52 protein-coding genes (2 of these 52 cut by a window edge) are annotated in these 57,671 nt (G+C 41.0%); 35 read left to right on the forward strand and 17 right to left on the reverse strand.

Translation table 11 applies throughout. The features are described 5' to 3' along the window. A protein-coding gene (locus FW757_RS09910; protein ID WP_182740285.1) for an NADP-binding protein crosses the window boundary here: on the forward strand, nucleotides 1-492 show its 3' portion. The gene continues 282 nt to the left of window position 1, outside the view; 492 of the gene's 774 nt are visible here — the last part of the coding sequence; its start codon lies off the left edge, out of view; its stop codon occupies nucleotides 490-492. On the opposite strand, the gene hutH is transcribed toward FW757_RS09910, so the two are convergent. The 3 genes from hutH to hutC all read right to left on the reverse strand — a co-directional run bounded on the left by hutH (nucleotide 489) and on the right by hutC (nucleotide 4,507). Then, nucleotides 489-2,021, reverse strand: a complete 1,533-nt coding sequence (gene hutH / locus FW757_RS09915) for a histidine ammonia-lyase (RefSeq protein WP_145238455.1) — start codon at nucleotides 2,019-2,021, stop codon at nucleotides 489-491. The genes FW757_RS09910 and hutH overlap by 4 nt on opposite strands. Before the next feature lie 2 nt (nucleotides 2,022-2,023). After that, nucleotides 2,024-3,697: a urocanate hydratase gene (gene hutU / locus FW757_RS09920; RefSeq protein WP_145238458.1), complete on the reverse strand. Its 1,674-nt coding sequence runs from the start codon at nucleotides 3,695-3,697 to the stop codon at nucleotides 2,024-2,026. A gap of 102 nt (nucleotides 3,698-3,799) precedes the next feature. Next, nucleotides 3,800-4,507, reverse strand: coding sequence for a histidine utilization repressor (gene hutC / locus FW757_RS09925; RefSeq protein WP_149982615.1), 708 nt, complete (start codon nucleotides 4,505-4,507; stop codon nucleotides 3,800-3,802). Between the two features lie 108 nt (nucleotides 4,508-4,615). On the opposite strand from hutC, the gene hutI reads away from it, so the two are divergent. Next, the gene (hutI, locus tag FW757_RS09930) at nucleotides 4,616-5,863 is read left to right on the forward strand and encodes an imidazolonepropionase (protein WP_182717687.1); all 1,248 of its coding nucleotides are present in this window, start codon (nucleotides 4,616-4,618) and stop codon (nucleotides 5,861-5,863) included. A gap of 130 nt (nucleotides 5,864-5,993) precedes the next feature. Then, nucleotides 5,994-7,649 (forward strand): EAL domain-containing protein, encoded by a 1,656-nt coding sequence (locus FW757_RS09935; RefSeq protein ID WP_446441192.1) that lies wholly within the window; start codon nucleotides 5,994-5,996, stop codon nucleotides 7,647-7,649. A gap of 7 nt (nucleotides 7,650-7,656) precedes the next feature. Here the strand turns inward: FW757_RS09935 and FW757_RS09940 are convergent, their stop codons facing one another. Together FW757_RS09940 and rraA are read right to left on the reverse strand one after the other, a co-directional pair. Beyond that, entirely contained in the window at nucleotides 7,657-8,703 is a 1,047-nt protein-coding gene (locus FW757_RS09940) for a formimidoylglutamase (protein ID WP_182731684.1), read from the reverse strand. A 3-nt stretch (nucleotides 8,704-8,706) separates the two neighbouring features. Continuing rightward, complete coding sequence (gene rraA / locus FW757_RS09945) at nucleotides 8,707-9,204, reverse strand: ribonuclease E activity regulator RraA (protein ID WP_145238473.1); 498 nt, start codon at nucleotides 9,202-9,204, stop codon at nucleotides 8,707-8,709. A 218-nt stretch (nucleotides 9,205-9,422) separates the two neighbouring features. Here rraA and FW757_RS09950 point away from each other — a divergent pair, with 218 nt between their 5' ends. The 4 genes from FW757_RS09950 (at nucleotide 9,423) to FW757_RS09965 (ending at nucleotide 13,829) form a co-directional block, all read left to right on the forward strand. Next, on the forward strand, nucleotides 9,423-9,962 hold the full coding sequence (locus FW757_RS09950) for a phosphatase PAP2 family protein (protein ID WP_182794225.1): 540 nt from the start codon (nucleotides 9,423-9,425) through the stop codon (nucleotides 9,960-9,962). Continuing rightward, a complete protein-coding gene (locus tag FW757_RS09955; RefSeq protein WP_149982619.1) occupies nucleotides 9,959-10,987 on the forward strand; it encodes an MJ1255/VC2487 family glycosyltransferase in 1,029 nt (342 codons plus the stop codon). Before FW757_RS09950 ends, FW757_RS09955 begins: the two co-directional genes overlap by 4 nt. 116 nt (nucleotides 10,988-11,103) lie before the next feature. Further along, nucleotides 11,104-12,984, forward strand: coding sequence for a methyl-accepting chemotaxis protein (locus FW757_RS09960; protein ID WP_182794226.1), 1,881 nt, complete (start codon nucleotides 11,104-11,106; stop codon nucleotides 12,982-12,984). A gap of 584 nt (nucleotides 12,985-13,568) precedes the next feature. After that, nucleotides 13,569-13,829: a hypothetical protein gene (locus tag FW757_RS09965; protein WP_149982621.1), complete on the forward strand. Its 261-nt coding sequence runs from the start codon at nucleotides 13,569-13,571 to the stop codon at nucleotides 13,827-13,829. Nucleotides 13,830-14,109: 280 nt separating this feature from the next. On the opposite strand, the gene FW757_RS09970 is transcribed toward FW757_RS09965, so the two are convergent. From FW757_RS09970 to priA, 5 genes are all read right to left on the reverse strand, one after another. Next, nucleotides 14,110-14,484, reverse strand: coding sequence for a gamma-butyrobetaine hydroxylase-like domain-containing protein (locus FW757_RS09970; RefSeq protein ID WP_182740290.1), 375 nt, complete (start codon nucleotides 14,482-14,484; stop codon nucleotides 14,110-14,112). Between the two features lie 61 nt (nucleotides 14,485-14,545). Continuing rightward, the gene (gene hslU / locus FW757_RS09975) at nucleotides 14,546-15,874 is read right to left on the reverse strand and encodes an HslU--HslV peptidase ATPase subunit (protein ID WP_182717691.1); all 1,329 of its coding nucleotides are present in this window, start codon (nucleotides 15,872-15,874) and stop codon (nucleotides 14,546-14,548) included. Nucleotides 15,875-15,885: 11 nt separating this feature from the next. Further along, nucleotides 15,886-16,404, reverse strand: a complete 519-nt coding sequence (gene hslV, locus FW757_RS09980) for an ATP-dependent protease subunit HslV (RefSeq protein WP_145238496.1) — start codon at nucleotides 16,402-16,404, stop codon at nucleotides 15,886-15,888. An 80-nt stretch (nucleotides 16,405-16,484) separates the two neighbouring features. Beyond that, nucleotides 16,485-17,015, reverse strand: a complete 531-nt coding sequence (locus FW757_RS09985; protein ID WP_182717692.1) for an SPOR domain-containing protein — start codon at nucleotides 17,013-17,015, stop codon at nucleotides 16,485-16,487. 21 nt (nucleotides 17,016-17,036) lie between these two features. Continuing rightward, the gene (gene priA / locus FW757_RS09990) at nucleotides 17,037-19,223 is read right to left on the reverse strand and encodes a primosomal protein N' (protein ID WP_446441184.1); all 2,187 of its coding nucleotides are present in this window, start codon (nucleotides 19,221-19,223) and stop codon (nucleotides 17,037-17,039) included. Between the two features lie 233 nt (nucleotides 19,224-19,456). On the opposite strand from priA, the gene rpmE reads away from it, so the two are divergent. Next, nucleotides 19,457-19,669 carry a 50S ribosomal protein L31 gene (rpmE, locus tag FW757_RS09995; RefSeq protein ID WP_145238505.1) on the forward strand — a complete coding sequence of 71 codons (213 nt, stop codon included), beginning with the start codon at nucleotides 19,457-19,459 and terminating at the stop codon, nucleotides 19,667-19,669. A gap of 564 nt (nucleotides 19,670-20,233) precedes the next feature. Then, nucleotides 20,234-21,475 carry a malic enzyme-like NAD(P)-binding protein gene (locus tag FW757_RS10000; protein ID WP_145238508.1) on the forward strand — a complete coding sequence of 414 codons (1,242 nt, stop codon included), beginning with the start codon at nucleotides 20,234-20,236 and terminating at the stop codon, nucleotides 21,473-21,475. Between the two features lie 109 nt (nucleotides 21,476-21,584). Here the strand turns inward: FW757_RS10000 and metJ are convergent, their stop codons facing one another. Next, the gene (gene metJ / locus FW757_RS10005; RefSeq protein WP_016709540.1) at nucleotides 21,585-21,905 is read right to left on the reverse strand and encodes a met regulon transcriptional regulator MetJ; all 321 of its coding nucleotides are present in this window, start codon (nucleotides 21,903-21,905) and stop codon (nucleotides 21,585-21,587) included. A 235-nt stretch (nucleotides 21,906-22,140) separates the two neighbouring features. On the opposite strand from metJ, the gene metB reads away from it, so the two are divergent. After that, nucleotides 22,141-23,403, forward strand: a complete 1,263-nt coding sequence (metB, locus tag FW757_RS10010; protein WP_182760697.1) for a cystathionine gamma-synthase — start codon at nucleotides 22,141-22,143, stop codon at nucleotides 23,401-23,403. Between the two features lie 6 nt (nucleotides 23,404-23,409). Beyond that, a complete protein-coding gene (metL, locus tag FW757_RS10015) occupies nucleotides 23,410-25,755 on the forward strand; it encodes a bifunctional aspartate kinase/homoserine dehydrogenase II (protein WP_446441185.1) in 2,346 nt (781 codons plus the stop codon). Between the two features lie 81 nt (nucleotides 25,756-25,836). Here the strand turns inward: metL and FW757_RS10020 are convergent, their stop codons facing one another. Further along, complete coding sequence (locus FW757_RS10020) at nucleotides 25,837-28,332, reverse strand: penicillin-binding protein 1A (RefSeq protein ID WP_182797526.1); 2,496 nt, start codon at nucleotides 28,330-28,332, stop codon at nucleotides 25,837-25,839. Nucleotides 28,333-28,464: 132 nt separating this feature from the next. Here FW757_RS10020 and FW757_RS10025 point away from each other — a divergent pair, with 132 nt between their 5' ends. From FW757_RS10025 to FW757_RS10065, 9 genes are all read left to right on the forward strand, one after another. Further along, nucleotides 28,465-29,544, forward strand: a complete 1,080-nt coding sequence (locus FW757_RS10025) for a pilus assembly protein PilM (RefSeq protein ID WP_145238520.1) — start codon at nucleotides 28,465-28,467, stop codon at nucleotides 29,542-29,544. Further along, nucleotides 29,532-30,095, forward strand: a complete 564-nt coding sequence (locus FW757_RS10030) for a PilN domain-containing protein (protein ID WP_149982630.1) — start codon at nucleotides 29,532-29,534, stop codon at nucleotides 30,093-30,095. The genes FW757_RS10025 and FW757_RS10030 overlap by 13 nt, the downstream gene beginning before the upstream one ends. Beyond that, nucleotides 30,095-30,715, forward strand: a complete 621-nt coding sequence (locus FW757_RS10035) for a type 4a pilus biogenesis protein PilO (RefSeq protein ID WP_149982631.1) — start codon at nucleotides 30,095-30,097, stop codon at nucleotides 30,713-30,715. The genes FW757_RS10030 and FW757_RS10035 overlap by 1 nt, the downstream gene beginning before the upstream one ends. After that, complete coding sequence (locus FW757_RS10040; protein WP_182717697.1) at nucleotides 30,712-31,248, forward strand: pilus assembly protein PilP; 537 nt, start codon at nucleotides 30,712-30,714, stop codon at nucleotides 31,246-31,248. The genes FW757_RS10035 and FW757_RS10040 overlap by 4 nt, the downstream gene beginning before the upstream one ends. Continuing rightward, nucleotides 31,235-33,319 (forward strand): type IV pilus secretin PilQ, encoded by a 2,085-nt coding sequence (locus FW757_RS10045; protein ID WP_149982633.1) that lies wholly within the window; start codon nucleotides 31,235-31,237, stop codon nucleotides 33,317-33,319. Before FW757_RS10040 ends, FW757_RS10045 begins: the two co-directional genes overlap by 14 nt. 184 nt (nucleotides 33,320-33,503) lie before the next feature. Further along, nucleotides 33,504-34,022, forward strand: coding sequence for a shikimate kinase AroK (gene aroK / locus FW757_RS10050; RefSeq protein WP_008466255.1), 519 nt, complete (start codon nucleotides 33,504-33,506; stop codon nucleotides 34,020-34,022). A gap of 25 nt (nucleotides 34,023-34,047) precedes the next feature. Then, the gene (gene aroB / locus FW757_RS10055) at nucleotides 34,048-35,118 is read left to right on the forward strand and encodes a 3-dehydroquinate synthase (protein WP_149982634.1); all 1,071 of its coding nucleotides are present in this window, start codon (nucleotides 34,048-34,050) and stop codon (nucleotides 35,116-35,118) included. Then, entirely contained in the window at nucleotides 35,118-36,458 is a 1,341-nt protein-coding gene (locus FW757_RS10060) for an AAA family ATPase (protein WP_182717698.1), read from the forward strand. Before aroB ends, FW757_RS10060 begins: the two co-directional genes overlap by 1 nt. A 53-nt stretch (nucleotides 36,459-36,511) precedes the next feature. Then, nucleotides 36,512-37,363: a Dam family site-specific DNA-(adenine-N6)-methyltransferase gene (locus tag FW757_RS10065; protein ID WP_149982636.1), complete on the forward strand. Its 852-nt coding sequence runs from the start codon at nucleotides 36,512-36,514 to the stop codon at nucleotides 37,361-37,363. Here the strand turns inward: FW757_RS10065 and FW757_RS10070 are convergent. Both FW757_RS10070 and FW757_RS10075 read right to left on the reverse strand, forming a co-directional pair. After that, nucleotides 37,326-37,511, reverse strand: a complete 186-nt coding sequence (locus tag FW757_RS10070; protein WP_182717699.1) for a DUF2970 domain-containing protein — start codon at nucleotides 37,509-37,511, stop codon at nucleotides 37,326-37,328. The genes FW757_RS10065 and FW757_RS10070 overlap by 38 nt on opposite strands. 4 nt (nucleotides 37,512-37,515) lie before the next feature. Continuing rightward, a complete protein-coding gene (locus FW757_RS10075; protein ID WP_145238548.1) occupies nucleotides 37,516-37,809 on the reverse strand; it encodes a hypothetical protein in 294 nt (97 codons plus the stop codon). Between the two features lie 284 nt (nucleotides 37,810-38,093). Between FW757_RS10075 and rpe the strand changes: the two genes are divergently transcribed. The 4 genes from rpe to FW757_RS10095 all read left to right on the forward strand — a co-directional run bounded on the left by rpe (nucleotide 38,094) and on the right by FW757_RS10095 (nucleotide 40,963). Continuing rightward, on the forward strand, nucleotides 38,094-38,777 hold the full coding sequence (gene rpe, locus FW757_RS10080) for a ribulose-phosphate 3-epimerase (protein WP_182717700.1): 684 nt from the start codon (nucleotides 38,094-38,096) through the stop codon (nucleotides 38,775-38,777). Beyond that, nucleotides 38,777-39,442, forward strand: a complete 666-nt coding sequence (locus tag FW757_RS10085) for an HAD-IA family hydrolase (protein ID WP_182717701.1) — start codon at nucleotides 38,777-38,779, stop codon at nucleotides 39,440-39,442. The genes rpe and FW757_RS10085 overlap by 1 nt, the downstream gene beginning before the upstream one ends. 50 nt (nucleotides 39,443-39,492) lie before the next feature. Beyond that, nucleotides 39,493-40,497 carry a tryptophan--tRNA ligase gene (gene trpS / locus FW757_RS10090; protein ID WP_145238557.1) on the forward strand — a complete coding sequence of 335 codons (1,005 nt, stop codon included), beginning with the start codon at nucleotides 39,493-39,495 and terminating at the stop codon, nucleotides 40,495-40,497. A gap of 157 nt (nucleotides 40,498-40,654) precedes the next feature. Then, on the forward strand, nucleotides 40,655-40,963 hold the full coding sequence (locus FW757_RS10095; RefSeq protein ID WP_145238560.1) for a hypothetical protein: 309 nt from the start codon (nucleotides 40,655-40,657) through the stop codon (nucleotides 40,961-40,963). A gap of 156 nt (nucleotides 40,964-41,119) precedes the next feature. Here the strand turns inward: FW757_RS10095 and FW757_RS10100 are convergent, their stop codons facing one another. Both FW757_RS10100 and uvrA read right to left on the reverse strand, forming a co-directional pair. Then, nucleotides 41,120-42,178 carry a hypothetical protein gene (locus FW757_RS10100; RefSeq protein ID WP_182717702.1) on the reverse strand — a complete coding sequence of 353 codons (1,059 nt, stop codon included), beginning with the start codon at nucleotides 42,176-42,178 and terminating at the stop codon, nucleotides 41,120-41,122. Nucleotides 42,179-42,208: 30 nt separating this feature from the next. Beyond that, nucleotides 42,209-45,034 carry an excinuclease ABC subunit UvrA gene (gene uvrA, locus FW757_RS10105; protein WP_149982641.1) on the reverse strand — a complete coding sequence of 942 codons (2,826 nt, stop codon included), beginning with the start codon at nucleotides 45,032-45,034 and terminating at the stop codon, nucleotides 42,209-42,211. A 164-nt stretch (nucleotides 45,035-45,198) separates the two neighbouring features. Here uvrA and FW757_RS10110 point away from each other — a divergent pair, with 164 nt between their 5' ends. The 6 genes from FW757_RS10110 to FW757_RS10135 all read left to right on the forward strand — a co-directional run bounded on the left by FW757_RS10110 (nucleotide 45,199) and on the right by FW757_RS10135 (nucleotide 53,444). After that, nucleotides 45,199-46,566, forward strand: coding sequence for an MFS transporter (locus FW757_RS10110; RefSeq protein WP_145238569.1), 1,368 nt, complete (start codon nucleotides 45,199-45,201; stop codon nucleotides 46,564-46,566). 20 nt (nucleotides 46,567-46,586) lie between these two features. Further along, the gene (gene ssb, locus FW757_RS10115; RefSeq protein ID WP_149982642.1) at nucleotides 46,587-47,315 is read left to right on the forward strand and encodes a single-stranded DNA-binding protein; all 729 of its coding nucleotides are present in this window, start codon (nucleotides 46,587-46,589) and stop codon (nucleotides 47,313-47,315) included. Between the two features lie 419 nt (nucleotides 47,316-47,734). Then, nucleotides 47,735-48,430: a response regulator transcription factor gene (locus FW757_RS10120; RefSeq protein ID WP_182740299.1), complete on the forward strand. Its 696-nt coding sequence runs from the start codon at nucleotides 47,735-47,737 to the stop codon at nucleotides 48,428-48,430. After that, nucleotides 48,421-49,680: an ATP-binding protein gene (locus tag FW757_RS10125; RefSeq protein ID WP_182740300.1), complete on the forward strand. Its 1,260-nt coding sequence runs from the start codon at nucleotides 48,421-48,423 to the stop codon at nucleotides 49,678-49,680. Before FW757_RS10120 ends, FW757_RS10125 begins: the two co-directional genes overlap by 10 nt. An 88-nt stretch (nucleotides 49,681-49,768) precedes the next feature. Continuing rightward, nucleotides 49,769-51,217, forward strand: a complete 1,449-nt coding sequence (locus FW757_RS10130) for a S41 family peptidase (RefSeq protein ID WP_182740301.1) — start codon at nucleotides 49,769-49,771, stop codon at nucleotides 51,215-51,217. A gap of 571 nt (nucleotides 51,218-51,788) precedes the next feature. Beyond that, nucleotides 51,789-53,444 (forward strand): EAL domain-containing protein, encoded by a 1,656-nt coding sequence (locus FW757_RS10135; protein ID WP_182760713.1) that lies wholly within the window; start codon nucleotides 51,789-51,791, stop codon nucleotides 53,442-53,444. 25 nt (nucleotides 53,445-53,469) lie between these two features. Here the strand turns inward: FW757_RS10135 and FW757_RS10140 are convergent, their stop codons facing one another. Next, a complete protein-coding gene (locus tag FW757_RS10140) occupies nucleotides 53,470-54,381 on the reverse strand; it encodes a 1-aminocyclopropane-1-carboxylate deaminase/D-cysteine desulfhydrase (protein WP_182760714.1) in 912 nt (303 codons plus the stop codon). An 87-nt stretch (nucleotides 54,382-54,468) separates the two neighbouring features. Here FW757_RS10140 and FW757_RS10145 point away from each other — a divergent pair, with 87 nt between their 5' ends. The 5 genes in view from FW757_RS10145 to mshL are tightly spaced (each overlapping or abutting the next) and all read left to right on the forward strand, a layout consistent with a single transcriptional unit that may run on beyond the window. After that, nucleotides 54,469-55,410, forward strand: coding sequence for an MSHA biogenesis protein MshI (locus tag FW757_RS10145; protein WP_182740304.1), 942 nt, complete (start codon nucleotides 54,469-54,471; stop codon nucleotides 55,408-55,410). Then, a complete protein-coding gene (locus FW757_RS10150) occupies nucleotides 55,400-56,005 on the forward strand; it encodes a PilN domain-containing protein (RefSeq protein WP_182717710.1) in 606 nt (201 codons plus the stop codon). Before FW757_RS10145 ends, FW757_RS10150 begins: the two co-directional genes overlap by 11 nt. Continuing rightward, complete coding sequence (gene gspM / locus FW757_RS10155) at nucleotides 55,995-56,675, forward strand: type II secretion system protein GspM (protein ID WP_182717711.1); 681 nt, start codon at nucleotides 55,995-55,997, stop codon at nucleotides 56,673-56,675. The genes FW757_RS10150 and gspM overlap by 11 nt, the downstream gene beginning before the upstream one ends. Beyond that, complete coding sequence (locus FW757_RS10160; RefSeq protein WP_182717712.1) at nucleotides 56,653-56,973, forward strand: agglutinin biogenesis protein MshK; 321 nt, start codon at nucleotides 56,653-56,655, stop codon at nucleotides 56,971-56,973. The genes gspM and FW757_RS10160 overlap by 23 nt, the downstream gene beginning before the upstream one ends. Beyond that, nucleotides 56,957-57,671, forward strand: partial view of a pilus (MSHA type) biogenesis protein MshL gene (gene mshL, locus FW757_RS10165; RefSeq protein WP_182717713.1) — the 5' portion only. 953 nt of this gene lie beyond the right edge of the window; 715 of the gene's 1,668 nt are visible here — the first part of the coding sequence; it begins with the start codon at nucleotides 56,957-56,959; its stop codon lies beyond the right edge, outside the window. Before FW757_RS10160 ends, mshL begins: the two co-directional genes overlap by 17 nt.

Genomic DNA, 57,671 nt, shown 5'->3' on the forward strand with positions numbered 1-57,671 from the left:
ACCATGAATGCAAAAGGTTTTTTGTTGTGTTCATCAACGGCTGTTTATGATCAAGATAATCTAACCTATACAGAGCAAAGTGAGATTAAAGTAAGTACTGCACGCCAACAGCCATTAATTGATGCTGAGCAACTGGTATTAAATGCGGGTGGAAAAGTACTTAGACTCGGTGGTTTAATTGGGCCAGAGCGAGAGCCAGGGCGTTTTGTGGCAGGCAAAGAACTACAAAGTTCGAGCAACCAAACCGTTAATATGGTGCAGCAACAAGATGTTATTAATGCGATTGTTAGTGTGTTGGAGAATTGGCAAGTTGCAGCGCCAATTTACAATGTCGTCAATCCAGCTCATCCAAGCAAAGCAGATTACTATCAGCAAAAATGCCAGCAATACGGAACAACCCCCCCTACATTTACGAGTGACGAAAGCGCCGAACGCATCATTGATGGTTCGGCTATTGAATCACTTGGTTTTAACTATCAGTTTGCTATTTAAAACGACGGTAATACGCCTTTAGGTAATAAATTACACAACTCACCTTGCTGTAATAATAAATTAGCTGCTTCGATATCTGGGCCAAAATAACGGTCTTTATCGTAGTAGCTCACTTTTGTGCGCAGTGTTGCTTTAGCTTGTTCAACTTTGGCTGATGCCTGCAATGGCTTTCTAAATTCTAACCCTTGCGCAGATGCCAACCATTCAATTGCCAGTACGCCTTGCGTGTTATCAGCCATTTCTTGCAGACGACGTGCTGCAAAAGTTGCCATAGAAACATGGTCTTCTTGGTTCGCTGAAGTTGGTAAGCTATCCACAGAAGCAGGGTGCGCCAATGATTTATTTTCAGACGCTAATGCTGCTGCGGTTACTTGTGCAATCATAAAGCCTGAATTAACGCCGCCGTTTTCAACTAAGAAAGGTGGCAACTTTGATAAGTTTGAATCAATCAGTAACGCAATACGACGCTCAGCTAGTGCACCAATTTCGGCAATCGCTAATGCTAAATTGTCGGCTGCCATAGCCACAGGCTCGGCGTGGAAGTTACCTCCCGAAATAATATCGCCTACATCAGCAAATACTAATGGGTTGTCGGTTACACCATTAGATTCACACAACAACACTTCGGCGGCTTGGCGAATTTGTGTTAAGCATGCACCAAGTACTTGTGGCTGACAGCGTAGGCAATACGGGTCTTGTACTTTTTCACAATCCACATGAGCTTCGCTGATCTGTGAATGTTCACCGAGCATATCGCGAAACATTGCCGCGGTATCGATTTGACCAAGTTGGCCACGAATTTCATGAATACGTGCATCAAATGGCGAACGACTTCCCATTGCAGCTTCAATACTAATTGAGCCAATCGCGCAGCTTTGTGCATATAAATCCTCGGCCCGAAATAGCCCTTGAAGCGCAAATGCGGTAGAGGCTTGAGTGCCATTTAACAAAGCCAAGCCTTCTTTAGCGGCCAGTGTTAATGGCTCAAGACCGGCTATTTTAAGACCGTCAGCAGCGCTAATGAGTTTACCTTGATAGCGCATTTCGCCTTCGCCGAGCAGTGGTAAACACATATGTGAAAGTGGCGCTAAATCGCCAGATGCACCTACCGAGCCTTTTTTTGGCACGCATGGATAGACTTGTGCAGCAAGTAACTGCATAAAGAATTCGATCACTTTTAGGCGAATGCCAGAAAAGCCACGTGATAATGAATTAATTTTCAATACCATCATCAATCGTACTGTGCTGTCATCCATATAAGCACCGATGCCCGCAGCATGGGAAAGTACAATGGATCGCTGGAGTAACTCTAATTCATGTTCAGCAATTTTAGTATTGGCGAGTAAGCCAAAACCGGTATTAATGCCATATACCGTTCTGTGTTGATCAATCACGTCTTGCACGGTTTGTGCACTGGCTGCTATTTTTATCTCGCTATCTTTGGCGAGCGTTAACGTCACTGGTGATAAATTAATTTGACGCAGTGTTGCTAAATCGAGCTTTCCAGGTGTTAGGGTGAGTTTAAACATGATTATTCCTTATTTAACATTGGCAGGTCGAGGCCTTGCTCGGTCGCACAATTAATTGCAATATCGTAACCTGCATCCGCGTGGCGCATAACGCCCGTTGCAGGATCATTCCATAATACGCGGCCAACCCGCGCAGCTGCTTCGTCGGTGCCATCAGCAACAATGACTACGCCAGAATGTTGGCTAAAGCCCATACCTACACCACCACCATGATGAAGTGACACCCATGTTGCACCTCCTGCGGTATTCAGTAATGCATTAAGTAATGGCCAATCTGATACTGCATCTGAGCCGTCTTTCATTGCTTCGGTTTCACGGTTTGGACTCGCAACTGAGCCTGAGTCTAAATGGTCACGGCCGATCACAATCGGTGCTTTAAGCTCACCATTTTTGACCATCTCATTAAACGCCAGCGCTAAACGAGCGCGGTCTTTTAAGCCAACCCAGCAAATACGAGCAGGTAAGCCCTGGAATTGAATACGTTCACGAGCCATATCAAGCCAGTTATGTAAGTGTTTGTCGTCAGGAATAAGCTCTTTCACTTTTGCGTCGGTTTTATAAATATCTTCAGGATCGCCTGATAATGCCACCCAACGGAATGGACCAATTCCTTCGCAAAATAATGGACGAATATAAGCTGGCACAAAACCTGGGAAATCAAAGGCATTTGTTACGCCTTCGTCAAATGCCATTTGACGAATGTTATTGCCGTAGTCAGTTGTTGCAGCACCAGCTTGTTGTAGTGCTAACATTGCGTTGACTTGCACAGCCATAGATTGCTTAGCTGCTTTGACAACCGCTTGTGGATCTTGTTCACGCATTTTAGCCGCGTGTTGCATGCTCCAACCTTGCGGTAAATAGCCATTCAACGGGTCGTGAGCAGAGGTTTGATCGGTCACTACATCGGGAGTAATAGCTCGGTTAACAAGCTCACTAAATACATCAGCGGCATTACCAAGTAAGCCGACTGACAGCGCTTCGCCTTTGCCACACGCCTCGTTGATAAGCTCCAGTGCATGATCTAAATCGGTTGCTTTAACATCCACATAGCGGGTTTTGATCCGAAAATCGATACGCGTTTCATCGCATTCAACTACGAGTGCGCTAAATCCCGCCATGGTTGCCGCAAGTGGCTGCGCGCCGCCCATACCGCCTAAGCCACCGGTTAGCACCCACTTTCCAGCAGCGTCACCATTAAAATGTTGTTTTGCCATTGCTACAAAGGTTTCGTAGGTACCTTGTACTATGCCTTGTGATCCAATGTAGATCCATGATCCCGCAGTCATTTGCCCATACATCATCAAACCAAGTTTATCGAGCTCGTTAAAATGCTCCCAATTAGCCCAGTGAGGTACTAAGTTTGAGTTGGCAATTAATACTCGCGGTGCATTACTGTGAGTTTTAAATACCCCAACAGGTTTGCCTGATTGTACGAGTAGCGTTTCGTCGTCTTCGAGTCTGTCGAGAGTTTCGATGATTTTATCAAAGCAAGGCCAATCACGCGCTGCACGACCAATCCCACCGTACACAACTAAAGCATGTGGATGTTCGGCTACTTCAGGATCTAAATTATTCATTAACATGCGCTTAGCTGCTTCGGTGAGCCAGCTCTTAGCGCTGATTTTATCGCCGTGTGGGGCGCGGATAACGCGAGATTCATCAAGTCTGTTGTTCATAGATTACTCCTGTTGTATATACAAGCTTATTGGTTTCAAAAAATACGCTGTGAAGCGCATCATTTTGATTTTTATATTCTTTCTAATGTTATTTTTTACATATTACTTTTTAAAAGTTAAATGTCCGCCTAAGCGATACTTACTACCCGGTGATACTAAACGGGCAAAACTAACAATCCCAGATGATGACCAAGTACGCCTAATCACCTGTAAGCATGGCTCTTCATGGTATAAATTAAGCCATTGGCACATTTCGCTGTTAGGCATTATTGCTTCTACCGTATGGCGCGCTTCAGTTAATGGTGCGACGCTCGATAAATATTCGTGCGGAGTTAACGCAGTAAAGTCTTGTTGAAGGTAGCTTGTTGCTAGGGCCGGGTTAACAAAGCGCTCCTCAACTTGCAGTGGCTGTTCGTTTTCGTTATGCACTAATACACTGCGATACACCACGCTATCTACTTCAACACCCAGTGCAATCGCAATTGGCGCAATGGCGCTGATAGATTCAAGCACTAATACTGTACAGCTGTAATTGCCGTTACGGGCTTTGACTTCATCTGCTATATTTTTAATTTCAAGCAATGATGATTGTGATTTAAAACTGGCAACAAACGTGCCTAAACCTTGGCTACGAGTAAGAATACCTGCTTCGGTTAATTCGCTTAACGCTCGGCGCGCAGTCATTCGACTAACACTAAATTGTTCGGCCAATTCATTTTCAGAAGCCACACGTTGGTTTTCAAGCCATGCGCCGCTGCGGATATTATCAACAATAAATTGCTTTATTTGTGCGAACTTAGGTGTCGTCATTAAATTATTATGGTCTTTTAAATTTACTATTAACTATAAGATGGCATATTTACCTTGTATATACAAGATGACTTGTTAGACTGAGAAAAAATAATTTTCGGAGTTAATATGACAACAATCACTGCAAATGATCCGGCTAATGACTGGGATTTATTGATCACCGATGCCAATATCGCAACTATGGATTGCAGTATTGCAGCACCTTATGGCGCCATCGAAAATGCAGCGCTGGCAATCCGTAAAGGTGTCATTGTGTGGTTGGGTAAACAGGCCGATTTACCTAAATTCGACGTATTAGCAACGCCGATGCTTTCAGCAAAAGGGCAGTGGCTAACACCTGGTTTAATTGATTGTCATACCCACTTAGTGTTTGCCGGCTCAAGAGCTGAAGAGTTTGAACAGCGTTTACAAGGTGTTAGTTACGAGCAAATAGCAGCGCAAGGTGGGGGGATCGCTAGTACGGTAGCAGCCACACGAGCTGCGGATCATGAGGCTTTATTTGTGCTCGCGAAGGATCGTCTCAATGCCCTCTATGCCGAGGGAGTGAGTACCGTTGAGATCAAATCTGGTTACGGACTTGATTGCGAAAATGAAGTTAAAATCCTCGAAGTGGCACGTTTGTTAGGTGAAAATCACCCAATTGATGTAAAAACGACATTTTTGGGGGCGCATGCCCTACCTTTGGAATATAAAGGTCGCAGTGATGAGTATATCGATCTGGTTTGTAATGAGATGCTTGAGCAAGTGGTCACTGCAAATTTAGCCGATGCTGTCGATGTGTTTTGCGAAAATGTTGGTTTTAGTAATGAGCAAACTCGACGAGTTTTTAATGCCGCAAAAAAACATAATTTGCCAGTGAAATGTCATGCTGAACAGCTTTCAAATCAGCAAGGAGCACAATTAGTCGCTGAATTTAATGGGTTATCTGCTGATCATATTGAACATTTAGATGAAGCTGGAGTAAAGGCCATGGCTGCAGCAGGCGCTGTGGCGGTATTATTACCCGGGGCATTTTATTTTTTACGCGAAACCAAACAGCCGCCAATTGAGCTATTAAAACAGTATCAAGTACCAATAGCGATTTCGACAGACTTTAATCCAGGTACATCACCCTTGTGTTCTTTGCAATTAATGATGAATATGGGGTGTACTTTATTTCGCTTAACTCCTGAAGAAACTCTCGCCGGAGTTACGCGTAATGCCGCCAAAGCATTGGGTTTAACTGATCGCGGAGTGTTAAAAGTCGGCATGCGTGCCGATATAGCTCATTGGCAAATATCCCACCCAGCACAATTAAGTTATCAATTTGGCGTGAATAAACTGTTAAATCTGTGGATTTTGGGTAGACTAAATTAGTCTGTTGTAATGTTGTGCTCAAAAAATGATTTTAATCGCGCTATTAACAAATACGGGACTTGAATATTCTGCAGGGAGCGCTTTTTTAAACAATATATTGACGCCTACTTTTTTAGCCGGCGCTATTTTTATGGCGATGATCTGTGCCTTGTGCGTGGTTAAAAAGCCATTACTGCGCTTTAGCTATCTCAGCAATGGGGTACTTGGGCTGGCAGTATTAAGCGGCGGCTTTAACTTTTTGGAGTTACTATTTGCACTGAGTATTGGTTTGCATTTATGGCTGGCATTTTCGCAAAATAAATGGACTATGCTCACTTTGAGCTGTTGCTCAGCACTTGTATTTACGGTGTGCTTAGCGGCTCATTTACTACTTGAGTTACCTCTTTATTTAATTGTACTGGCGAGCATTGTACTGGCTATGTCTGGCTATTTTGATGATGAAGAGCTTGTTGCTGAGGCTGATGACGCAGCGCATATAAATCACTTTATGGAGCCTGCGCCGTTATTAAATCTTCCCGATATTAAGCAGTTACGACAAGGTTATTACGACTGGCGTAAAAACAATCAACAACGAGCTGCGTTGGTGGTTATCCGGTTGGAGGGGTTTGCTCAGGTTAATCAGCATATTGGCCGAGACTTTGGGGATTTACTATTAGCGCAGTCTGCAAACCGTATTAAGCAACTACTGCTTATTGAAGAAGTGATTAATTTAGCTGGGGAACAAAAATTAGCTCACCTTGGTGGCCTTAATTTTGCATTTATATGTAATTTAGCGCAGCAAAAACATTTACATGAGCAATTAATCAATCAAATACTAGGGGCCACCTTGAAGCCGTTTAATGTGGCTAATTGCACTATTAAAGTCAATGCACGGGCCAGTTTCGTTGATTGCGATGAACAAGAAAATAGCTTTGATAATTTAATTTCGTTTGCTTACCTCGCTTTAGATAGCCACCCAAAACAACAAGTGGTGGTGTACCATCAACAAATGAGAATAGAGCAATTAGAACAGCAAGCGCGTTTGCAAGAATTAGCAAATATCGATTTTTCTAGCGAACTTGAATTGTACTTCCAACCCATCATTTGCAATCACGATGAAAAAATTGAATTTTTAGAGTTGTTACTACGTTGGCAACATCCCAGACAAGGGATTTTATCGGCTAATCGATTTATTGATGATATACGTGTTGCAGGGCTTGCTTATCCATTAGCCACATTTGTTATTGAACGCGCCGCAGAGCTTGCAATGGCATTGCGCATGGAAGGCATAACGATGCCTTTGAGTATCAATTTATTTGGCTCTGAAATGCTAAATGAAGAATTTATCGAATTCCTTGATCACATTTTTATCGAACATCAACTACAAGCTGGCGATTTAATTGTCGAGTGTCCACTTAATCTGTTTATGAGTTTAGATGAGCAAGGTAAAGCAATGGTCGCACGCATAAATAGCATTGGTATTAAAGTCTGCGTGGATGGCCTTGGTGATAGCCCTATTTGGCTTGCTAAGTTACCAAATTTAGCCGTTGCATATGTAAAAATAGCGCCTTCATTAACAGCTGATTTCAGTCATCAAAGCCATGTTCGTAGTTTGATCAGCGGTATGGTTGATATGCATAACCAACAAAATGCGAAGGTAATTTGCGAAGGGGTAGAAACACTGGAGCAGCTTAATTTTGTAAAAAGTTTAAACGCCTATGCCGCGCAGGGTTATTACTATAGTCATCCACTGAGCAGTGTTGGCATGATCTCTTGGTTAAAACAATGGCAAATAGAGTATCCGTAATCGCTTTTTAGTTTGCTTTGGCTTGTAAATAAGCATTCACGAGAGCTGTGATTATTTGCCCTGCATCGCTCATTCCAGCCTGTATACCACTAGGATGTTGGTTGGGGGCTGCTTCACATAAATGCAAGTATTGGCTGTTTACTTGACTGGCAGCTAAATGCACAAAGTGTTCGGCATCGCTAACACTAAAACCACAATTGGTATACGCACTGACGGGCATTAATGAAATGCTATCAAGATCCACTTCAACCCCAAGTGGTGCATCAATTAGATTATATAGTGCCTGCTGGCATGCTTCAGTTAAGGTTTTTTCGCGCCTCACTTGCAGCGCTTGGTAGCTATCATAACTAAATTGGGCAGCAGCTAAAGCATCAATAATTGCTTGATTGTTTTTCAGCTCGTGCATGCCAATAACATGATAATTATTTAAGTGTTGCTCGTTATATGCATAGCGAAAACCATTACCACTATGGCGGCCTTCACAGTCACGGAAATCGGCATGAGGGTCAAAGTTGATCGCGTTTATTGGGCGCTGTTTATGCTTGCTTAATGCGCGAATAATACCAAGGCAGTTATTATGGCCACCGCCAATAACGATTGGCTCTAACCCTGCAGCAAAAATTAAGCTCAGCACTTGCTCAACACGTTGATCAAGCTGGGCGCATAACTGGCGTAATTGTGTTAGTTGCTGAGGATTTTGGTTTGATAAATCGCGCGCCGCAAGAGTCAAATCGCTGATCGCTACTTCGCCTAATAACAAAACTTTTTCGTTCGCTAAAAATTGGTTATCAGGTTGATTTAAAAAGCGTTTAAGAAATGCTTGCCAGCCATCTTCGGCACCACCATTGCCTAAGTTGGCGCGAGGCCCGATATCTTCGCAAATACCTAGTAATACATACTTAATACCAAATTGCGCGGCATCGTGCATGGCTTGTAAAGGATCAACACCAGTGTCAAGTAGGGCTATTGACTGCCATGCTTTTCTTTCATTAGCGCGACTGCTACACCAAGGTTTTACAGTCGCTTCATCATAGATATGTAGGTGGTTTGACACTCGTTATTCTTCTACGATTTCCAGTTCAAGTTCTTCACCAGATAATACAATACCGGTGCTATCTGCATAGATAAAGTCGTCATCAAAGAATGATACACCAGCGAAGTTAACGCCAATGCCGTCTTCACCAGCACCGGTGCTGTCTGCTGCAACAGGGATTGAAGCAATTGCTTGAATACCTAAATCAAGCTCTTCAAGTTCATCAACATGACGTACTGCACCGTATACCACAATGCCTTGCCAGTTATTTTCTACAGCTAGTTCAGCAAGCTCGATATCGATTAATGCGCGACGAGTTGAACCACCCCCATCAATTAATAATACACATTCTTCGCCGTCTTGAGAGAGTATGTCGCGGATCAGTTCATTATTTTCAAAACATTTGACGGTTTTAATACGGCCACTAAAATTGTGACGACCACCAAAGTTAATAAACATAGGTTCGAGCACATCGACCACATCGGCAAAGTGATCGCATAAATCTGAAGTGCTGTAATCCATTTTTCTATCCTTTCTAAAGATACGTGAGCTGATGTTCAGTATACCTTTCTTAAATGCAATAACAACGACTTAATAACAGTAAATTGCGCTCTTTTTAAACAATTATTGCGCTAAAACAGGAAAAGCAATATTAGTGTCTTAAAAGCGTCACTCAATTGTTATTTTCACCGCCTAAGCTGAAATTGTGTACAGAGTTTGCACAATTAAAGGAGCAAGTAATGAGTGAGAACAACATGCTAAAAAAAGTTGTCCAACTGGACCAAAGTTTGTTTTTGATGCTATTTAATGGCAATGCCCCAAAATGGTTAAAAAATTCAGCTTTAGGTTTCTCAAAAACAGGCAATGGAGGGCTTTATGTATTAATCGCTGTTGGTTTTGGCTGGCTTAGCAGTGAAGCTGAATTACGGCTTATGGCGATGACTCTATTGCTGGGCTTTTTAATTGAGCGACCCATTTATTACGTGGCTAAAAATAGTTTTGCCAGAATTCGGCCATGTGATTGTTTAGTAAAAGGCGCTTACATTACGCCCAGCGATAAATTTAGTTTACCGTCAGGGCACAGTGCTGGCGCATTTTTAGTTGCCGTTATCTTAGCGCAGTATTTCCCGCAATTCGCAGAGTTATGTTTTTTGTGGGCAACGGGGGTCGCAGCATCGCGGGTGTTACTTGGGGTACATTTTCCTGTTGATGTAATGCTTGGTGCATTGATGGGGGGAAGCTGTGGTTTATTGGCAATCTTGATAGTGGCTACCTTATGAAAATACTTTATGGCATTCAAGGGACCGGTAATGGTCATATAACCCGAGCAAGGGTGATGGCGAATGCGTTTAAGCAAATGGGGATTGCTGTAGATTATGTGTTTTCAGGGCGAGCCCAGCAGAATTACTTTGATATGGACGAGTTTACTAATTATCGCAGCTTTCGGGGGTTATCTTTTACTACTCAAAATGGTCAAGTCAATAGTTACCAAACAGTGAAAAATAGCCGTATATGTAGATTACTAAAAGACATAAAGCAGTTAGATGTATCGGGTTATGATTTTGTGTTTAATGACTTTGAACCGATCACTGCATGGGCAGCAAAACGCCAAGCAGTGCCAGTAATAGGCATGAGTCATCAAGCTGCATTTTTATCACCCAAAGTACCAATGTTTGGCCATAGTTTACTGCGCCGCTCATTAATAAAATATTATGCTCCTGCTGATACCTATTTAGGCGTGCATTGGCAGCCATTCGCACAAAATATCATCCCTCCTTTTATTGCTCATCATCGACATGATAATCCGGTCAATGTTGACAATAAAGTATTGGTATATTTACCTTTTGAAGAACTGCGAAGTGTGATTGATTACTTACAAGATTTTCCTGAAAAAGAATTTTATTGTTACCACCCGCAAGCTCAGGATAGTTCATCCGCTAATATTCATCTACGAGCCCCTTCACGTGGTGGCTTTTTAAATGATTTAGCCAATGCCAGTGGCGTGATCGCAAATGCGGGTTTTGAGCTCTCTAGCGAAGCACTAAAATTAGGTAAAAAACTGTTATTGAAACCATTGTCAGGGCAGTTTGAACAAGACGCCAATGCACAAACATTATTAGCAATGAAAGCCGCGCACGTAATGAATTACTTAAACCCCAATGCGTTGGATGACTGGCTCAATAGTACATCACAAAAACAGATTAATTTTCCAAGTGATCCACAGCCATTAGTTGAGTGGTTAGCAGCTAAACAGTGGCATAACACACAGGAATTACATCAAAATTTGTGGGCTTCGGTAGGTTAAATTCAAAATCAACGGATTTTTTAAAGCACTGTAGTAAAAAAGAATAATAATGTAAGCCAATTGTTAGTTATTTAACTATACTATCTTGCAGTGATTTATTTTATAGGCTGTTGTTAATGAGTTTACTCCAAAATTTGACTATTAAACGTCGTTTACAAGTCAATGCATTAGTTGTTGGTCTCGCTATGGTCGTTATGTTGTGCGTCATTATCTATGAGGCACGCATTATGCTGAAACTAAATGAAACGATTCAGTATGCTGAAGAGCTTGATATACACGAACTGTCAATGCGTAAGTACGAAAAAGACTTTTTGTTTTATAAGCAAGAAGGCAGCTTAGAGTTATTCGATCAAGAATATGAGCAGCTACAGGTTAAAATAAAAATGTTGGCTAAGTTATCAGCCGAGCTTGATATTGCCACTGCGCAAGTCGAGCAATTTGTAGCACTTGCTAAGCAGTATAATGACGACTTTCAAAAAGTTGTAAAATTACAAAAGAAAATTGGTTTGCACCCTAAAGATGCGCTTTATGGCGAACTACGAGATGCTGTACATCAAATGGAAACGCTGTTAAATAAGCAAGATAACTATCATTTACTCACTTTGATGTTGCAGCTTAGACGCTCTGAAAAAGATTTTATGCTGCGTTTTGACCTAAAATATTTAACTCGTTTTGAAGACGGCGTATCGCAGCTAGAACGTCAAATTCGCAACGAAAACTTGGCTTCAAGTGACCAGTCTGAGCTGTTACGTTTACTTGCAATTTATAAAAGTAAGTTTAAGTCGTTAGTTGATGCGCAAGTTGCATTAGGTCTGGATTTAGGTTCAGGTGCACTTGGTAAAATGAGAGACAGCGTTAAACAAAGTGATGATTTAGTCACTTTAATTACGACTGCAACGAAACAACAAGTTGAGTCTACTGCTGCACAAGCACAAATGATTGCTATCGCAATTTTTATTGTTGCCAGCTTACTGGTGATGATTTTGGTGTACTTTACAAGTCGCTCGATTATCGTGCCGATTGAACGGGTGTATCACACCATCAATGAAATTCGTCGCAACAATGATTTACGACTTACAATAGATCATAGTGGTAAAGACGAAGTTACTACCATGACGATCGATTTTAATAGTCTCATAAATGATTTTAAAGAACTGATCTACGAAGTGAATACAGCTTTAACAACTTTAAATATCGCTACCGATCATTTATCGGAGACTACTGCTGCAACCAGCTCGGGCATGCAAGAGCAGTTGCATGAAGCTGATATGGTTGCAACCGCCGCAACTGAAATGCAAGCTACCATTCAAGACATTTCTCATAATACCGAGGCTGCAGCCAAAAAAGCAGAATCAACCAATCAAAGTGCTCAACAGGGACGCAAGGAAGTTGAAGCAACGGTTAAGCAGATCAATCAATTATCTGATTCACTGGGTAATGCCACTACCGTAGTATCACAGCTTGAAAAAGACGGTGAAACCATTGGCTCAGTATTGGATGTTATTCGTGGTATTGCTGAACAAACTAATTTACTAGCACTCAATGCCGCAATCGAAGCTGCGCGCGCCGGAGAGCAAGGCCGTGGCTTTGCTGTTGTTGCTGATGAAGTGCGTTCACTTGCACAGCGTACTCAAGAGTCAACCAAAGAGATTGAGAGCATTATCTCGATTTTACAAGGGCGTACTCAAGAAGTCGTAAGCATAATGCAACGATGCCGAACACAAGGCGGCGAAAGCGCAGCACAAGCAACAAAAGCGGGTGAACTACTGAACTCTATTACCGAAGATGTGCAAACTATTATGGAAATGAGCACGCATATTGCCACCGCAATTGACGAGCAAAGCCAAGTTGCTTCTGAGGTGAATAAAAACGTCGTGCGTATTCGTGATATCGCCGAAGATGCCTCAGCTCATTCATCAAAAAATGCACAAACTAGCGAAGAGGTATCAGAGCAAGCAAGAGTGCTTTACGCCGCGATAGATAAGTTTAAGGTTTAATATTAGGTGCTAGGTTCTAGGATTTAGGTTCTAGGAGTTAGTTGAGCTTTAAGCGCTAAGCCATAAGTTTTAAGCAGCCCTGAGTTGTTTGAAAGTTATGGCTTTTTTGTTTGGATAATTAAATAAGCGCCGCGCCTCTGAGCCTCTTTGTAAATATTTCAATTAAAGATCTTTTGCACAAAGAGAAGGGAGTGAAAAGCTTCGGGTTTTGAGCAACGAGCTGCGGGTATACGCCTAGCTCCATTGTAGGTCGTCATTTATGGCGAAAATCAATTAACTATTGGAATTGACTGCTAAAGCACGACCTACGCCAACCTCAGCCTTTAGGCCCTACCTCTAAAACGCAGCGTCTCTTGACCTCTTTGTGAATAATTCACTAAATTTTTTTGCACACAGAGAAGGGAATGAGCAGTAAATGAAGGAAACTTAGCGCTTAGTATTGGCATGCTTAAATAACTGATAATCTAACATGAATATTACTAAGCGATTGAATCAAAATAGCAACTCCGCTATGGTTAAACCATCAATAACAATAAATTAAAAACGAGTTATTCTACAGGCTCGTTAGGATTACGAGAGTATCAATGAAACTTTTAAGCTGGATTTTACTGATATTATTTATATTATCTTATGGTGGTTCTGCATTATTTTGTTCAGGTTTTGTTGATATTATTGAGCCAAATTTTGGTGAATGCTTTAACAGTGGTGTTTCATATTTTGATTATTTTCCAAAAGGTCAGTCTCCTCTTGAAATGTTAGGTGTAAAACTAATTGCGGCATGCTTAGTAATATCATTTGTTATTGGTTTTATTTATCATAAGTTTAAAGTCAGAAAGCAACCCTAACATATATGAGCCTTAACTCAGTCAATAGGCAATAGTATTACCTTTGACGGTTTAAATTCGGTAACGGCCAAACTTAAAATCAATAAACAAATTTGTTTACATCGTCTGTCGATGCAGCTGCAAGTAGCTTACGGTAATCATACTATTTTAGGACTTATTAAAAACCTAGTTACCTAGCACCTTCTCGTTACGCTTCGCTACACTCAACCAGAATGACATAGTTAACTTTAACGCCGAGCTGCGCTAACTTTCACCTTGAACCTTTTAACTCGCAAACTCGCTAAGGCACAAACTTGATCGGTACACTGTCTTTATTGGCTTGATGTTCTGCGAGGCGTTGTTGGTAGGTTTGCCATAAATCGTCATGTTGGGCTTGTAGGTGGCTGAAGTATGCCCAGCTAAATAAACCGCTGTTGTGGCCATCGTCAAAGTCTAAACGCAGTGCGTAGTGGCCGACTGGCTCGATGTTTTTGATGCTAACCTGCGATTTACCGAGTGCCAATTTCATTGGTTCGTTACCATGGCCTTGTACTTCGGCAGACGGTGAATGAACACGTAAAAACTCACTACTAAAAGTACAGTGGGTGTCATCGTCAAAATAGACATCAAGGGTTTTGCTAACGGTATGATGATGTACCTTGATAACTTGTTTCATTGTTATGCCTGTGTATTGAGCCTAGAACCTAGAGCCTGGGCTCTAAGTTCTAGTTTTAAAATTAAAGAATAAAGCGACTTAGGTCTTCATCTTCCACCAGTGCACCTAAATGCTTCTCAACATAGGCGGCATCAATGACTAAACTGGTGCCAGCTTGCTCTGATGCATCATAGGAAATTTCTTCCATCAGTTTTTCCATTACCGTATGTAGGCGACGTGCACCAATGTTTTCGGTTTTTTCATTAACTTGCCATGCCGCTTTGGCAATGCGCTCGATGGCGTCATCGCTAAACTCTACACTTACTTGCTCTGTTTTAAGTAGTGCATGTTGTTGCTCGGTCAGTGAGGCATGTGGTTCGGTTAAAATACGTTTAAAGTCGTCAGCGGTTAATGCTTCAAGCTCTACACGAATAGGTAAGCGACCTTGTAGTTCTGGGATCATGTCAGATGGTTTTGCCATTTGGAATGCGCCAGAGGCAATAAACAACATATGGTCAGTTTTCACCATGCCATGCTTAGTGCTCACGGTTGAGCCCTCAATCAGTGGCAGTAAGTCACGCTGTACGCCTTCACGGCTTACATCTGGACCTGATGATTCACCGCGTTTACAGATTTTGTCTATCTCGTCGATAAACACAATACCGTTTTGTTCGGCTGCGAAGATTGCTTGCTCTTTTAGCTCTTCAGGGTTTACTAATTTAGAGGCTTCTTCTTCAACCAATAATTTAAACGCTTCTTTAATTTTAAGTTTGCGTTTAGTGCGCTTGTCACCCGCCATATTTTGGAACATGCCTTGCAGCTGGTTGGTCATTTCTTCCATACCAGGTGGTGCCATGATCTCAACATTTGGTTGTGCTTGGGCTAAATCAATATCAATTTCTTTATCGTCTAATTGACCTTCGCGTAATTTTTTACGGAAGATCTGACGCGTTGAAGAGCCTTCATCGCGTTGGCTTTCACCAGACGAATCTTTAGCTGGAGTCAGTAGTGCATCTAAAATACGTTCTTCGGCAGCTTCTTCTGCGCGATGTTTGAATTTTTTAGTTTGTTGTTCACGGGTCATTTTGATTGATACATCAACCAAGTCGCGAATGATGGTTTCAACTTCTTTACCAACATAGCCCACTTCAGTGAACTTAGTCGCTTCGACTTTAATGAAAGGCGCGTTGGCAAGTTTTGCTAAACGACGGGCAATTTCAGTTTTACCAACACCGGTTGGACCGATCATTAGGATATTCTTCGGCGTTACTTCAGCGCGAAGATCTTCATCTAATTGCATGCGGCGCCAGCGATTACGAAGGGCAATAGCCACTGCTTTTTTTGCTTTTGCTTGACCAATTATATGCAGGTCAAGTTCATGAACGATTTCTCTGGGAGTCATATCAGACATAGCAGTTCCTATTACAATTCTTCGATGGTTTGAAAGTTATTTGTGAATACACAAATGTTGCCGGCAATTGTCAGGCTTTTTTCAACAATTTCGCGGGCGCTTAAATCGGTGTTTTCAAGTAGGGCAGTTGCAGCTGATTGGGCAAAGTTACCACCACTACCAATGGCAATTAAATCATTTTCAGGCTGCACAACATCACCGTTACCAGTAATTATCAGTGAGGCTGTGGAGTCGGCAACAGCAAGCAATGCTTCGAGTTTGCGCAAGGCGCGATCGCTACGCCAATCTTTAGCCATTTCAACTGCGGCTTTGGTTAGATTGCCTTGGTGCATTTCAAGCTTGCTTTCAAAACGTTCGAACAGGGTGAAGGCATCAGCAGTGCCGCCAGCAAAACCGGCGATCACTTTGCCATTATAAAGGCGTCGAACTTTGCGGGCGTTGCCCTTCATTACGGTGTTACCAAGTGAAACTTGGCCATCGCCACCAATGACGACTTTATCGCCGCGACGTACACTTACAATAGTGGTCATGTTATTCCTCATCATCGAGTCGCAGGGGCGACTCGTTAAAAGCGATTGATGATGAGTTAATATGGGTTAATGGGCTAAAATCAAGTCCAATTCCAAATTCCGCAACCAGTTATTTTGTTACGCTTTAGTTTGTTTTTATCACTTTCGGCTAAACGTTTGGTTTTATAAGGACCTAAACGCACTTTATACCAGACACCGTTAGTGCCAGTTGTTTCACGAATTTCGGCGATTAATCCGGCAAATGCAATTTTAGCTTTTAAGGTTTCTGCTTGGCCATGGGTTCTGAACGAACCGCATTGCATTACATAAGGGCCTTTTTGTTCAAGCTCTCTTACTTCAACTTGAATTTCATGCTCTTTGATTTCTTTTATGAATTCAGGAGGGCGTGGTTTAGGCAACTCTTGTTGCACTTTTGCAGGTGTTGGGTTTGCTTGTTGTTCAACCAGCTTTGGATCTGCATTGGTTTTGACATACCATAAACCAAAACTAAAACCGCCAACAAGTAGTACGGTAACCAGTACTAATAATACGGGGAATGGTTTTTTCGGTGGCGCTGTTTTTTTGCTATTACGGTTGCCCGGTTTTTTATTAATAAAATCGTGTTGTGCCATGGTGGTATTGGGCTTCTAACCTTAAATCATATCTATTGGATCTACATCTAAGCTCCATCGCACCTTTTGCGCTAATTTACTGGTACTTAAGTAGTCTACCATTTGCGCGAGATATTGGTGTAATAGAGGGCGTTCGTGCGCTTGAATATGCAATTGAAAGCGATATTTCCCCGCAATTCGCTCGAGCGGTGCAGGGATCGGACCTAGCAATTGTATACCAGTTAGACCTTGGACTGGAACTAAATCTGTTAAAAAATCGACCACTTGCTTTATGTTGTGACCTTCAGCGCGGACAATCGCCATATTAGTTATTGGTGGTAGCTGTGCGTCATCGCGCTCTTGCAGTGCAAAACGGGCGAAATCTTGATAACCATTATTGACTAAATCTTGTAATAAAGGATGTTCGGGAAAGTGAGTTTGCAATAATACATGACCTGGTTCGCCACTGCGCCCAGCACGGCCAGCCACCTGAGTAACCAATTGTGCTAAATGCTCTGTGGCGCGAAAGTCGCACGAGTACAAGCCGCCGTCGACATCAAGGATCAATACTAAGCTCACATCAGCAAAGTGATGACCTTTGGCAAGCATTTGGGTGCCAACTAAAATCCTTGCACCGCCTTGGTTTATATCGTCTAGGGCTTTTTCTAAACTGCCTTTACGACGCGTTGAGTCGCGATCAATCCGGCTAATCGGGGTATCAGGAAACTCGGTTGTTAAAAACTCTTCTATTTGTTCGGTGCCTTTGCCGTTAGGAAATATTTGTGTACTACCACAGTCTGGACACTGATGCGGCACGCGTTCTTGCTCACCGCAGTGATGGCAAATCATCTGGCCGATGGCCTTGTGAAAAGTCGCACTGGTGCTGCAACGTGTGCACTCACTTAACCAACCACATTCATGGCAAATCAGGGTAGGCGAAAAACCGCGACGGTTTAGAAATACCATCACTTGTTTGCCTCGTTTTAAATGCTGACGCATAGTGGCAAGACTGGCATGGGCTATACCAGCTTGATCCGGCTGGCCTTTCATATCAATCAGCTGAAATTTATTGTCGGTACTGGTTTGCGCACGTTGCGTTAGGCTCAGCAGTTGGTATTTATTATGAATTGCCTTATGCAAGGTTTCGAGCGCCGGGGTTGCTGAGCCTAAGATCAGCGGTATTTTATGTTGAAAAGCGCGGTATGCGGCTAAATCACGGGCATGGTAACGTAAGGTATCTTGTTGTTTAAATGAACCGTCATGTTCTTCATCAACAATGATCATACCAAGCTTTAAAAATGGTAAAAAGATACTCGAACGTGTACCAATCACAATTGCGCAACTGGCTTTTTCACAAAAGCGCCAAGTTTGTAAGCGTTCGTTATCGGTCAGTGCTGAATGCCACAGCATAATCGGCGTATCAGGAAAGCGACGACGAAATCGATTAACCGTTTGTGGCGTAAGGCCAATTTCAGGCACTAGTACGAGTGCTTGTTCACCGCGTTTTAAAACCTCTTCAAGGCATTGTAAGTAAACCTCGGTTTTACCACTGCCAGTAACACCTTCTAGTAAAAAGCTATTGAAACCGACCGCTTGATTAATGGTGGTACAGGCTACTGCTTGCTCTTTATTTAGAGTCGGCTTAGTGCCTACGGTGGGAAGTTGTTGTTGCCATTGGTTGTCGTGTTCAATCGTTTGGCTGATCAGCTCTTTGTTAAGTAAGCTGTCGATAGTTTTTTTACTAAACCCCAGCGCTTTTAATTCTGTAAGTGATGATTTACCCGAATCTGCCAGTTGTTTGAGTAAGCTTAGTTGGCTCTTTGCTTTTAAAGACGGTAATTTAGCGCCTTTTTCAGTAAGTGCCACCATACTAATACTGCTTTTATCTGGGCACAGTCCTTGACGCAGCGCGCCAGGCAGGGCGATATGAATTGTTTCACCTAGTGGGTAGCAATAATAGCGCGCAGTAAAACGCAATAATTCGATATGTCGCTCTGATAAAACGGCTTCATCATCAATCACTTCAAGCACTGCTTTAAGTTTATTAACCGGCACATCGGTGTTGGTTTTTAGCGCCAGTACGACCGCAACTTTGCGCTGATTACCAAATGGCACCCATACCCGCGCACCGACTTTAGGCATCACCGATAAACCATCGAGTTGCTCTGGAATGCGATAATCAAAGGTGCGATGCAACGGTACTTTTATAGCAACTTCAACAAAACTCATAACAACCCAAACAAGAACGAATAAGGGAGTTAATGTACTAAAATTATGGCTGAAAACCTACCTGCAAATACCTTCTTTAAAACTTTTGTTCATTTTATTAGCAAAAACGACATTTAAAGCTTGTAGCAAGTGGGGTTGTTGCTTAGAATACGCGTCCTAAATAATTTGTTTTAACGACGTATGGTGCCAGACTCCGGGTTTGGAGAGCGATGCGGCCTTAACTAGAGGTTTCTATGAAAGAAGGTATTCACCCTAAGTACGAAGTAATTTCAGCATCATGTTCATGTGGAAATAAATTCGAAACTCGTTCTACTCTGTGTAAAGACATTCACTTAGACGTATGTTCTGCGTGTCACCCGTTTTACACTGGTAAGCAAAAAGTTTTAGACACAGGTGGCCGTGTTGATCGCTTTAACAAGCGTTTCGGTTCACTTAGCAGCAAGTAATTCTTGTTGTTTTGTCGGAAAAAGCACCTTAGGGTGCTTTTTTTTATGCCTGCTATTTATTAAAAACACCGCCTTTTAGTCTTTATTTCTTGCTCTAGTGCTCCAGCTTTACGCATTCATTATGTTGTGACTATTTCCCACTTTTATATCCAGTATAGCGAGTAAATAACAGACAAATAGTGATTTGTTGACTATATTGTCATTCTCGTTAAAGCGATAAATTAAACGTTTTTGTCGGTAAAGTTAGGTCTTTTGCGGTTAAATGTTGTTAACGTCTTACTTTGATGGTTTTTAGTCATAGGTCATTATTTTTGCTTTAAAGCGTTGCATAATGAGCATTTTAAGATGGGTTTTTTGATGCTTTGTGGCGTTTTTATAGCCGAAAATTGAAGCTTTTTTGCAAAAAATGCTGACAAAACGCATAAAATTAACGGATATAGCATATAACAGGATAGACCTGATATTGCTTGAATTTAATTATAATATAGGTATCGTTCCCTATAAGATATAAGAACTGCTTACTCTCACTTTCAACTTAACTTACTTGCAGGATAAAATCGCGTTATGTCAGACTTTCGTGAACAAGCTTTACATTACCATTCGCACCCCGTTCCAGGAAAAATTAGCGTTGAGCTTACAAAGCCAGCTGAAACCGTACAGGATCTTGCACTCGCATACAGCCCCGGTGTTGCAGAACCGGTACGTGAAATAGCTGCTGATCCCGCTAATGCCTACAAATACACCGGTAAAGGCAATATGGTTGCGGTTATTACTAACGGCACCGCTATTTTAGGTTTAGGTAACTTAGGTCCATTGGCTTCAAAACCGGTTATGGAAGGTAAAGCGTTATTATTTAAACGCTTTGCGGGTCTAGATTCGATAGATATTGAGGTGAAACACAATACCACCGAAGATTTCATCAATACAGTTGCTAACATCGCTGATACGTTTGGCGGTATTAACTTAGAAGACATTAAAGCGCCAGAGTGTTTTGAAATAGAAAAAGCATTGATCGAGCGTTGTAGCATTCCAGTGTTCCACGACGATCAACACGGTACCGCGATTGTAACGGCTGCTGGTATGATCAACGCACTTGAAGTACAAGGCAAAGAAATCGAAGATGCGATTATCGTTTGTTTAGGAGCCGGTGCCGCAGCGGTTGCGTGTATGGAGCTACTGATCAAGTGTGGTGCATTGCGTGAACATATTTACATGTTAGATCGTAAAGGCGTTATTCATACTCGTCGTGATGATTTAAACGAGTACAAACAGTTATTCGCTAACAATACAGATAAGCGCACACTGCAAGATGTTATTGCTGATGCCGATGTATTTGTTGGTGTATCTGGCCCGAATTTACTTTCTCCTGACGATCTTAAGTTAATGGCTGATCGACCTGTAGTGTTTGCCTGTTCAAACCCAGATCCAGAAATCTCACCAGTGCTTGCTCATGGTGCTCGCGATGATTTAATCATGGCAACGGGTCGTTCAGATTATCCAAACCAAGTTAACAACGTGCTGTGTTTCCCATTTATTTTCCGTGGTGCGCTAGATGTGCGTGCAAGCAAAATTAATGATGAAATGAAAATTGCTGCGGTTGACGCTATTCGTAGCATTGCTAAAGAACCAGTACCAGCGGAAGTATTAAAAGCGGCGGGTGTTGAGACACTTGAATTTGGTGCGCAGTATATTATTCCAAAACCGATGGATCCGCGTCTATTACCGCGCATTGCCAAAGCAGTAGCGCAAGCGGCAATTGATTCTGGTGTTGCACAAATTGATATGCCGGAAAACTACATGGAGTAGCTGCTTCGCTGCAATTGGTAATGGCACAATAATAAAAACCTCAGCAACTTACGTTACTGAGGTTTTTTTGTAGCCAATTCCTGAAGCAGGAATATATACAAATGATAACTTAATCTTCGTTGAGTACAGGTACTTCGAGACCCATCTCAAGCATGATTTTTTTCACTTCTTCAGGCACTTTCTCTGGATTATCTTTACGTAAATCTTCATCGTTTGGCAGTGGTTGGCCAGTAAATGCGTGTAAAAATGCTTCACAAAGTAATTCGCTATTTGTTGCATGGCGAAGATTATTAATTTGACGACGAGTGCGCTCATCAGTCAAAACTTTTAATACATTTAGCGGGATCGAAACGGTGATCTTTTTAACTTGTTCTGATTTTTTCCCGTGTTCTGCGTATGGGTGAATATATTCACCATTCCATTTAGCCATAGGATGTATCGTTGCCTCAGGTTGTTAATTGTTTGCGCGACCTTTTGCAGCGCAAAGATGGCGAAATTCTATCGTGTTAAAAAAGATAGTCAAATACTTGTTTTTTAGCCATCTAGAGGCTTAAATGTTTTTACTTCTAATCTTGCGGCTAAAACCGCATAAATGCTTTGACTTATTAAATTTGATCCTCTAACCTTTTAGACGTCTAAACATCCATTTAATTGTAGGTGACGGTATGAGTCAAAAGAATAAAGCAACCATTGCAGTACGCAATGGTATTGATGCAGATAAACATCACGGCGCGGTTGTGCCTCCCATTCATTTATCGACCACCTACTCATTTGCTGATTTTGATAAAAAGCGCCAATATGATTATGGCCGTAGCGGCAACCCAAACCGTGATTTACTCGCTGAAACGCTCGCTAAGCTTGAAGGTGGCGCTAAGGGGATTATCACTGCAACGGGCATGGCTGCGGTGCATTTAGCTACTCAGCTGCTAAACAGTGACGATACCTTAGTGATCCCACATGATTGCTATGGCGGTAGTTACCGCTTATTCACCTCACTTGAAAAGCGTGGCTTATTAAAGTTAGTGGTTTTAGATTTAACTAAATCTGAAAATCATCAAAAAATTCTTGAGATAAAACCAAAGCTAATTTGGATTGAAACACCGAGTAATCCTATCTTACGGTTAACCGATATTAAAGCGATCACCACGATTGCTAAGCAGTGCGGTGCGTTGGTTGGTGCCGATAACACATTTTTATCACCTGCTTTGCAAAACCCAATTGAGTTTGGTGTTGATATTGTGGTGCATTCGACCACTAAATATATTAACGGTCACTCAGATGTTGTTGGTGGTGCGGTGATCGCCGCTACCCAAGAGTTGGGTGATGAGCTTGCTTGGTGGGCTAATAACATTGGCATTACCGGTGCCCCGTTTGATAGCTACTTAACGTTACGTGGTTTACGTACTTTGAATGTTCGTTTACGTCAGCATCAAGAAAATGCCTTTATTATTGCCCAATATCTAGAAAACTCCCCTTATGTAAGCCAAGTATATTACCCTGGATTAGTATCTCATCCACAGCATGAACTCGCTAAACAGCAGCAACGTGGTTTTGGTGGCATGGTAAGCTTTGATATCAAAGGTGATATTAATGATGCTGCAGAATTTTTGACCAGCTTAGAAGAATTTAGCTTAGCTGAGTCATTAGGTGGGGTTGAGAGTTTGATTTGTCACCCTGCAACTATGACCCACGCAGGTATGGAGGCAACTGCTCGTCTTGCTGCGGGAGTAGGTGATACCCTGATCCGTATTTCGGTGGGCATTGAAGATGTAAAAGATTTAATCGCTGACTTAGATCGTGTATTCAATAAAGTGAAACCAGGTCAAGCTCAGCACGGCGCAAAAGTAATCGCTTCCTCTGTTCAACAACAAGATGATGAGCAATCAAACTCATTTAAACTGACTCCTGCACATACGGCTTTGTGGTAATAAAAAATGGTAAATATAGTTCATAAATTTGGTGGTTCTAGCCTTAGTTCTGCAGAGCGTTATCAGGCCGTAGCAAATATTATTCTAGCCCATACGGAAGCCGGTGATTGTGTGGTGGTATCCGCAGCCGGTAAAACTACCAATACGTTAGTTACGTTATGGCATAGTTACCAGCAAGGTGATCAACAGGCAGTGAGTGATATTTTATTGCAGCTTGATAATCATCAACGTACTTTGATCGAGCAGTTATTGAGTCCAGCAGCGCGACATACGGCATTAAACGTATTAGAACAAGAGCTAGCCTTAATTGCACAGCAAACTCAACAGCAAAGCTTACAGGAAGCCGCATTGCTTGCTCACGGTGAAGTTTGGTCGGCACGATTATTGGCTAGCTATTTAAAACAGTTAAATGTTGCAGCTCAAGATGTTGATGCTCGTCAATTGTTTACCCTTAATGATGGGCAATTATTACATCAAAAAAATCAACAAGCCTGTGCCGAGTTAATTTCAGCCAATTGCATTAATATTGTTACTGGTTTTATAGCCGCTGATTGCCAAGCAAATACCGTTACTTTGGGGCGCAATGGCAGTGATTACAGCGCGACTTTGTTAAGCAGTTATTGTCATGCTAGTCAGGTATCAATTTGGACTGATACCCAAGGGGTGTTTAGTACCGACCCTCGTAAAGTAAAAAAAGCGATTAAGTATTCTAAAGTATGTCGTGGCCAAGCAAACTTACTGGCGCGTTTGGGCAACCCAGTGTTACATGCTAAAACTCTCTCGCCATTAAAAAATACTGATATCAAGTTAGTCGTTCGCAGTAGTTACGACAGCGAAGCTAGCGCGACAGAAATTGTCAAAGAAGGTTACAGCAAAGCTAAGCGTTTTATCACTACCTTAGAAAATATTGATTTACTGCGCATTGATCAGCTGCGTGGCGGTGAAATTGGCGAATTAAGTCAGCTTATTCAACACAGCTTGCATCATTTTATTAAAAACGGCGATACCTACTTACTAGTGCCGGCAGCAGCGACTCATCAGGTGGTGAGTCATTTGCAAGGGCGCGCTAATATTATTGAGTCGAACTTACATGGTTGCGCTGTTGTGGCGCCACGAAATGATGTAGCGCAATTATTTGAACAAGCAACGCAAGTGCTTAGTGAGCAAAGTTTAGTGCCGCGCTTTAGCCATCAAGACGCAGACTACATATTACTACTAACGGATCAATCTATTGATAGTGATGTATTGAGCTTATTGCATGATAAGCTGATTAACAAAGGCCAAGAGCTTGCCATTATTGTTGCTGGCCTTGGTAATGTTGGTGAAGTATTTATTGAGCAACTAAGTCAGCAGCTTAATCGTTTGCAGCAACACTTCAGCGTTAAGCTGGTTGGTTTATTACGCTCGCGCTCTATGTTGTTCAGCCCAAGTGGTATCGTGCTTGAGCAATGGCAGTCACAGTGGCAAAACGAAGCAATAGATTACCAAGAAGCTGATTTACTGACACGTATCAGCGAACTCGATTACGAACACAAAGTGCTGATTGATATTACTGCTAGTGAAGCGTTTAGTAAGCTTTACCCGGCGTTTGTAAATTTAGATTGTCACCTGATCAGTGCTAATAAATATGCGGGCACTGCAAATAATGACTGGTATCAAAATTTACGCCGTAATTTAGCTGAACGTAACTTATTATGGCGTTATAACACCAGTGTTGGTGCGGGTTTACCAATTAATTTTGCGTTAGCTGATTTACAAAACAGTGGCGACAGTATTACCCATATTGAAGGCGTGTTCTCAGGCACTTTATCGTGGTTGTGTAGCAGTTATGATGGCAGTGTGGCGTTTTCCGATTTAGTGTTGCAAGCGCAAAAAATGGGTTACACCGAGCCTGATCCACGGGAAGATTTATCTGGGCGTGATATGCAGCGTAAGCTATTAATTTTAGGGCGTGAATTAGGGCTCACCTTAGAGCTTGATGAGATTGGCTTAACACCGTTGATGCCAGAGCAACTAGCGCAAGGTGATTGGCAGTCTTTTTTAGCTAATAAGCAGTTGCTTGATGACTTTATTGCTGAAAAAGCGCAGTTAGCTGGCAAAGAAAACAAAGTACTGCGTTATACCGGTGCGTTAACAATTGCTGATGGCAAAGTAACCGCTAAAGTCGGTTTGGCTTATGCAACACAGGGTGATGCCTTAGCTAACTTAACTCCAGGTGATAATATCTTTGTTATCAACAGTCAGTGGTATAGCGATAATGCGTTGGTGATCCAAGGTCCTGGTGCAGGCAAAGAAGTTACCGCAGCAGGCGTGCATTCTGATTTATATTGGTTAATACAAAACTTAAAATGAGCTCTGAGTTTGTAAAATAAAAAAAGCGCCGATTGGCGCTTTTTTTATGTAGCAGCGATTTTATATCGCGATAGAGTAATATTAAAACAGCTCTTCTTCTGTTTTAGTTTCTTCTTCAAAAACGTTTTCTACATGCTGCATCACATACTTAGTGGGCGAGGTGCCTTTTTCAAAGTATTCAAAGCGACTAGTGTAATCGTTCTTTTGACTCAAGAGTCCCGTTGCTAAATCGATTCGTACCGACACTAATCCTTCAGGTGGCTCGATTGGTGCTTCTGGCTTATCTTTGAGTGCTACTCGCATAAAGTCAATCCATGCTGGTTGAGCTGTTTTAGCACCAGATTCTGCACCAGAGATCTGGGTATTATCCATGTTGTTATTATACGTCGAGCGACCAAGCGGGTTACCTGGATTATCAAATCCAACCCAGACCGAGGTCATAACATTACGGTTAAAGCCGCTAAACCAAGTATCGACAGAGTCATTAGTAGTACCCGTTTTACCGGAAAGATCGCGACGATCTAATACCTGAGCACGCCAGCCGGTGCCACTCCAACCCGTTTTATGAGCCCAACTACCGCCTCCCCAAATTGCGCTATTCATCGCATCGGCTATCAAAAACGCGTTTTGTTTAGATATGATGCGCGGCGCACAATGATTTGCAGCTTGGCTGGTATTTAACTCAGAAGTAGACTCAAATTGAGTCGTTGTTAGCGGAGGAGTAACGGGATCACACGCTAATAGTGGTTCTGTTTTAAATAACACATTACCTGCAGAGTCTTGAATCTCATTAATGAAATAAGGGGTGATCAAATGACCGCCATTGGCAAATGTGCTCATGCCACGGGCAAGTTCTAAAGGAGTAATTGACGCACTACCTAAAGCTAGCGATTCACTGCGATTGATATCATTATTTTGAAAGCCAAATTTTAATAGGTGATCAGCTGTGCGCTGCAAGCCTACCCCGCGTAGTAAGCGCACCGAAATAACGTTTTTCGATTGTGCTAAAGCACGACGAATACGGATTGGGCCGTTATATATCGCAGGGCTGTTTTTTGGTCGCCATGCGACCCCTAGGCTCTTGTCCCATTGATTGATTGGTGCATCATTTAAAATAGACGCTAAGGTATAACCATTATTCAGCGCCGCTGAATAAATAAACGGCTTAATGTTAGAACCTACCTGACGTTTTGCTTGCACGGCTCGGTTATATTGGCTTTGTTCAAAGCTATAGCCACCAACAATCGCTTTAATGCGACCATCATTCGGATCCAGCGATACTAATGCACTTGACGCTTCAGGCAATTGGCTGAGTAGATAACTACCATCGTCATTTTTACGTAGCCAAATTTGCTCCCCTGGATTGAGTATGTCGGTAGCGGTTTTTGGAGGAAAACCTTGACGGTAACGCGTAATGTATTTGCGTGCCCATTTGAGATTATCCCAGTCTAGAGTGGCTTGCTCACCACTTTTTAATAACACTGTTGCCGTTTGATCTGCTACAGACAAAACTGCTGCTGTTAATAACGGGGCAATTTCTTTTACCGGTTTTAGCTTTGCTAAAATTTCACTAGAACTTAGGGCAGGTTGCGTTTCAAAATCCCACAGTTGCTGCTCTGGGCCACGATAGCCATGGCGCATATCGTATGCATGAAGATTATCAACGAGTGCTTTTTGCGCTGCGGCTTGTACGTCAGATTCAACACTGGTGTAAACTTTAAAGCCGGTATTATAGGCTTTTTCGTAGCCATAACGAGCGACCATTTCTGCACGCACCATTTCAGATATATAAGGCGCATATAAGTCTATTTCGGCACCATGAAATTTTGCCGTAATTGGTTCTTGAGAGCTTTGGTTGTAGTCTGCTTGAGAGATATAACCTTCATCGAGCATACGTCTGAGTACCACATTACGGCGTGCCTTGGCGCGAACTGGGTTTCTGATCGGATTTAAAGCTGACGGCGCTTTTGGTAAGCCTGCAATCATTGCCATTTGCGCTAAAGTTAACTCGTTTAGTTGCTTTCCATAATAGACTTGTGCAGCGGCTCCGATACCAAAAGCACGATTACCTAACTCTATTTTATTTAGGTATAAAGCGAGTATTTCATCCTTGGTAAGTAAGTTCTCAATGTGTAACGCAATGAAGATCTCTTTTACTTTACGGATATATGCCTTTTCACGTGTTAAGAAGAAGTTACGAGCTAACTGCATTGTTATAGTACTTGCGCCTTGTTTTTTCTCACCAGTTGAAATTAATACGAGCGCTGAACGTAAAATACCTATAGGATCTATACCTATATGGTCATAAAAGCGGTTATCTTCAGTAGCTAAAATAGCATTTATGAGTGGTTGTGGGATCTCTTCTATAGTCACTGGAATGCGACGTTTTTCACCGAACTGGTTGATTAACAAACCATCTTTCGAAAAGACTTGCATAGGAGTTTGTAATTGCACGTCTTTTAAAACTTGCACACTGGGGATATCAGATTTAACGTAATAATAAAGGCTTACTAAGGTAATGAGCCCTAAAAACGCGCAGATGATAAAAAATTGTAAAGTTCGTTTCAATAAAATCACTTATATTTTCCCTAAATGGACTCCCAATTAGAATCGGAGACTGCTAGTATATATTGATTAAAAAATGAATAGTATTTTTTCATATAAAAATTATAACTTGTTTATTCTTAAAACAAAGGCCAAGTTGCGAACATGCTAAGTCAACTATTGAGTAAGTCTTCATCGATGATGGTAGGGATAGATATCGGTTCACATGCTATAAAAGCGGTGTTGCTGAATGAAACGGACAGTGGCTACAGGCTCGAAGCGTTAGCAATTGAGCCAATGCCAAAAGGTACAATGGCTGAGCGCAATATTCAAGATATTGAGGCAATTGGTAATATCATTACTAAGCTAAAGCGTAAGTTACCTAAGTCAATTCGTTCGGCAGCAGTGGCTGTATCGGGACAAACCGTCATTACGAAAGTAATTTTTATGGATGTTACGCTTAGCGATGCAGAGCTTGAGTCGCAAATAGAAATCGAGGCCGACAGCCTTATTCCCTATCCTTTAGATGAAGTTAGCCTAGATTTTGAAAAGCTCAGTACCAACGAAGCCGATCCTTCCAAAATGAATGTGTTGCTTTCAGCTGCGCGTACCGAAAGTGTTGAAGCCCGTGTTGGTGCCTTAGAATCAGCTGGCTTAATAGCAAAAGTAGTTGATGTAGAAAGCTATGCGCTGAGTCGCGCAATGGATGTGTATTATCAGCAATTACCAAGCGATGCATTTAATAAGTGTGTAGCAGTGGTCGATATTGGCGCGGTACTTATGTTGGTAAGTGTGGTACTTGGCGGTGAAACGATTTACACCCGAGACCAGGTATTTGGTGGCGATCAATACACCAACAGCATAGTGGCTTATTACAATAAAAGTTTTGATGAAGCTGAAATAGGCAAAACTACTGGCGATCTTCCGCCTAACTATACGTTTGAAGTATTGGCACCGTTTCAAACCTCATTATTACAGCAAGTGCGCCGCGCAGTGCAGATGTTTTTAACTACCAGTGGCAAAGATCAAATCGATTACATTGTGCTTACTGGTGGCACAGCGATGATTGATGGCCTTGATCGATTGCTAATTGAAGAACTAGGTATTCATACCATAGTGGCTGAGCCTTTTGAAAATATGGATATTTCCCACCATGTCGATCGCAATGTGTTACAGCGTCATCGTACTCAATTTGCAATAGCGACAGGTTTGGCATTAAGGAGTTTTTCATCATGCCACATATAAATCTACTGCCGTGGCGCGAACAGCAGCGAAAACAATCGCAGAATAAATTTGTCACTATTTTATTTTTCGTGGTGCTTGGCAGTTTTATCAGTATGTATTTATTGAGTAGCTATTACGGTGGTTTACGAGACGGTCAAAATATTAAAAATAATTACCTTTCAACTGAAATAGGGCAATTAGATCGGCGTATTAGTGAAATTCGTGAGTTAGATAAAAAGAAAGAAAACTTACAGCAACGTATGCGCTTAATTGAAGAGCTGCAAAGTAGTCGTAATTTAGGCACACAAATTATGGATGAAGTTGCCAAAATTGTACCAACGGGTGTTTATCTAACTAAGTTAGAACGCCGTGGTAGTGCAATTCATGTGGTTGGCCGTAGCGAATCAAATAATTATTTGTCAAACATGTTGCGGCAAGTACAAAACTCCTATCTGCTCGAAAAGCCGACAATGCAAGGCATTATTGCAGGGGAGAAATCGTCTCGTTTATTGAGTGATTTTAATATGGAATTTTATGTAAAACCCTTTGATAAGATTGGAGAGGTTAAATAATGAACCTTGATATCAAAGCGTTAACAGAGATTGAATGGAACGAAATTGAGCTTGAAAATATCGGCGATTGGCCAATAGTTGTCAAGGTTATTTGCTGTACTTTTGTAGCTGCCTTGGTGCTGTTTTTTAGTTACAGCTTATTGGTTTCAGATGAAATAGATAGCTACCACAATGCAGTTAGTAAAGAAGTTGAGTTACGCAGTACCTATCGAGTGAAATATGCTGTGGCCAGTAATCTAGAAATTTACCGTCAACAAATGGTTGAAATGGAAGAAAAGTTTTCTTTACTACTAAAGCGCTTACCGACTTCAAACGAAACACCAGGCTTACTTGATGATTTATCTTATGTGGGCACGACCAGTGGCTTAACCTTTCTTAAAATTGGCTGGTTACCAGAAGTGGAAAAAGAATTTTATACTGAGTTACCGATTAAAATTGAAGTAATAGGTAGCTACCATGAGTTTGGTGATTTTGTTGGTAAAGTGGCGCAACTTCCTCGTATAGTAAGTTTGCATGACTTTTCAATTAATAGTTCAGACTCAGGCAAACTGACATTTAGCGTGGTTGCCAAAACTTACCGCTATGAAGGCGGCGTGAAGAAAGTAGGGGCTAAAAAATGAAAAAACTAGCCTTTGTTTTACTCAGCGGTATTTTGGTGAGCGCATGTAACGATGATACTTCTGAGCAAAAAGAATTTATTGATCAGGTAAAAGCCAGCACTACACCTAAGGTAGAGGCCATTCCAAAACTGACCCAATTTGAGCACTTTGAATACAATGCACAGCAACTACGTAGTCCTTTTGTTGCGCCGCAACCGGAAATTATTCAAAATAACATGATCCAAGTTAAAAACTGCTTACACCCTGATCCTGATCGTACGCGTGAAGTATTAGAGAAATATCCGTTGGATAACCTAGCAATGAAAGGCACGCTGGGTTCTGGTGGCCAAACATGGGCATTAATTAAAGCTGCAGATGATACTTTACACCGAGTTACTATCGGTAATCATATTGGTTTGTATCATGGTGTTGTACAAGATGTTAAAAGTGATTATATAGAATTGTTAGAATTAATACCCGACGGGTCTGGTTGTTGGAAAGAGCGCCTGACGAAGCTGGAAATGTTAGAGGCGGGATCCAATGGCACTAGTTAAAAATAAAAAAGGTAAAATTAAAATGCATAAGGGAGTATCTTGGAGTAATCGCATTCAGCAGGCTTTGTTTGTTGTTATTGCCCTTTTTATCACGCAATCAGCAATGGCTACGCCGCTATTGTATGATGTTCGTTATAGCCCGCTAATAGCTGGAGAAACACAGTTACAGCTGGTATTTGATGAAGAGCTGACTGAAGAGCCAAAAGTTCAGGTATTTAATAACCCGGCTCGTATTGAAATGCGCTTTAATGCAGCTAGTGTTGAACAAGGTTTAAGTGAAGTACAAATCAACCAAGCAGGTATTGAAAAAGTTAATAGTGTAGCTGTTGATGGTAACTTGATTGTCACTGTTCATTTAGAGCGTTTAAAAATTTACCAAACAACGGTGAACAATAACCTTGTTTCATTACACGTCTCAGATAATCCGATCACGTCACAACAAGATGCTAATACCGCTAAAGAAGTGACTGGCAATTACATCAACTCAATCCAGTCTATTGATTTTCGTCGCGGTGAAAAAGGTGAAGCGCGAGTCTTAGTCTTTTTACAAGATACTCAAGCTGCGATTGATGTGCATGAAAGTGGCGGTAAAATTATTGCTGAGTTTCATCATACCGATATTTTAGATGACTTATTATATGAGCTAGATGTGCTAGATTTTGGCACTGTAGTGAGCTCAATTGAGACATTTAAAGAAAATAATATGAGTAGGGTAGTGATAACCCCTAATGCCGCGTTTAAATTCACTTATCAACAAATTGAAAATATTCTTACACTTACAGTTGAAAAAGATGAATCGCAACGTTCATATTTAGAAGGTGGTAAAGAATACCAAGGTCGCCCAATGACCCTAAACTTTCAAGACATCTCTGTGCGTGCCGTATTGCAAATTATTGCCGGCTATAATGATTTCAACCTAGTAACCAGTGACTCAGTCAGTGGCAACATAACTCTGCGTTTAGATGGTGTGCCTTGGGATCAAGCTCTTGACGTGGTATTACGCGTTAAAGGTTTAGATAAGCGTATGGATGGCTCTATATTAATGGTGGCACCATCTGAAGAGCTTGCCGCCCGCGAAGCGAAAGATCTAAAAGCCAAACAACAAGTTGAAGACTTAGAGCCGCTTTATAGTGAATATATTCGTTTGAATTATGCTAAAGCGGAAGAGTTTGCTGATTTACTGAAAACCGACACTAACAGCATTATTAGTGCTCGCGGCAGTGTATCCGTTGATAAACGTACCAATACCTTGTTAATTAAAGACACCGTTAAAAGCATTGCAAGTGTTCGCCGTATGGTCGAAACTTTGGATATAGCGGTTAGACAAGTTATTATTGAGGCACGTATGGTTACTGTACGTGATAACGTAAAAGAAGACTTAGGAGTACGTTGGGGGTTTAGTGATCAACAAGGCACTGATGGTATTTCAGGTACCTTAGAAGGTGCTAATACGATTTCTAACGGCACCATTCCAAGTATTTCTGATCGCCTTAATGTAAACTTGCCTATCACAGGTGCCGCTGGCAGTATTGGTATGCACGTTGCTAAATTAGCAAATGGTACGTTACTTGATTTAGAGCTAACCGCGCTTGAAGAAGAAAACCGTGGTGAAATTATCGCAAGTCCGCGCATTACGACTGCCAACCAGAAAAAAGCACGTATTGAACAAGGTACCGAAATACCGTATGTTGAATCTGCTTCAAGTGGTGCTACAACTGTTAGCTTTAAAAAGGCAGTATTGAGTCTTGAGGTAACACCACACATCACCCCAGATAATAAAGTTATCTTGGATTTAATCATTACCCAAGATACCCGAGGTGATACGGTACAAACTGGAACTGGTCCTGCAGTTGCAATTGATACCCAAGAAATTCAAACCCAAGTACTGGTTGAGAATGGTCAAACCGTGGTACTTGGTGGTATATTCCAGCAGCAAATCATTAACTCAGTTAAAAAAGTACCATTATTAGGTGATATTCCTTACCTAGGAGTGCTGTTTAGAAGCACTAGTGAGTTTAATGAAAAGAAAGAATTGCTGATTTTCGTTACTCCGAAAATCCAAATAGAGTAATTTACACTGATTTATTCTTACACAATGGGCAATTATTGACTTTAATTGCTCGTTAATTGGCTTTTTGTTCTAATTGACTTGAAATACCCAATCAATTACTGAGATAATCCCCTCCTTAATTTTGGGGCCAGGTCGTTAGGCGGGGTTTTATTTCAAATTTTAGAGTTCGTTTGTACTAAAAGATATGGCTGAAAAACGTAATATATTTCTAGTTGGCCCTATGGGGGCTGGCAAAAGCACAATTGGTCGTCACATTGCAGATCAATTGCACCTTGAATTTGTCGATTCTGATCAAGAAATCGAACGCCGTACCGGTGCAGATATTGCCTGGGTGTTCGATCTTGAAGGTGAAGAAGGCTTTCGACTTCGTGAAGAATCTGTCATTGGCGATCTAACAGAAATGCAAGGTATTGTACTTGCAACTGGTGGTGGTTCTGTGATGAGTAAAGAAGTACGAAACAAGCTTTCGGCTCGTGGTATTGTTGTATACCTAGAGACACCTATCGAAAAGCAAGTTGCACGCACGCAGCGCGACAAGCGTCGCCCATTACTGCAAACAGAAGAAGCACCTCGTGATGTATTAGAGCGCTTAGCTGAAGAACGCGAACCGTTGTATAAAGAAGTAGCTGATTTTGTTGTACGCACTGATGAGCAAAGCGCTAAAGTTGTCGCTAATCAAATCATCGAGAAATTAGATTTTTAAATACCAATAAGAAAGGATACTAGCGATGCTTGAATTAACAGTTAATTTAGACGAGCGAAGTTATCCTATTTATATTGGTCAATCTGCTCTTCAACAGACTGACAGGCTGCATCATCATATTGGTGATTGTCGACCTATCATTATCACTAATGACACCATTGCACCTTTGTACTTAAGCGATGCAATGGCGTTATTAGCTGATTTAAATCCGCTAAGTTTTATTATTCCTGATGGTGAGCAATATAAATCACTGGAATGGTTTGAGAAAATCTCGGCATTTTTGCTTGAAAACAATTGCGGCAGAGATACTTGCTTAATCGCCCTTGGTGGTGGTGTGGTCGGTGATCTGACTGGTTTTGTTGCGGCCTGCTATCAACGCGGGGTACCGTTTATTCAAGTACCCACTACCTTATTATCGCAAGTTGATTCATCAGTTGGCGGTAAAACGGCGGTTAACCATCCTTTGGGTAAAAACATGATTGGGGCTTTTTATCAGCCGCAAGCCGTGTTTATTGATACTCAATCATTGCATACACTTCCTGCTCGTGAATTTGCAGCCGGTATGGCTGAAGTTATTAAATATGGCTTAATTTACGATACAGAATTATTTACTTTTCTAGAAAACAACACCGCGCAATTACAGGCTTTGGATGAAGAAACCATTCAGCATGTGATTTTTCGTTGTTGTGAAATTAAAGCACTGATTGTCGCTCAGGATGAAAAAGAAGCAGGACTACGAGCGTTACTTAATTTAGGCCATACCTTTGCACATGCTATCGAAGCGCAAATGGGATACGGCCAATGGCTACATGGTGAAGCTGTTGCCACTGGCATGGTATTAGCTGCACAGCTAGCTCATACTCGTGGTGATTTAAGTGCACAAGAAGTTGCAAGGATCGTTACCTTAATAGCACAATATAATTTGCCTAGTGAGATCCCTGATGTGATGACTGCTGAACATTTCCTTCATCATATGCGTAAAGATAAAAAGAATAAAAAAGGCACGATCCGTTTTATTCTTCCTACTGCGTTTGGTCAATGCGCGTTGGTTGATGATGTATCAGATCAACAGGTCCGAAATTTAATAGGGCGCTAATGCAATCGCAAATCTTACCTAGCCGTGCGGCTTTGGTTGATCGGATTGCCCTACAGTTTGAATATGGGCAAAATTTAATTGTCTTACTGGGTCCTTCTGGACTTGGTAAAAGTTATCTTCTCGAAACCTTCATTACTGATAAATACAGTGATTTTAATAAGTCATTTGTGCAGCTTAGTGCGCGTATGAGTGATATGCAATTGATGAGTGAGTTACTGGAACAAAGCTTCCGCTCGCCGTTAATTGATCAAAACCTAAGCCTGTCAGAAAATTTTTACCAACTAGCTAAACAGCAAAACTGTGGTCCATGTTTATGGGTGTTAGATGGTGGACGGCATTTATCTGAAGAAATGGTCGAAGAGTTAACAACGCTTGCCAAGCATAGTCCTACTACTTTATATGTCTTACTGGCATCGCAATCAGTGGGGCAATTTAAAAGCGCTGTTGAAATTCATCTCGAAGCACTTTCTATAGCAGAAAGTAAACAGTTGATGAAGTGCTATTTTAATGATTTACCTTATGATGAAGACCCGGTATTTCAAACCTTTTTGCGCGAAGCACACGGTAATCCGAGTTTATTGTTAGCGTGGCAACCAACACAGCACACAGCTAAGGTTGTAGTCACTGATAAAGTATCTTGGCGAGTACATTTAATAACGCTGCTAGTGATTATTATGTTACTCATCATTGGTTTTTTATATAAATCTGATATGACCCGTTGGTGGCAGGATTTTTATCAGCCACAACCAGAAACTCCAGTGGCGACGGCAATCGCAGTCGATACTTTAAAGCAAGCTGTAACAGAACCTGCGGTGACAATAGATTCCTCACAAGTAGAAGCTGCAGATGCTCAATCAGCTGCTCAACAAGCCCAACCAGAGCAAGACAAGCCGCTTATTGATAATCCTACTCAGGAAAATAATGTTGCGGCAATACTAGATAGTTTAGCGCCAGTTGCAGAGCCTGTTGATATCACGACTAGCTTGGCTGAAGAACCCACTGTGGTAGAGCTTGTTCCTCAAGCGCAGCAAATTATGCCAGCAGATAATGCTTGGTATCTACAACAGCCGGATAGTAAGGTCGTGATCCAGTTACTAGCGGTAACTCAGCAAACAATCGCCGAGCAGTTTGTTGCTAAACAGTCGCTGCAAGTACTTGGTAAAGTCTATCAAACACGCCGCAACGATAAAATGTGGTGGGTGGTAACCTATGGCAGCTTTGATAACTTAAATACGGCTCGCGAAGCGCTAGCAAGCCTACCTGAAGCGGTGCGTAAAAATCAGCCGTTTTATAAAAAAATCAGTAAAATAAAACAAGAAATCGCGTTACTAGATCAGTAAATTTACACTGTTTAGTGTAAAATCGCGGCACACCAGTTTGAAGTAAAGAGCCGATGCAGAAAAAGACCAGAGCCTTCCTTAAATGGGCTGGCGGAAAATACAGCTTAGTTGAAGATATTAGCGCGCGCTTAAATGAAGCGAGCAAACACGCTGATACCTTAGTTGAACCGTTTGTAGGTGCTGGCTCGGTATTTTTAAACACAGATTTTAAAGATTATATTCTTAATGATATTAATGCTGATCTCATTAACTTGTATAACGAATTAAAAAATTCTCCAGATGAATTCATCAGCGATGCTAAAAAGCTGTTTGTTGATTTAAACAACCAGCCTGACGCATATTATGATTATCGCGTACAGTTTAATCAAAGTAATGACATTTACGAGCGAGCGATTTTATTTTTATATATGAATCGCCACGGCTACAACGGTTTATGCCGCTATAACCTGAAAGGAATTTTTAATGTTCCGTTCGGTAAGTATAAACGTCCGTATTTTCCTGAAAAAGAAATGTACTTTTTTGCCGAAAAAGCGCAACAAGCCACGTTTACTTGTTTAGGTTATGACGATGTATTTAAATTAGTACCCGATAACGCCGTGATCTATTGCGATCCACCTTATGTGCCTTTGAGTAAAACGGCGTCGTTTACCTCTTATGCTAAGGGTGGCTTTAATTTAGATGATCAGGCGAATCTAGCTAATTTAGCTGAGCAAGCGGCATTTGAAAACAAAACACCGGTATTGATCTCGAATCATGACACTGTATGGACACGTAAAATATATAGCCAAGCAACGTTAGCTGAAATTCAAGTTAAGCGGACGATTAGCCCAAAAGGTGGTTCGCGCAATAAAGTTAATGAGTTGATGGCTATGTACTTAGCACCCAAGTCACCACGCCATAGATAGCGGTTACAAAAGATATAAATAAAATAATAGCGATGATAATAATACTGGTAGGCGAGTGTTGTTTAAAGTCAGCGTGACGCTTGTGTTCAGATTGCACGCCAAAAAATGCCGCAACAACACTTTGTATAGCGCTGATCAGTTGCCGCATTTTACTAGAACCTAGGACTAAGTGAACGTGCTTTTTGTGGTTCGTCTGAGCTGGTTAATAATTCAAGTAAATCTAAATAATGAAATTGTGCACTGCGACTATCACCAGTGATCCATGACATCCAACTTGATTCTTGTTCGACCTTCATACATTGCACTGCATTATTAATTTTTAAATGGCCTGAGCTACATTCGCAATCGTTAGCTGCGATAAGTGTATTATCACTTTTTGAAAAATAGCTTAGTGTACCGATAGTTATAGCAGCCGCAGTTAAGATCCCGATTTTAAAAGCACGCATTTTACTAAGTCCATAATAGTGTTACTCACTAGAGCATACATAAAAAATGCTCAAATAACAAACTTAATTTATCCTTAACAAATATAAAAAATTAATAAAATTAGAAGGTTAAGGTAAAAATAATGTTTATATTTTGCTGTTTAAAATATAACCGTTGCAAAACTTCAAATAGAGTTAAAGCTTTAATTAACTGGGATTCTTGGGGAATAGCTTGATTTAGGTTACATTATGGCAATTAATGGCCCTGCTATTTTGCGCATTTTTAATATCACTAAGGATTGTTTATGTTAGAAACACTACAAAAGTACCTTATCGCCCCGTCTATTTTATCTGCTGATTTTGCCCGTTTGGGCGAAGATGTTGAGCGTGTTTTAGCTTCTGGTGCAGATGTAGTTCATTTTGATGTGATGGATAATCACTATGTGCCAAACTTAACAATTGGGCCTATGGTGTGCAAAGCGCTACGTGATTATGGTATTACTGCGCCTATTGATGTGCATTTAATGGTTAAACCGGTCGATAGTTTAATACCGCAATTTGCTGATGCTGGTGCTTCAATCATTACTTTTCATCCTGAAGCGAGTGAACATATTGATCGCACTTTGCAGCTGATCAAAGATCATGGTTGCCAAGCTGGTTTAGTCTTTAACCCTGCGACGAGTTTAAGCTATTTAGAACATGTGATTGATAAGCTTGATGTGATTTTATTAATGTCGGTTAATCCAGGTTTTGGCGGTCAAAGTTTTATTCCTCATACTTTGGAAAAACTACGCCAAGCACGGAAAATAATTGATGATTCAGGTCGTGCTATTCGTTTAGAAGTAGATGGTGGTATTAAAGTCGATAATATTGCGGCGGCGGCTCAAGCCGGTGCTGACATGTTTGTTGCCGGCTCTGCTATTTTTAATCAGCCAGATTACCAACAAGTAATTGAGCAAATGCGTGCCCAGTTAGAGGGTGTAAAATAATGAAGTATGAAGCCGCTTTATTTGATCTTGATGGTACTTTAGTTGATAGTGTTTATGATTTATATATAGCGATGAATCTGACTTTATCTGATTTAGCTTTTCCAATTGTAAGTCAGGGGTTGGTACAAAGCTGGGTTGGTAACGGCATTGAAATGCTGGTTAAGCGAGGCCTCAGTGGCGACATGAAAGTCAGTGAACACCTAGATCCAGCATTAGCAGATAAAGCAATTGCGCTTTTTTATGATCATTATGAGCAACAAGTAGGTGAATACAGTGTGCTTTATCAACACGTAGAAACAGGCCTTGCGGCGTTACGTGGTATACCAAAAGCGTTGATCACTAACAAAGCCCGCTGCTTTACTGAAAAGCTACTTGATAAGCTCGCTTTGAGAAGTCATTTTGAGGTGATAGTGTGTGGTGATGACATGGCCAAAAAGCCTTCACCAGAGCCTCTTTTATTTGCTTGTCAGCAATTAAATGTACCAGTGAGTCAAGCAATTATGATTGGTGACTCAAAAAGTGATATCTTAGCGGCGCAAGCGGCACATATAGACGTACTTGCCGTTAATTATGGTTATAACCAAGGTGAAAATCTTGCTGATTTGAATCCACAGTACCTCTGTGAGAATTTCTTAGATATAATACCTGTTCTTACCCAGCGTTAAGCGATTTTTTAATTTTAGCATTTTTTATTTTTGTAATATAAAGGAACATCATGAGTAAACCAGTAGTGTTAAGTGGCATGCAGCCAACCGGTGGAATGACAATAGGCAACTATGTTGGCGCTATTAACCAGTGGGTAAAGCTACAGGAAGAGTATGATAGTCACTTTATGTTAGCTGATTTGCACGCGATTACGTTACGCCAAGATCCAGAGCTTTTAAAAACCCGTGTATTAGATGGTATAGCTTTGTATGTTGCATGTGGTATTGATCCAGATAAAGCTGCTTTATTTGTGCAGTCGCAAGTGCCTGAACATGCACAGCTAGGTTGGGTACTAAACTGTTATGCGCAAATGGGGGAGCTTAACCGCATGACCCAGTTTAAAGATAAGTCAGCAAAGAACACCAGCAACGTAAACGTTGGTTTGTTTGCTTATCCGGTATTACAAGCAGCTGATATTTTACTTTATCAAGCGGCGCAAGTACCAGTAGGTGATGATCAAAAGCAGCACCTTGAACTAACACGCGATATCGCAACGCGCTTTAATAACTTATATGGTGAAGTTTTCACGATCCCAGAACCTTACATTCCAGAGTTTGGTGCGCGCGTAATGAGCCTGCAAGATCCACTGAAAAAAATGTCTAAATCAGATGAAAACCCAAATGGTTTTATCATGATGTTAGACGAACCAAAAAAGATCGAGAAAAAGCTTAAAAAAGCAGTAACCGATTCAGACGAGCAAGCGCGTATTTATTTTGATCGCACTGAAAAACCAGGCGTATCAAACTTACTAACACTTATGTCTGTTGCAACTAAGCGCTCAATTGAAGAGTTAGTGCCTGAATACGAAGATAAAATGTATGGCCATCTGAAAAAAGACACCGCTGACGCAGTAGTGAGCATGATCGAGCCAATCCAAGCGCGCTTTAAAGAGATCCGTGAAGATCAAGCATTGCTCAACAACATCATGAAAACCGGTGCTGAAAAAGCCAGCGCACGTGCAGAGATAACCTTAAAGTCTGTTTACAACGCGTTAGGATTTATTCCACGTCCGTAACGCTTGCTAATAACTAATCATATAAAGCCAGATGGTTCCAACTACAACGGAATATCTGGCTTTTTTGTTGCTGTTATATACAAATTTAGGCTCGAAGCAGCAGCTTTAATCTTATTTAAATTCAAGTGTTAAGTGCAATCGTTATGAGATTAAGTTCATGGAATACTTCAAAATTACGTTAAAGTTCGAAAATGGACGTATATCTTCTTCTGATTTAAAGACGCTCAAGTCTTATTTAGGACAAGGTCTACATGAAATAAAGCAGCGCATTGCGCTGCAAGATGATCTCTTGGTGTGTATTTTACGCAGTAGCGAGTTTTTTAAAGGTGTTGCTGAGGCAAGAGAATTGTTGGCAGGTTTGGAGTCGGATTACCGACTATTTAGTAACGGCGAAATAGTGGATTTGTCCTTTCTCGATGAATTGATAACTCGTATTGCAGGGATTGAACTTAAAAGCATCAGATAACAAGCTATTTAGCTCGCGGGATATAAACATGCTTATTATATAAAGCTCAGCTTCCACCTATTAACTCAAAGTAATTGCCAAATTAAAAAACAGGTTTGACTTTAATTAACTGACTTTAGTATTTTCCGTAGCCCGTAGCCCGTAGCCCGTAGCCCGCTATGGCGCTTTAATGCCCGGCGATTGGCATGCTTTTACCGTAAAGCTGTAACCGTAAGGTTTGCTGTTATCTGGTGCAATTTCAACAATTTCGTAGTCGTTAATCTCAATCGATTTACTGTCGTCAGATTTTTTGCAACGGGAGTATTGGTCTGCTTCGTAGGTGTAAGCAAACATAGCAATTAACCGTTTGCTGCGTTCAAAGTAACCTTTGGTGTTAAAGAATAATCGTACGGATTGAGTGCTTTCATCTTCTTCCGTCGGAGTTACTGGCAGTGTGGAAGGTGTTTGGGTAATATTTTCACTTGGTAGTTGCCCATGTATTTTTTGGCTGAGCTCTTCTACAACTTCAACTTCTTGTTGCTTTGTTAGTGCTCGACTTGAGAGCTGCTTGCTGCTGACGAAGTTGCTTACTATGTCATCAAAAACGGCACCGGTATCTTTGTCATCAACAAAAGACATTAGATTGATTATTACAATCGTTGATAAAAAAAACCGTATAGAAGCTGTAAGTAAAGGTGAATAGCTTTGGCTAATAAACTTTACCCGCTGTGAACCAAACGGTTTGATGATTAAGAGCATAAAAATATAGAACGGCAATATCAATTGTAATAATAGTAATGTCGATAGAGAGATGCCCAACGCCCAGGGTGGTAAATAAAGTAGCGTGGCAAAATTGTGGGTGTAATTAAAATGTGTTGCTGAAACATGAGTTACATTATTCACAATGCCACTGGCATTGGCCAGTACAAAGTTGGCGATACTGGCATAGAAAATAAGTATAAGTGCTTTGCCAGCAAGTGAATGCCAGAGCTTATTGAACTTTGGCCAAAACTCAATAGTAAGCGCTACGATAGTGATACTGGCGCATAGCCAACCACTTTGAAAGATGATTAGGCAGATTAACGCCAATAAGTAGAGCTTTTGCGCGGTGTTAAGATTAAACCAAATAGCTTTACCTTGCTCATAAAAGCGCAGTTTATGAGGTTGCAAATTTTGCTGTTGTTGCCTCAGCTGTTTGTTTGCACGCCATCTGGCAATTTTTATGTATCTTAACACCGGCCAACCTTAGTACATAAAGCGAAAACCCTATTTTGATAATAGGGGTTTTAAATAGTGGCCAGTATGTGAACGCTCACATTCGGCTACTTCATCCGGCGTGCCTGCAATGAGGATCTCACCGCCGCCAGCACCACCTTCGGGACCTAGATCAATGATCCAATCGGCTGTTTTTATTACATCAAGATTATGCTCAATAACCACAATCGTATTACCGTGGTCACGCAGGCGATGCAGTACTACTAATAATTGTTCAATATCAGCAAAGTGCAAGCCTGTGGTTGGTTCATCTAAAATGTATAAGGTTTTACCTGTGTCACGTTTAGATAACTCGCGGGCTAGTTTAACCCGTTGCGCTTCACCACCAGAGAGCGTTGTCGCGGCTTGGCCTAAGCGAATATAAGACAGGCCCACATCCATTAAGGTTTTTAGTTTACGCGCAATGGCGGGTATTTTATCAAAATAGTCGTGTGCGTCTTCCACCGTCATTTCTAATACTTGATGGATGTTTTTGCCTTTATACTGCACTTCTAACGTTTCACGGTTATAACGTTGCCCTTTACAGACATCACATGGCACATATACATCAGGTAAAAAGTGCATTTCGACTTTGATCACGCCATCGCCTTGGCAAGCTTCACAGCGGCCACCTTTTACATTAAAGCTAAAGCGACCGACTTTGTAACCACGAGAGCGAGATTCTTGCGTGCCCACAAACAGTTCACGAATACCAGTAAAAATACCGGTATATGTGGCTGGGTTTGAGCGTGGGGTACGGCCAATCGGGCTTTGGTCAATATCGATGACTTTATCAAAATGCTCAAGGCCACTAATTGATTTGTACGGTGCGGCTTCGGCGGTGGTCGCTCCGTTTAGTTCGGTATGAGCAAGTTTGAATAAGGTATCGTTGATAAGCGTTGACTTACCAGAGCCTGATACGCCAGTAATACAGGTCATTAAACCAAAAGGTATTTTTAAATCGACATTTTTTAAGTTATTACCGCTAGCGCCAAACAGCTCTAACCACTTATCGTTGATTTTATGACGCTCTTTGGGAACTTCAATTTTGCGTCGGCCAGATAAAAATTGCCCTGTTACTGACTCTTCGCTAGCTAAAATGTCATCACGAGTACCTTGGGCAATGATATAACCGCCATGCACGCCAGCTCCAGGGCCTATATCAATAATATGATCGGCGGCACGTATGGCATCTTCGTCGTGCTCTACCACAATCACGGTATTACCTAAGTCGCGTAGATGGATCAGCGTTTGTAGTAAACGGTCATTATCACGTTGATGCAAACCAATCGATGGTTCATCAAGTACATACATTACGCCTACTAAGCCTGCGCCAATTTGGCTGGCTAAGCGAATACGTTGAGCCTCACCGCCAGATAAAGTATCAGCACTGCGCTCTAAAGAGAGATAATTTAGCCCTACGTTGATCAAAAACGATAAACGGTCGCGAATTTCTTTTAAGATTTTCTCAGCTATCTGGCCTTTTTGGCCCGTTAAGCTTAGTTGCTCAAAAAAGCTCATCGCTTCACCAATACTCATACTGGTGATAGCAGGTAAGTTAGTCTGACCGATAAATACACTGCGCGCTTCTTGGCGTAGGCGCGACCCTTTACAACTTGGGCAAGCTTGGCTGGTTTGATATTTAGCCAGCTCTTCGCGCACGGAATTTGATTCTGTCTCACGATAGCGGCGGTTCATGTTATTTAACACGCCTTCAAACTCATGGTTACGAGTGATCAGGTCGCCACGGTCGTTGCGGTAGTTAAAAGCAATTTTTGTATCGCCAGAACCTTCTAAAATGATTTTTTTAGCATCTTTAGATAGTTCCTGAAATGGCATTTCTAAATCAAATTTATAGTGCTCAGCAACGGCTTGTAGCATCTGGAAATAGTAAAAACTGCGTTTATCCCAGCCTTTTATGGCACCGCCAGATAAACTAAGCTCTGGGTTTTGAATCACTCGATTTGGGTCGAAATACTGACGAACTCCTAAACCATCACAACTTTGGCATGCGCCTGCCGGATTATTAAATGAGAATAACCGAGGTTCAAGTTCGGTCATGGCGTAGCCACACGTTGGGCAAGCGAAATTGGCGGAGAGCAGCAGCTCTTCGGCGTTTGCGTCATCCATCGATGCAATAGTTGCTACACCGGCTGACAGCTCTAACGCGGTTTCAAACGATTCGGCTAAACGCTGTTGTAAGCCATCTTTCACTTTAAAACGATCGACCACGACTTCAATAGTGTGTTTTTTATGTAGTTCTAAAGTCGGTGGATCAGAAAGGTCGCATACTTCCCCGTCAATACGGGCGCGAATATAACCTTGGCTGGCTAGTTGCTCTAACAACTTAACGTGCTCACCTTTGCGCTCTTTCACAACAGGGGCTAGCAACATCAGCTTGCTGCCCTCTGGGAACGCCAGCACAGTGTCGACCATTTGGCTAACGGTTTGTGCAGCGAGTGGCAAATCGTGAGTAGGGCAACGCGGTTCACCGACACGGGCAAACATTAAGCGCAGGTAATCATATATTTCGGTAATGGTGCCAACGGTGGAGCGGGGATTATGTGACGTTGATTTTTGTTCAATTGAAATTGCCGGCGACAACCCTTCAATATGATCAACATCCGGTTTTTCCATTAAAGATAAAAATTGTCTGGCATAGGCCGATAAAGATTCTACATACCGACGCTGCCCTTCTGCATATAAGGTATCAAATGCTAAAGACGATTTACCCGAACCAGATAGACCGGTGATAACAATTAATTTATCACGGGGAATGGTTAGGCTGATGTCTTTTAAATTGTGCGTGCGGGCGCCTCGGACTTCAATGTTTTCCATGCTATCTCGTTTCATTACCAAATTGATTTACTGAGTATCTCATAATACGTGCGAAGATTAATCCTTGATCAATGAAAAATCATCGCATTGGGACGATTATTTCTCTGTAAGCTTGTGGTAGAATCCCTGCTCAAATTTTAATAGACAGCAAGAACACGCGAATCATGACAGCTTCTTCACTCAATTCACGAGAAAAACGCGCCGCAGTTTCCTTAGCGAGTGTGTTTGCATTTCGTATGCTTGGCCTATTTATGTTGATGCCAGTATTGGCGATTTATGGGCAAGAATTATCAGGATTTTCACCTATATGGATTGGTTTTGCGATTGGCGCCTATGGTTTAACGCAAGCTGTGTTACAAATTCCCATGGGTTGGTTATCGGATAAAATTGGCCGTAAAAAAGTCATTGTTGGCGGTTTAACTGTTTTTGCCATCGGTTCGGTGATTGCTGCCACGGCTGATTCAATGCAAATGGTCACGTTAGGGCGAGCATTACAAGGGATGGGCGCAATTGCCAGCTCGTTATTAGCTTTTGCTTCTGATTTGAGCCGCGATGAGCAACGACCAAAAGTGATGGCCGTGATTGGTATGAGCATAGGCATGAGCTTTGCTATTGCTATGTTACTTGGTCCAATGGTTGCCGCAGCGTGGGGCCTTGCTGGAGTGTTCTGGTTAACCGCTATTTTGGCAGTTGCGGGTATTTTTATTGTGTTGTTTTTGGTCCCCAAAGCGGTTAGCAAAGCCCCTAAAGGCGATACCTTAGCAAGCGTTAGCGATATTAAAAAACTCATTAAGCACCCGCAATTAGCGCGTTTAGATTTAGGGGTGATGCTATTACATTTGACCTTGACGACGATTTTTGTCGCCTTACCAGGGCAGTTAATTGCCAAAGGTTTAGCAGCACAAGCGCATTGGCAAGTATATATTCCCGTTTTATTACTGGCATTTTTATTAATGGCGCCAGTGATGATCATTGCGATCCGCAAAGAAAAAGAGAAACAGGCATTTGTTGGCTCTATCGCAGTGCTCGCTCTAAGTATGTTGGCAATGGCAATTGGTGTTGACTCAATCATCGGCATGGCGATGTGTATGCTGGCGTATTTTGTTGCCTTTAACTTTTTAGAAGCGACAATGCCGGCATTAGTATCGCGCTTAGCACCTGCTAGCCAAAAAGGCTCGGCGATGGGAGTGTTTTCGTCAGGACAATTTTTTGGTGCATTTTTAGGTGGTATTTTAGGCGGTTACGTTGCGCAATCAACAACGCCGCAAGCAGTGTTTGCCGCAGCCGCAGTTGTTGGGGTAATATGGCTTATCCTTGCGTGGAATATGCAAGTCCCGCCACGCAGTAAAATGATAAGCTTAATGACAGAATTAAGTAACGAGCAGCAAGCGCAAACCCTTGCTTCTCGTTTAGTTGCTTTACCAGGCGTAATTGAAGCAACAGTAGTCTGTGATGAAAATCGCAGTTATTTAAAGATTGATGATAAAGAATTTGACCTAGACCAAGCCCGCAAAGTGGCTGGTTTAATATAACGTTTATAGGAGAAAGGTCCATGGCACGCGGTGTGAACAAAGTAATCTTGGTTGGTAATTTAGGTCAAGATCCAGAAGTGCGTTATATGCCTAACGGCAATGGTGTAGCGAATATTACTCTAGCTACGTCAGATAGCTATAAAGACAAAAACACCGGTCAAATGGTTGATAAAACAGAATGGCACCGTGTTGTGTTTTTTGGCAAGTTAGCTGAAATTGTTGGTGAATATTGCCGTAAAGGTTCACAAATTTACGTTGAAGGCAAACTTCAAACCCGTAAATGGACTGACCAACAAGGCCAAGAGAAATTCACCACTGAAATCGTAGTGGATGGTTTCACTGGTCAAATGCAAATGTTAGGTGCCCGTGGTGGCGACCAACAAAGTGGCGGTTACCAAGGTGGCCAACAGCAAAGCCACGGTGGTCAATCTCAAGGTGGTTACGGCCAACAACAGAGCGCACCGCAGCAAAGCGCACCACAACAAGGTGGTGGGTATGCTCAGCAGCAAAGTGCAGCACAGCAAAGCGGCGGGTATGCACCAGCGCCACAACAAGCGCCAGCAGCTCGTCAGCAACCAGCTGCAGCACCACAGCAAAGTAATCAATACCAAGGTGGCGGCGGCTATGCTCCACAAGGTGGTGGACAAGCGCAAGGTGGTTTTGCACCTAAGCCACAAAGTGCTCCGCAAGGCGGCGCATCAAATCCAATGGAACCACCTATCGATTTTGATGACGATATCCCGTTCTAACCAAAGACAAAAGTAAAAATGTTTAAAAAATCCTTTGAAGCCACTGTTTAGTGGCTTTTTCAATTTCATAAGTATTTATAATTTTATTAGTACTTATGAAATAATGTGGTAATTATTAATGAAAGCCTCTTTAAATATTAAGTTTAAAGGTTTTTTTTGTTATTACGCAAACAAGAATAAGCAGGGGGATTAAACATTTTTTAAATCTCCAGCTTAACCTGAAAATCATTTAATTTAATAATATAACTGATAGTTTAATAATAGTTTGCAGACTAAATTGTGCTTTTAGAATATTAAATCAAAATTTGCCTCATGATGAATCTCAAGGCAATATTAAAGAAAGCGTAAAATTGTGTCTAAAACAAAAGATGAATACCATCGTAGGCATTAAGTAAAGGAATACATTTATTTCTAAGTCATTGACTATTATTGAAGACAATCTAGAACTTGCAGCATTGCTTAAGAGTTTTTTTGAAAAGCATGGCTTTTTGGTTAACACGATATATAGCGGTTCTAGTGGCTTAGAGTATGTGCTGTTACATCAACCTGATTTTGTCCTATTAGATTTGATGCTTCCCGAAGTGGATGGCTTTGAGGTGTGTCGTGCTTTACAGAATAAGTATTTTGGTAAAGTGATTATCTTAACGGCTAGTAATGACGACATCGATGAGATCACCTTACTGGAAATGGGGGCTGATGACTTTATTCAAAAGCCGGTTAATCCTCGAATTATATTGGCTAGATTTCGCAAGTTGCTCAGATTAGCTCAAGGAGTTGAGAGTAAAAGAAAATTGGATCATATACTCAATGTTGGGCCGTTTAAATTTAATTTGCTCACCAGAGTTGTAAGCCAATCCGATATCAAACTTGAGATGTCGGATAGTGAATTTGATCTCTTCTATTTTTTAGCTTCACATGTAGATTCTATAATTAGTCGCGATGATATTTCTCGGCAATTATATGGCAGGGAATTTGATGGATTAGATCGCACAATTGACAATAAAATAATGAAAATACGCAAAGTCATTGGGGATAATATACCTTATCGCCACCTCATTACAGTTAGGGGGAAGGGGTACATTATTGTCAATAGCAAGGAAACCGAATGTTGTTAATACGCTTTGGGGTAAAGAGCTTAATTTTCATTTTGATATTTTTAACGATTAATCCCCTTTTAACTTCACTTGCTACGGATTATTTTTCTACTGAATTGAAGCAAGATGTGGAATTAGACTATAGAGCCTACATTTATGCTTTAGATGCAGCTCGCCCAGCACTGAGCAATGAACAATGGCTTGCTTTGCTAAAGCGAATCTCGGAGCAAAGCAACCTAACTGTTAAAACTATTAGTACCCCAGCTTCAGAACAGACGCAAACTATACTTGTAGAAAATGTTCATGATGGGAATTTGCAAGCTGTTACAGCAAAAATACAGGGGAATGAGTTAATTCAATTTTCAGCATTTAGAGTGAAAGATAATGTCGAGACCATTCTGTTTTTTATTCAATATGGGCTGCCTTTGGGTTTAATATTATTTCTTTTTTTATTGCATACACTTTGGCTGCAATACAGACTTTTTAGATTAGAGCTTGCAAGCAAACTAATTGCAAAGGGCCAATTATCGGGGCGTGCTGATACTGGACTTTTCGCTATTGGACGTGTAAATGAAACTTTCAACCACATGGCAGAGAAGTTGGAGCGCTTGTTTGCTCAGCAAAGGCATATGATAAGAGCAATTTCTCACGAACTAAAAACCCCTATTTTTCGATTGCAACTGAAGCTTGAGCTGTTAGATAAGTCCTCAAATAATGAAAAGCTTATTTACGAGTTATTTGAGGAATGTGACGAACTGGATACTTTAGTCCATGAAATATTAGAATATAGTAAAGTAGAGCAGTTTTCTTCATCTTTGAATTTTACTGAAATTAATTTGAGCAATTCACTTCAAAACTATGCGAAGTCTATAGAAAAGTACTGTAACCATCCTATTATTTTGGATGTCCAACAATCTATATTTGCGCGAGTAGATAACGCTGGTATCAAAAGAGTTATACATAATTTAGTTGTTAACGCGGATAAGTACGCTGTAGAGCAGATTCATGTGTCACTACTTAGGCAAGGTAGACGTTTGCTGTTGACAGTTGAGGATGATGGAATAGGAATTGCCAAGGGCAAACGAGAGTTAGTTTTTCAACCCTTTTATACCGTTGATGAAAGTAGGACAGGTAAGCGCCATGGTGTGGGTCTAGGGCTTGCAATCGTAAAAGAAATTTTGTCTAGCCATGATGCGAATGTAAAAATAAGTAAAAGCCAGTTTGGTGGCGCTTGTTTGACTATTGATTTGTCTAGTTGTTTTGTCGAATAGGCATTACGAAACTCTGACATTAAAGTGACAAACCGAGAGTGCTTTGAATATTAGAATAACTTCTTATTTCAATTTATAGGAAGTTGTAATGATCAAATGTATTGCTAAATTAGTCGTCACCATATTTTGTATCAGCTTACTTGGATGTAACTCTGATAGTGATCAAAGTGACATTATAAAAGAGCAGCGAAATGAGCTTTGGTATTCGGATATTTATGGTGAAATAAAACAGATCAGCGGTGATTCCGTTGTTACTTGGCAGGTAACAGGAGCTTTCTGTTATCCAATAATTACTTTAGACCCCTTGCCACTTTTTGATTCTTTTAGCCAAAAGTATAAAGACCAACTTATTTATGAACGACCGTATGATAGTGGTCCTGCTTCATATAGATCTATACAAAACATTGAAGATGTTTGCACTGACGGCATACTAGATACAATCGCCGGTAACAGCTATGAATTTGATGCCGAAGTTATTTTTCAGTTGTTTTGGCTAGATATGCAAAATCACTACGCCTTTTTTAAGGAGCGTAACATTGATTGGGAGCATATCTATGAAGTGTACGCTCCTAAGTTACATGGAAATGACGAAGAGCAGTTAATTAATATAATTAGTGAAATATTAGAAATTTTGAGTGATGGTCATACTCGCTTGTATTATAACTTAGACGAAGAGCCAATAAGCTTTGAAGCTAAGTTAACACTTGCAAAACGACTGGAACAAGAAGCGCATGATTTAGAGTTGAAAGGCGAAGCTGCTGAGAATTATATTATCGAGCAAACTGTACTTGTTAGAGAAAATATTACGCAGTACCTAAATAAAGCAACTCAGCCAGCGTTTATTGCACGTAATACACTGAACTCATTTAGCCCAAACTGGGGGATCATTGATGTTGAAGGTATTCAAGTTGGATATCTATCACTTCCTCACTTTGTAAACTTTATTGAAACAGAGAGCCTCGAGCGCCAAGATATCAGTTATGCGAACGAAGCATTTAATAACTTGCTCGATGAGGTTTTTATTGCATTGGATGGTACGCAAAAATTGATAATTGATATTCGTGATAATGAAGGCGGCTATGATATTCAAGCCTTGGAATTAATCAAAAGGTTTATATCTGGTAATACCTTAGTTTGGGATATTAGTACTTTTTATGCTGGTAGCCTTCATGAACTAGTTACTGTTTATGCGGAACCTGATAGCAGACCATACTATCAAAATGATATCTACTTACTAACGTCAAATGGTACTTTCAGTGCAGGCGAGAGTTTTGCGCTTGCTATGTCAACGCTTCCTAAGGTTACTTTGGTTGGAGAACCCACTGCAGGGGCCACATCAGATACCTTCCCTCGTATGTTACCTAATGGTTGGGCCTATGAACTTAGTAATGAATACTATAAAAATGGTGAGGGGCTAAATGCTGAAGTGCTCGGTGTGCCTGTTGATATTGAGGTTGACCCTTATGATAAATTCGCAAGAGGCGAGAAAAAGGACCTTACGATAGAGAAAATAATTACGCTGCTAACTGAAGACTAAACATAATATGGCACTCGTCTTTATTTGAGGTCTGTCTGTATAGTGGCTTTTATGTTAGATAATCACTTGTATTTATTTAGTAAATCTCGTTTTAAGAGTTTCCGGTTGATGATGAGCCCGTAGCTTATACGTTTAATATAGGGGAGTTAAACGAATATCAATAAAATTGATGGCTTCAGAGTGATTGTAATAAACCTTTCGAAGTCATTACCATATTTGCTGTCTTAGATAACTGTTGACTAAATAGATAAAAATTACAAACAAGTGAAACATCATAAGTGTTTTGTTATTTTTAGGAAGCAATTGTGATGCGCTAAAAATTATAAATATTTATTCCGACTTAGGTAGCTAAAAATGCGATGGTTTTATTCATTATAATGTTCGTTAACATTTAAACATCGCTCTCAGCCTTGTGTTTATAAGGATCTTGAACAACACTTTAGCTATTAGTACAAACAGCGTAACAGCCATGGTGACTCAATTTAAAAATGCTCAAGTGCGGATGTTCAGTTTTTATGTAATTGCTTTTATGCTTTTACTAACGGTATTTAATCTTTTTCTAGGGGAAATATTGCATCAAAAAGTACACATCACTGGGAGCCAATTAGCTAAACAGATCTACAACTTAAAATTGCAACCAATTGCAGATAAAGAGATCATTGCCGCACTTGCTGAAAGTCATGGTTTTATGCTTGAATCAGGCAGTGATTCGTTTCATTATTCTGCTTTTATGGCCCAAAAGAGTGATATCTTTAAATATAAAACGGTTAGTTTAAAGCTTTATCATTTGCCTTTTTGGGTTGTTGAAAGTCCGCTATTTATTTTATTAAACCTAGTGATGATTGGCGCTGCTATTTGGAGTTATCGCTGGTGGCGACTGCTATTTAAACAGCGCGATGGTGTAGATTCAATTGCATTATTAACTGGTGGTAAAGTATCAAGCAGCCAACAAGCGCCTAAAGATGTGGTTAAATTAGCACTAAATGATATTGCTATTAATAGTACAAAAGTACTGACAGCCAAGCGAAAATTAAGTTCCGCTGACGATGTTGCAATTACCGCAATGTACGGTATCCAAAATAATCATAACCACCTTTTTGCTTTACTTTATTGGACACAGCCATTTCCAGATAACGTTGATTTAGAAAGCCACTTTAAACTTATTGTGAGCAAAGGCTTTAAAGAGTTATCTCGGGTATCAGTTAAGTTGTTATCTTCAGGTGGGCTGGCAATTACCTTGGAGAATATACCTCAACCTGATATCGATGCTTACACTAAGCGCTTGCATCAAATTATTTATCAGGCTTCTTTGCTTTATCGCGGTGACTTATCTCGCAAAGAAATTAAAATAGGCGTATGTAATTACCGCGATGGTGCCGATCAAACTGTGGTTTATCAGCTAACTAAATCAGCACTCGCATTAGCAAAACAAAGCCCATGGCAGCATACTCATCGGGTACCGTTTAACCATACGCGTTCAACGGTGCTGGCAAATAGCGATGAGAACTTAGCTGATTACATTGGCAAAAAGAAATTTATGTTGTTTTTTCAGCCGTTATTTGAGTTCGCCAGTGGTGATATTTTACAGCATGAAGCTTTGATCCGGGTTCGTCATAAGTCTTTAGGGATGCTTTCTGCTAAGCAATTTATTCCTCAACTAAAAAATGATTCAGCGATTGTTTTATTGGATAAAACAGTATTGGATCAAGTTGTTAAGTTATTAGAAAGTGAAACAAGTGCGTTAACCGTGAGTATTAACTTACACGCATTTAATTGGTTTTCTGATGACTATTGGCGCTGGTTTGGACAGAGAATGAAAAATGTAAAAGGTGCTGATAAACTACAGTTTGAGATATCGGAGGTGGATTTTTATCAACATCAACAGCGATTGAATTTTGCTTTTAGTACAATTAAATCAGTGGGGAGCTCAGTATCAATTGATAATGTTTCATCGCACGATAAAATCGCTTTATTAGCGCCTTACAAAGGGATCAAAGGACTCAAGCTTAGCTATGATTTAATCCACGACATTGATAAAAATGTAACGCAGCAAAAAGTGGTGCGCCAAATTGTAGCCAGTGCAGAGCGAGTGAACTTACCCGTATACGGTGTTGGCGTGGAAACCCAGCAAGAACTCAATATGCTTAAAAAGCAGGGCGTGCTTGGCGCACAAGGGTTTTACTTTACCGAACCTTTGCAAGAGTTTACTAATGTCACGGTAAATTGATTTTTAGCTCATTAAGTGCATGAACTCAAGTTATTAAGCCACGATAACGCAGCCCGTTTAATCCTTGCAGGCCACCGGTATGAATGGCAATGATGTTACTGCCTTTAGGAAAATAATCCTGAGCGATTAACTGCCATAAAGCGTGCATCATTTTTCCTGAGTAAATCGGCTCGAGCGGGAGTTGATGTTGGCTTTGCATCTGCAGGCAAAATTGCCAAAGTTCAGGGCTAAACTTGCCATAGCCACCGCCATGAAACTGGGTGAGTAATTGCCAGTTTTGCTGTTGTGCTGCTACCGGGCTGAGCGATTTTATTTCATCGATTAAATACTCAGCTTGCTTTAATACCGCGACTCCTAAAACCTGTGTGCTGTTATCGCAGCCTTCAATTAACCCTGCCAGTGTGCCTCCGCTCCCCGTTGGACAGATAACATAGTCGGCGACGGGTAATGACTGCGCAAGCTTTTTACAACCAAGTAGAGCGGCTGTGTTTGTACCGCCTTCTGGCAATAGGTAGGCATTAGGAAAGCGAGTTTGTAATTGCGCTAAATAATCAGCATTGTGTCGCTCACGATACTCTAAGCGGGTAACTGGGTGCAGTTGCATACCGCATTGTTTGGCGAATTGTAAGGTCGGGTTTTGCTGATCAAGTTCAGGGCCGCGAATAATGCCATGGGTTGTTAAGTTAAAATGCTTTCCTGCGGCAGCACAGGCATGGATATGATTTGAAAAAGCGCCACCAAACGTTACTAACTCCTGTTTATTTTGTGCTTGCATCTCAATTAAGTTGTACTTGAGTTTTCGCCATTTATTACCGCTAATGAGCGGGTGTAGCAGATCATCACGTTTAATGCATAATGAAATATTTCTTTTTTTTAACTTGGTACTATCTATTTGTTGTATCGGGCTATTTTCATCAATAGTGAAAGAGTTATGCATTCAAGTTCCTTTTTTCTTATGTGAAAACTTGCGGGCTAGTAAAAATATACGATACTTAAAAAATCAATAGCCAACATAAGTAGCTATATGAAAAAGAAGATTTTTTCATTATTTCCTTGGTTGCAACAAGGGTTAGATTCGAATTGTGTAATAGGGATAGCTACATATGCAAAAACAGTGAATGCTGTAAGCTTAAAACGCTTGCAGGGGCACTGGCAAATCGATAAAACCCACAGTGTTGTAGTGACAGAACCTCGGGATTATACAAAAGCAATTGTAACTTGTACAAATGAAGTTAGTAAGCTGCGTTGTGCGATTAATTTAGTGATACCTCACCACTATTATCAAATTGTGCAAATGGAAAAACCTAACCTGACAGATGACGAAATTGTGCAGTCGTTACCATGGACTACGAAAGACCTTGTCAACGTTGCGCCAGAGAATATCATCGCAGACTTTATTGATTATCCCATCTCATTACCAATGCAAGCGAATAAAATGAATGTGTTTATTACTGATAAAACACAGATTCAGCCGTTCATTAATAGCTTTGCAGATACCAACGCAATTTTACGCTCAATGACGTCAGAAGAAATGGTATTACTCACTTTATTTGGTAAAGATAAAGATGCGCATATGTTGGTGGTGCAGCATGTTGAACATGAGCCGAGAATATTGATTATTTGTGACGGTAAGCTTGTATTGGCAAGGCGGCTAAATGGCTTTGTAGGCATTACAGAAAAAGATCAAAATAGTGCGTTCATTGACGCTTTAGGTTTAGAGGTACAACGGTCGATGGATTTTTTTGAAAGTCAGCTTAAGCAGCCCCCTATACGCAGTATTCAGCTGCAATGCGACGATTTATCTTCTTTAACACTCAGAGCTGAGCTTGCAGAGCTATTACAAGTTAAGGTTGTTGATTTTCAACCTAACCTTGCCTTATCAGAGGGTTTAGATAGTCAGTACTTCTATGCCCTAGCTGCAGCTATATCTATGGCTGAAAGTAAAGAGCCGCGCAATGAAGAATAGAATTAATTTTTACCAAAAATCACTACGTCCTCGTCGTGACTTAATGCCATTGCAAAGTTTATTAGCGCTGTGGGGCATAGCGTTATTTGTTATTGCCATAAGTTGGGGTGGGTTTGCGTTATCAGTTCACTTTAACCAAATAGAGGCGCAACAAACTGAATTAACATTAAATGAAATGAGCACCCAGTTACAAGCTGTGAAAGCTAAATTAGATGAGAAACAAAATAAAGATCAGTTTGTTAAGCAGTTAAAAAAGATGGAACAAGAAATTGCCCACAAACAACAAGTGTTTGGTTACTTGGAGGCTGCACAAACTTTATCGAGTATGGACTATAGCCAAGTGATGCTTGATTTAGCGCGTTACCATGTGGCAAGTATTTGGTTAACCCAAGTAACGTTTTCTGAGCAAACAGTGACTTTAAAAGGGCAAGCAAGTCAATCGGCTCAGTTACCTATTTGGTTGAGTAGTTTAAAACAATCAAGATACTTTGCAGGTAAAGAGTTTTCGGTTTTAGAGTTTGAAGATAAAAACGGCTTAAGTGAATTTAATGTAGCTACAGAGGTTGCAGCTAAGGAGGACAGCCATGAAAACTGAAAAATCCTCTCGTAGTTGGCCTATTTGGGTGAAGTATCAAGCGCGTTTTGCTGCACTGCAAATAAGAGAAAAATTGGCTATTTTATTTGCTGGGTTATTTATTATTTTATATTTAGGCTATCTATTTATTGTCGAGCCGACGCAAATTCAAGCAAATAAACAGCACCAAGCTAACACTCAAGCACAACAAAAAATAACTCAAAATAGAACACAATTAGCGATGTTAGAGCAAGCTCTAAGTAATGATTACACAAAAGAATTACGCTCTCAAATAGAACGGGCAAAGAGTGAATTGACTATTGCTGATGAAAAATTGAGCCAATTTAGCAAAGGCTTTGTCAGCGCTGAACGGGTTCCTAATATGTTGCAGCAGCTATTAAAAGAAAGTACCGAGGTTAAGGTTGTTAGTTTTAAAGTGTTAGAGCCTAAAGCTGTCGATGTTACTAAGGTTGGTGCAAACGAAGCTAAAACACTGTTTTTTGAACATCAAATGGTGCTCACATTACAGGGACAGTATTTTAACTTGCAACAATATTTAGCATCGCTAAAACAAAGTAAAGAAAAACTCTTAATCCAGCGTTTTGACTATCAAGTAGAGGATTACCCTCGGGCGCAATTAATCATACATATAGCAACGGTGAGCGCGAATGAAAAATTTATTGCTCTTTAGTGTGCTTGGGTTATTTGTTTGCTCAGCAGACGTGGTTGCGCAGCAGTTGGCCGATCCAACTAAGCCACAAAATTTGCTCGCTACTAGCGTAGTTAAAAATCAGCAAAGTAGCCTCAAGCTGCAATCAATAATTAAAAGGTCAGGCCGCTATAAAGCGATTATTTCAGGACAGATTTATACCGTAGGCGATCAAATAAATGACTATAAAGTGCTAACCATAAGCTCTAAGCAAGTTGTGTTAGCGAATGACAATAAGCAAATAAAATTAGATTTATATGATTATGAAATTAAAAATTAAATTACCTAGTCAGCTGACTATTTTATTGCTGTTACCTATCTACCTTGGTGGTTGCCATAGTTTTGCTCCAGGTAAAGAAATAAAGCCCCATATTGAGCAAGAGCTCACAGCTCAGCCTGAGCAGCAAACTACAGTAGCTCCGTTGACAGTGCCCGATGAAGTTACGCAAAGCTTATTATCGTCATTTGATAGCGAGCAAAGCCTTAATACAGAGTTGGCAGTTAAGCGTTTTGAAGTGGCTGCAAATGAAGTAGAAGTGCGCGCTTTCTTTGCTGGTTTAACTGACGATACGCCATATAGCGTTGCTATACACCCAGAGGTAGCTGGCACCATTAGTCTCACATTAAAAAATGTTACCTTTGATGAGGTAATAAATGTAATTAAACGTATGTACCCGCTTGATATTGTTCACGAAGGACGAGTTGTACAGGTGCTACCTGCAAAAATGCGCACTGAAACAATACCTGTTAACTATTTAATGATGAAACGTAGTGGTCAGTCTACGGTAAGTGTTGTTGCTGGTGGTGTGAGCCAAATGGCTGATAATAATAATTCTAATCAAAGCAATAGTTCGAATAACTATAACAATAATAATCAACAAGATAGTGAGTTTGGTAATAATCAAAATATTGAACTTAACGGTTCGCGTATTCAAACCACTAACAGTAATGACTTTTGGAAAGATCTAGAGCTGGCTT

Source organism: Pseudoalteromonas sp. 1181_04, from assembly GCF_052850545.1.

Bases quoted from the DNA above. Each gene is read 5' to 3' on its own strand.
- hutC (WP_149982615.1), bottom strand. From the start codon at position 4,507: ATGACGACACCTAAGTTCGCACAAATAAAGCAATTTATTGTTGATAAT.
- FW757_RS10125 (WP_182740300.1), top strand. From the start codon at position 48,421: ATGTTGTTAATACGCTTTGGGGTAAAGAGCTTAATTTTCATTTTGATA.
- uvrA (WP_149982641.1), bottom strand. From the start codon at position 45,034: ATGGAAAACATTGAAGTCCGAGGCGCCCGCACGCACAATTTAAAAGAC.
- FW757_RS10025 (WP_145238520.1), top strand. From the start codon at position 28,465: ATGCTAAGTCAACTATTGAGTAAGTCTTCATCGATGATGGTAGGGATA.
- trpS (WP_145238557.1), top strand. From the start codon at position 39,493: ATGAGTAAACCAGTAGTGTTAAGTGGCATGCAGCCAACCGGTGGAATG.
- aroB (WP_149982634.1), top strand. From the start codon at position 34,048: ATGCTTGAATTAACAGTTAATTTAGACGAGCGAAGTTATCCTATTTAT.
- FW757_RS10145 (WP_182740304.1), top strand. From the start codon at position 54,469: ATGAAAAAGAAGATTTTTTCATTATTTCCTTGGTTGCAACAAGGGTTA.
- FW757_RS09965 (WP_149982621.1), top strand. From the start codon at position 13,569: ATGAAACTTTTAAGCTGGATTTTACTGATATTATTTATATTATCTTAT.
- hslU (WP_182717691.1), bottom strand. From the start codon at position 15,874: ATGTCTGATATGACTCCCAGAGAAATCGTTCATGAACTTGACCTGCAT.
- FW757_RS09935 (WP_446441192.1), top strand. From the start codon at position 5,994: ATGGCGATGATCTGTGCCTTGTGCGTGGTTAAAAAGCCATTACTGCGC.
- FW757_RS10085 (WP_182717701.1), top strand. From the start codon at position 38,777: ATGAAGTATGAAGCCGCTTTATTTGATCTTGATGGTACTTTAGTTGAT.
- FW757_RS10130 (WP_182740301.1), top strand. From the start codon at position 49,769: ATGATCAAATGTATTGCTAAATTAGTCGTCACCATATTTTGTATCAGC.
- FW757_RS10075 (WP_145238548.1), bottom strand. From the start codon at position 37,809: ATGCGTGCTTTTAAAATCGGGATCTTAACTGCGGCTGCTATAACTATC.
- FW757_RS10000 (WP_145238508.1), top strand. From the start codon at position 20,234: ATGTCAGACTTTCGTGAACAAGCTTTACATTACCATTCGCACCCCGTT.
- FW757_RS10140 (WP_182760714.1), bottom strand. From the start codon at position 54,381: ATGCATAACTCTTTCACTATTGATGAAAATAGCCCGATACAACAAATA.
- FW757_RS09955 (WP_149982619.1), top strand. From the start codon at position 9,959: ATGAAAATACTTTATGGCATTCAAGGGACCGGTAATGGTCATATAACC.
- FW757_RS10065 (WP_149982636.1), top strand. From the start codon at position 36,512: ATGCAGAAAAAGACCAGAGCCTTCCTTAAATGGGCTGGCGGAAAATAC.
- FW757_RS10060 (WP_182717698.1), top strand. From the start codon at position 35,118: ATGCAATCGCAAATCTTACCTAGCCGTGCGGCTTTGGTTGATCGGATT.
- rpe (WP_182717700.1), top strand. From the start codon at position 38,094: ATGTTAGAAACACTACAAAAGTACCTTATCGCCCCGTCTATTTTATCT.
- FW757_RS09970 (WP_182740290.1), bottom strand. From the start codon at position 14,484: ATGAAACAAGTTATCAAGGTACATCATCATACCGTTAGCAAAACCCTT.
- FW757_RS10030 (WP_149982630.1), top strand. From the start codon at position 29,532: ATGCCACATATAAATCTACTGCCGTGGCGCGAACAGCAGCGAAAACAA.
- FW757_RS10070 (WP_182717699.1), bottom strand. From the start codon at position 37,511: ATGCGGCAACTGATCAGCGCTATACAAAGTGTTGTTGCGGCATTTTTT.
- metL (WP_446441185.1), top strand. From the start codon at position 23,410: ATGGTAAATATAGTTCATAAATTTGGTGGTTCTAGCCTTAGTTCTGCA.
- rpmE (WP_145238505.1), top strand. From the start codon at position 19,457: ATGAAAGAAGGTATTCACCCTAAGTACGAAGTAATTTCAGCATCATGT.
- aroK (WP_008466255.1), top strand. From the start codon at position 33,504: ATGGCTGAAAAACGTAATATATTTCTAGTTGGCCCTATGGGGGCTGGC.
- FW757_RS09960 (WP_182794226.1), top strand. From the start codon at position 11,104: ATGAGTTTACTCCAAAATTTGACTATTAAACGTCGTTTACAAGTCAAT.
- FW757_RS10040 (WP_182717697.1), top strand. From the start codon at position 30,712: ATGAAAAAACTAGCCTTTGTTTTACTCAGCGGTATTTTGGTGAGCGCA.
- rraA (WP_145238473.1), bottom strand. From the start codon at position 9,204: ATGGATTACAGCACTTCAGATTTATGCGATCACTTTGCCGATGTGGTC.
- FW757_RS10150 (WP_182717710.1), top strand. From the start codon at position 55,400: ATGAAGAATAGAATTAATTTTTACCAAAAATCACTACGTCCTCGTCGT.
- hutU (WP_145238458.1), bottom strand. From the start codon at position 3,697: ATGAACAACAGACTTGATGAATCTCGCGTTATCCGCGCCCCACACGGC.
- metB (WP_182760697.1), top strand. From the start codon at position 22,141: ATGAGTCAAAAGAATAAAGCAACCATTGCAGTACGCAATGGTATTGAT.
- FW757_RS10045 (WP_149982633.1), top strand. From the start codon at position 31,235: ATGGCACTAGTTAAAAATAAAAAAGGTAAAATTAAAATGCATAAGGGA.
- FW757_RS10035 (WP_149982631.1), top strand. From the start codon at position 30,095: ATGAACCTTGATATCAAAGCGTTAACAGAGATTGAATGGAACGAAATT.
- gspM (WP_182717711.1), top strand. From the start codon at position 55,995: ATGAAAACTGAAAAATCCTCTCGTAGTTGGCCTATTTGGGTGAAGTAT.
- hutH (WP_145238455.1), bottom strand. From the start codon at position 2,021: ATGTTTAAACTCACCCTAACACCTGGAAAGCTCGATTTAGCAACACTG.
- ssb (WP_149982642.1), top strand. From the start codon at position 46,587: ATGGCACGCGGTGTGAACAAAGTAATCTTGGTTGGTAATTTAGGTCAA.
- hutI (WP_182717687.1), top strand. From the start codon at position 4,616: ATGACAACAATCACTGCAAATGATCCGGCTAATGACTGGGATTTATTG.
- FW757_RS10160 (WP_182717712.1), top strand. From the start codon at position 56,653: ATGAAAAATTTATTGCTCTTTAGTGTGCTTGGGTTATTTGTTTGCTCA.
- FW757_RS10095 (WP_145238560.1), top strand. From the start codon at position 40,655: ATGGAATACTTCAAAATTACGTTAAAGTTCGAAAATGGACGTATATCT.
- FW757_RS10110 (WP_145238569.1), top strand. From the start codon at position 45,199: ATGACAGCTTCTTCACTCAATTCACGAGAAAAACGCGCCGCAGTTTCC.
- FW757_RS09950 (WP_182794225.1), top strand. From the start codon at position 9,423: ATGAGTGAGAACAACATGCTAAAAAAAGTTGTCCAACTGGACCAAAGT.
- FW757_RS09985 (WP_182717692.1), bottom strand. From the start codon at position 17,015: ATGGCACAACACGATTTTATTAATAAAAAACCGGGCAACCGTAATAGC.
- hslV (WP_145238496.1), bottom strand. From the start codon at position 16,404: ATGACCACTATTGTAAGTGTACGTCGCGGCGATAAAGTCGTCATTGGT.
- metJ (WP_016709540.1), bottom strand. From the start codon at position 21,905: ATGGCTAAATGGAATGGTGAATATATTCACCCATACGCAGAACACGGG.
- priA (WP_446441184.1), bottom strand. From the start codon at position 19,223: ATGAGTTTTGTTGAAGTTGCTATAAAAGTACCGTTGCATCGCACCTTT.